Source organism: Paenibacillus sp. PL91 (assembly GCF_012935325.2).
Lineage (GTDB): Bacteria > Bacillota > Bacilli > Paenibacillales > Paenibacillaceae > Pristimantibacillus.
On the sequence record NZ_JABBYG020000027.1, the window covers coordinates 1 to 56,092 of the forward strand.

The 56,092-nt window shown below is 46.5% G+C and carries 69 protein-coding genes and 1 other annotated feature (1 of these 70 cut by a window edge); of the genes, 67 read left to right on the top strand and 2 right to left on the bottom strand.

Features of this window, described 5'->3' with window-relative positions:
• Positions 1-358 precede the first annotated feature (358 nt).
• From HI950_RS32070 to pssA, 8 genes are all read left to right on the top strand, one after another.
• Positions 359-820 (top strand): CtsR family transcriptional regulator, encoded by a 462-nt coding sequence (locus tag HI950_RS32070; protein WP_169090676.1) that lies wholly within the window; start codon positions 359-361, stop codon positions 818-820.
• Between the two features lie 35 nt (positions 821-855).
• Entirely contained in the window at positions 856-1,377 is a 522-nt protein-coding gene (gene mcsA, locus HI950_RS32075) for a protein-arginine kinase activator protein McsA (protein WP_169090678.1), read from the top strand.
• Positions 1,378-1,405: 28 nt separating this feature from the next.
• Positions 1,406-2,485, top strand: coding sequence for a protein-arginine kinase McsB (mcsB, locus tag HI950_RS32080; RefSeq protein WP_169090680.1), 1,080 nt, complete (start codon positions 1,406-1,408; stop codon positions 2,483-2,485).
• 2 nt (positions 2,486-2,487) lie between these two features.
• The gene (clpC, locus tag HI950_RS32085; RefSeq protein ID WP_169090682.1) at positions 2,488-4,947 is read left to right on the top strand and encodes an ATP-dependent protease ATP-binding subunit ClpC; all 2,460 of its coding nucleotides are present in this window, start codon (positions 2,488-2,490) and stop codon (positions 4,945-4,947) included.
• A 132-nt stretch (positions 4,948-5,079) separates the two neighbouring features.
• Positions 5,080-5,427, top strand: coding sequence for an antibiotic biosynthesis monooxygenase (locus HI950_RS32090; RefSeq protein ID WP_169090684.1), 348 nt, complete (start codon positions 5,080-5,082; stop codon positions 5,425-5,427).
• Positions 5,428-5,782: 355 nt separating this feature from the next.
• A complete protein-coding gene (radA, locus tag HI950_RS32095) occupies positions 5,783-7,150 on the top strand; it encodes a DNA repair protein RadA (RefSeq protein WP_169090686.1) in 1,368 nt (455 codons plus the stop codon).
• 10 nt (positions 7,151-7,160) lie between these two features.
• Positions 7,161-8,237 carry a DNA integrity scanning diadenylate cyclase DisA gene (disA, locus tag HI950_RS32100; protein ID WP_053373868.1) on the top strand — a complete coding sequence of 359 codons (1,077 nt, stop codon included), beginning with the start codon at positions 7,161-7,163 and terminating at the stop codon, positions 8,235-8,237.
• 87 nt (positions 8,238-8,324) lie between these two features.
• Positions 8,325-9,071 (top strand): CDP-diacylglycerol--serine O-phosphatidyltransferase, encoded by a 747-nt coding sequence (gene pssA / locus HI950_RS32105; RefSeq protein WP_169090688.1) that lies wholly within the window; start codon positions 8,325-8,327, stop codon positions 9,069-9,071.
• A 288-nt stretch (positions 9,072-9,359) separates the two neighbouring features.
• Here pssA and HI950_RS32110 read toward each other — a convergent pair whose 3' ends face one another.
• On the bottom strand, positions 9,360-10,322 hold the full coding sequence (locus HI950_RS32110; protein WP_169090690.1) for a tyrosine-type recombinase/integrase: 963 nt from the start codon (positions 10,320-10,322) through the stop codon (positions 9,360-9,362).
• 222 nt (positions 10,323-10,544) lie between these two features.
• On the opposite strand from HI950_RS32110, the gene HI950_RS32115 reads away from it, so the two are divergent.
• Complete coding sequence (locus HI950_RS32115) at positions 10,545-11,102, top strand: HD-GYP domain-containing protein (RefSeq protein WP_223285646.1); 558 nt, start codon at positions 10,545-10,547, stop codon at positions 11,100-11,102.
• Between the two features lie 88 nt (positions 11,103-11,190).
• Here HI950_RS32115 and HI950_RS32120 read toward each other — a convergent pair whose 3' ends face one another.
• A complete protein-coding gene (locus tag HI950_RS32120) occupies positions 11,191-11,586 on the bottom strand; it encodes a nucleoside triphosphate pyrophosphohydrolase family protein (RefSeq protein WP_169090695.1) in 396 nt (131 codons plus the stop codon).
• A gap of 176 nt (positions 11,587-11,762) precedes the next feature.
• Between HI950_RS32120 and HI950_RS32125 the strand changes: the two genes are divergently transcribed.
• From HI950_RS32125 to HI950_RS32410, 58 genes are all read left to right on the top strand, one after another.
• A complete protein-coding gene (locus HI950_RS32125; protein WP_169090696.1) occupies positions 11,763-12,860 on the top strand; it encodes a PIN/TRAM domain-containing protein in 1,098 nt (365 codons plus the stop codon).
• Positions 12,861-13,006: 146 nt separating this feature from the next.
• Complete coding sequence (ispD, locus tag HI950_RS32130) at positions 13,007-13,726, top strand: 2-C-methyl-D-erythritol 4-phosphate cytidylyltransferase (protein ID WP_169090698.1); 720 nt, start codon at positions 13,007-13,009, stop codon at positions 13,724-13,726.
• Complete coding sequence (gene ispF / locus HI950_RS32135; RefSeq protein ID WP_169090700.1) at positions 13,723-14,205, top strand: 2-C-methyl-D-erythritol 2,4-cyclodiphosphate synthase; 483 nt, start codon at positions 13,723-13,725, stop codon at positions 14,203-14,205. The genes ispD and ispF overlap by 4 nt, the downstream gene beginning before the upstream one ends.
• A 103-nt stretch (positions 14,206-14,308) precedes the next feature.
• Complete coding sequence (gene gltX, locus HI950_RS32140) at positions 14,309-15,781, top strand: glutamate--tRNA ligase (RefSeq protein ID WP_169090702.1); 1,473 nt, start codon at positions 14,309-14,311, stop codon at positions 15,779-15,781.
• Positions 15,782-16,302: 521 nt separating this feature from the next.
• Positions 16,303-16,965: a serine O-acetyltransferase gene (gene cysE, locus HI950_RS32145; protein WP_169090704.1), complete on the top strand. Its 663-nt coding sequence runs from the start codon at positions 16,303-16,305 to the stop codon at positions 16,963-16,965.
• Positions 16,962-18,398, top strand: a complete 1,437-nt coding sequence (gene cysS / locus HI950_RS32150) for a cysteine--tRNA ligase (protein ID WP_169090706.1) — start codon at positions 16,962-16,964, stop codon at positions 18,396-18,398. The genes cysE and cysS overlap by 4 nt, the downstream gene beginning before the upstream one ends.
• Positions 18,395-18,823: a Mini-ribonuclease 3 gene (locus HI950_RS32155; RefSeq protein ID WP_169090708.1), complete on the top strand. Its 429-nt coding sequence runs from the start codon at positions 18,395-18,397 to the stop codon at positions 18,821-18,823. Before cysS ends, HI950_RS32155 begins: the two co-directional genes overlap by 4 nt.
• A 51-nt stretch (positions 18,824-18,874) precedes the next feature.
• Entirely contained in the window at positions 18,875-19,630 is a 756-nt protein-coding gene (rlmB, locus tag HI950_RS32160; RefSeq protein ID WP_053373880.1) for a 23S rRNA (guanosine(2251)-2'-O)-methyltransferase RlmB, read from the top strand.
• 3 nt (positions 19,631-19,633) lie between these two features.
• Entirely contained in the window at positions 19,634-20,158 is a 525-nt protein-coding gene (locus tag HI950_RS32165) for an NYN domain-containing protein (protein ID WP_169090710.1), read from the top strand.
• 299 nt (positions 20,159-20,457) lie between these two features.
• Positions 20,458-21,108, top strand: a complete 651-nt coding sequence (gene sigH / locus HI950_RS32170; protein WP_053373882.1) for an RNA polymerase sporulation sigma factor SigH — start codon at positions 20,458-20,460, stop codon at positions 21,106-21,108.
• A gap of 315 nt (positions 21,109-21,423) precedes the next feature.
• Complete coding sequence (gene rpmG, locus HI950_RS32175) at positions 21,424-21,573, top strand: 50S ribosomal protein L33 (RefSeq protein ID WP_015847242.1); 150 nt, start codon at positions 21,424-21,426, stop codon at positions 21,571-21,573.
• 18 nt (positions 21,574-21,591) lie between these two features.
• Positions 21,592-21,801, top strand: coding sequence for a preprotein translocase subunit SecE (secE, locus tag HI950_RS32180; RefSeq protein WP_169090712.1), 210 nt, complete (start codon positions 21,592-21,594; stop codon positions 21,799-21,801).
• 24 nt (positions 21,802-21,825) lie between these two features.
• Positions 21,826-22,359, top strand: a complete 534-nt coding sequence (gene nusG, locus HI950_RS32185; RefSeq protein WP_053373884.1) for a transcription termination/antitermination protein NusG — start codon at positions 21,826-21,828, stop codon at positions 22,357-22,359.
• Between the two features lie 117 nt (positions 22,360-22,476).
• Positions 22,477-22,902, top strand: coding sequence for a 50S ribosomal protein L11 (rplK, locus tag HI950_RS32190; RefSeq protein WP_028609671.1), 426 nt, complete (start codon positions 22,477-22,479; stop codon positions 22,900-22,902).
• Between the two features lie 99 nt (positions 22,903-23,001).
• Positions 23,002-23,694 carry a 50S ribosomal protein L1 gene (gene rplA / locus HI950_RS32195; protein WP_169090714.1) on the top strand — a complete coding sequence of 231 codons (693 nt, stop codon included), beginning with the start codon at positions 23,002-23,004 and terminating at the stop codon, positions 23,692-23,694.
• A gap of 12 nt (positions 23,695-23,706) precedes the next feature.
• Positions 23,707-23,873, top strand: a sequence feature (ribosomal protein L10 leader region).
• A 57-nt stretch (positions 23,874-23,930) separates the two neighbouring features.
• A complete protein-coding gene (gene rplJ / locus HI950_RS32200) occupies positions 23,931-24,434 on the top strand; it encodes a 50S ribosomal protein L10 (protein ID WP_053373886.1) in 504 nt (167 codons plus the stop codon).
• A gap of 91 nt (positions 24,435-24,525) precedes the next feature.
• Positions 24,526-24,885, top strand: a complete 360-nt coding sequence (gene rplL, locus HI950_RS32205; protein ID WP_110773977.1) for a 50S ribosomal protein L7/L12 — start codon at positions 24,526-24,528, stop codon at positions 24,883-24,885.
• 230 nt (positions 24,886-25,115) lie between these two features.
• Positions 25,116-25,715, top strand: coding sequence for a class I SAM-dependent methyltransferase (locus HI950_RS32210; RefSeq protein WP_187768203.1), 600 nt, complete (start codon positions 25,116-25,118; stop codon positions 25,713-25,715).
• A 383-nt stretch (positions 25,716-26,098) separates the two neighbouring features.
• A complete protein-coding gene (gene rpoB / locus HI950_RS32215; RefSeq protein WP_169090716.1) occupies positions 26,099-29,647 on the top strand; it encodes a DNA-directed RNA polymerase subunit beta in 3,549 nt (1,182 codons plus the stop codon).
• 95 nt (positions 29,648-29,742) lie between these two features.
• Entirely contained in the window at positions 29,743-33,369 is a 3,627-nt protein-coding gene (rpoC, locus tag HI950_RS32220) for a DNA-directed RNA polymerase subunit beta' (protein WP_169090718.1), read from the top strand.
• Positions 33,370-33,617: 248 nt separating this feature from the next.
• Positions 33,618-33,848 carry a ribosomal L7Ae/L30e/S12e/Gadd45 family protein gene (locus HI950_RS32225; protein WP_169090720.1) on the top strand — a complete coding sequence of 77 codons (231 nt, stop codon included), beginning with the start codon at positions 33,618-33,620 and terminating at the stop codon, positions 33,846-33,848.
• Positions 33,849-34,103: 255 nt separating this feature from the next.
• On the top strand, positions 34,104-34,526 hold the full coding sequence (rpsL, locus tag HI950_RS32230) for a 30S ribosomal protein S12 (RefSeq protein ID WP_053373892.1): 423 nt from the start codon (positions 34,104-34,106) through the stop codon (positions 34,524-34,526).
• Positions 34,527-34,592: 66 nt separating this feature from the next.
• A complete protein-coding gene (gene rpsG, locus HI950_RS32235; protein WP_053373893.1) occupies positions 34,593-35,063 on the top strand; it encodes a 30S ribosomal protein S7 in 471 nt (156 codons plus the stop codon).
• Between the two features lie 29 nt (positions 35,064-35,092).
• On the top strand, positions 35,093-37,168 hold the full coding sequence (gene fusA, locus HI950_RS32240) for an elongation factor G (protein WP_169090722.1): 2,076 nt from the start codon (positions 35,093-35,095) through the stop codon (positions 37,166-37,168).
• 113 nt (positions 37,169-37,281) lie between these two features.
• On the top strand, positions 37,282-38,472 hold the full coding sequence (gene tuf, locus HI950_RS32245) for an elongation factor Tu (RefSeq protein ID WP_169090723.1): 1,191 nt from the start codon (positions 37,282-37,284) through the stop codon (positions 38,470-38,472).
• Between the two features lie 308 nt (positions 38,473-38,780).
• Positions 38,781-39,839: an ABC transporter substrate-binding protein gene (locus HI950_RS32250; RefSeq protein WP_169090725.1), complete on the top strand. Its 1,059-nt coding sequence runs from the start codon at positions 38,781-38,783 to the stop codon at positions 39,837-39,839.
• A 77-nt stretch (positions 39,840-39,916) separates the two neighbouring features.
• A complete protein-coding gene (locus HI950_RS32255; RefSeq protein ID WP_169090768.1) occupies positions 39,917-40,852 on the top strand; it encodes an ABC transporter permease in 936 nt (311 codons plus the stop codon).
• Positions 40,852-41,646, top strand: coding sequence for an ABC transporter ATP-binding protein (locus HI950_RS32260; RefSeq protein WP_169090727.1), 795 nt, complete (start codon positions 40,852-40,854; stop codon positions 41,644-41,646). The genes HI950_RS32255 and HI950_RS32260 overlap by 1 nt, the downstream gene beginning before the upstream one ends.
• Positions 41,647-42,218: 572 nt before the next feature.
• The gene (gene rpsJ / locus HI950_RS32265; RefSeq protein WP_017692074.1) at positions 42,219-42,527 is read left to right on the top strand and encodes a 30S ribosomal protein S10; all 309 of its coding nucleotides are present in this window, start codon (positions 42,219-42,221) and stop codon (positions 42,525-42,527) included.
• A 41-nt stretch (positions 42,528-42,568) separates the two neighbouring features.
• Positions 42,569-43,192: a 50S ribosomal protein L3 gene (gene rplC, locus HI950_RS32270; RefSeq protein WP_169090728.1), complete on the top strand. Its 624-nt coding sequence runs from the start codon at positions 42,569-42,571 to the stop codon at positions 43,190-43,192.
• A gap of 28 nt (positions 43,193-43,220) precedes the next feature.
• The gene (gene rplD, locus HI950_RS32275) at positions 43,221-43,844 is read left to right on the top strand and encodes a 50S ribosomal protein L4 (protein WP_169090730.1); all 624 of its coding nucleotides are present in this window, start codon (positions 43,221-43,223) and stop codon (positions 43,842-43,844) included.
• A complete protein-coding gene (gene rplW, locus HI950_RS32280) occupies positions 43,844-44,137 on the top strand; it encodes a 50S ribosomal protein L23 (RefSeq protein WP_053373900.1) in 294 nt (97 codons plus the stop codon). The genes rplD and rplW overlap by 1 nt, the downstream gene beginning before the upstream one ends.
• A 17-nt stretch (positions 44,138-44,154) precedes the next feature.
• Positions 44,155-44,985: a 50S ribosomal protein L2 gene (gene rplB, locus HI950_RS32285; RefSeq protein WP_169090732.1), complete on the top strand. Its 831-nt coding sequence runs from the start codon at positions 44,155-44,157 to the stop codon at positions 44,983-44,985.
• A 67-nt stretch (positions 44,986-45,052) separates the two neighbouring features.
• Positions 45,053-45,334, top strand: a complete 282-nt coding sequence (rpsS, locus tag HI950_RS32290) for a 30S ribosomal protein S19 (RefSeq protein ID WP_053373902.1) — start codon at positions 45,053-45,055, stop codon at positions 45,332-45,334.
• A gap of 42 nt (positions 45,335-45,376) precedes the next feature.
• Entirely contained in the window at positions 45,377-45,712 is a 336-nt protein-coding gene (gene rplV / locus HI950_RS32295; RefSeq protein WP_028609649.1) for a 50S ribosomal protein L22, read from the top strand.
• A 13-nt stretch (positions 45,713-45,725) separates the two neighbouring features.
• Positions 45,726-46,388, top strand: coding sequence for a 30S ribosomal protein S3 (rpsC, locus tag HI950_RS32300; RefSeq protein WP_053373904.1), 663 nt, complete (start codon positions 45,726-45,728; stop codon positions 46,386-46,388).
• A gap of 2 nt (positions 46,389-46,390) precedes the next feature.
• Positions 46,391-46,825, top strand: coding sequence for a 50S ribosomal protein L16 (gene rplP, locus HI950_RS32305; RefSeq protein ID WP_028609647.1), 435 nt, complete (start codon positions 46,391-46,393; stop codon positions 46,823-46,825).
• Entirely contained in the window at positions 46,815-47,015 is a 201-nt protein-coding gene (gene rpmC / locus HI950_RS32310; RefSeq protein ID WP_053373905.1) for a 50S ribosomal protein L29, read from the top strand. The genes rplP and rpmC overlap by 11 nt, the downstream gene beginning before the upstream one ends.
• A gap of 50 nt (positions 47,016-47,065) precedes the next feature.
• Positions 47,066-47,329 (top strand): 30S ribosomal protein S17, encoded by a 264-nt coding sequence (gene rpsQ / locus HI950_RS32315; RefSeq protein ID WP_053373906.1) that lies wholly within the window; start codon positions 47,066-47,068, stop codon positions 47,327-47,329.
• 47 nt (positions 47,330-47,376) lie between these two features.
• Entirely contained in the window at positions 47,377-47,745 is a 369-nt protein-coding gene (gene rplN / locus HI950_RS32320) for a 50S ribosomal protein L14 (protein ID WP_053373907.1), read from the top strand.
• A 46-nt stretch (positions 47,746-47,791) separates the two neighbouring features.
• Positions 47,792-48,145, top strand: a complete 354-nt coding sequence (gene rplX, locus HI950_RS32325) for a 50S ribosomal protein L24 (RefSeq protein ID WP_081417369.1) — start codon at positions 47,792-47,794, stop codon at positions 48,143-48,145.
• A gap of 31 nt (positions 48,146-48,176) precedes the next feature.
• Positions 48,177-48,719 carry a 50S ribosomal protein L5 gene (gene rplE / locus HI950_RS32330; protein ID WP_053373908.1) on the top strand — a complete coding sequence of 181 codons (543 nt, stop codon included), beginning with the start codon at positions 48,177-48,179 and terminating at the stop codon, positions 48,717-48,719.
• Positions 48,720-48,745: 26 nt separating this feature from the next.
• Positions 48,746-48,931, top strand: coding sequence for a type Z 30S ribosomal protein S14 (locus HI950_RS32335; RefSeq protein WP_037291562.1), 186 nt, complete (start codon positions 48,746-48,748; stop codon positions 48,929-48,931).
• A gap of 30 nt (positions 48,932-48,961) precedes the next feature.
• Positions 48,962-49,360 carry a 30S ribosomal protein S8 gene (rpsH, locus tag HI950_RS32340; RefSeq protein WP_053373909.1) on the top strand — a complete coding sequence of 133 codons (399 nt, stop codon included), beginning with the start codon at positions 48,962-48,964 and terminating at the stop codon, positions 49,358-49,360.
• Between the two features lie 31 nt (positions 49,361-49,391).
• Positions 49,392-49,934 (top strand): 50S ribosomal protein L6, encoded by a 543-nt coding sequence (gene rplF / locus HI950_RS32345; RefSeq protein WP_169090734.1) that lies wholly within the window; start codon positions 49,392-49,394, stop codon positions 49,932-49,934.
• 60 nt (positions 49,935-49,994) lie between these two features.
• Positions 49,995-50,363, top strand: coding sequence for a 50S ribosomal protein L18 (gene rplR, locus HI950_RS32350; protein ID WP_053373911.1), 369 nt, complete (start codon positions 49,995-49,997; stop codon positions 50,361-50,363).
• 30 nt (positions 50,364-50,393) lie between these two features.
• The gene (gene rpsE, locus HI950_RS32355) at positions 50,394-50,891 is read left to right on the top strand and encodes a 30S ribosomal protein S5 (RefSeq protein WP_053373912.1); all 498 of its coding nucleotides are present in this window, start codon (positions 50,394-50,396) and stop codon (positions 50,889-50,891) included.
• 13 nt (positions 50,892-50,904) lie between these two features.
• Positions 50,905-51,084 (top strand): 50S ribosomal protein L30, encoded by a 180-nt coding sequence (rpmD, locus tag HI950_RS32360; protein ID WP_056635953.1) that lies wholly within the window; start codon positions 50,905-50,907, stop codon positions 51,082-51,084.
• Between the two features lie 46 nt (positions 51,085-51,130).
• Positions 51,131-51,571 carry a 50S ribosomal protein L15 gene (gene rplO / locus HI950_RS32365; protein ID WP_053373914.1) on the top strand — a complete coding sequence of 147 codons (441 nt, stop codon included), beginning with the start codon at positions 51,131-51,133 and terminating at the stop codon, positions 51,569-51,571.
• Positions 51,572-52,873: a preprotein translocase subunit SecY gene (secY, locus tag HI950_RS32370; RefSeq protein ID WP_169090738.1), complete on the top strand. Its 1,302-nt coding sequence runs from the start codon at positions 51,572-51,574 to the stop codon at positions 52,871-52,873.
• Between the two features lie 91 nt (positions 52,874-52,964).
• Positions 52,965-53,615 (top strand): adenylate kinase, encoded by a 651-nt coding sequence (locus tag HI950_RS32375; RefSeq protein WP_169090740.1) that lies wholly within the window; start codon positions 52,965-52,967, stop codon positions 53,613-53,615.
• Complete coding sequence (map, locus tag HI950_RS32380; RefSeq protein ID WP_169090742.1) at positions 53,615-54,373, top strand: type I methionyl aminopeptidase; 759 nt, start codon at positions 53,615-53,617, stop codon at positions 54,371-54,373. The genes HI950_RS32375 and map overlap by 1 nt, the downstream gene beginning before the upstream one ends.
• 9 nt (positions 54,374-54,382) lie before the next feature.
• On the top strand, positions 54,383-54,664 hold the full coding sequence (locus HI950_RS32385) for a KOW domain-containing RNA-binding protein (RefSeq protein WP_169090770.1): 282 nt from the start codon (positions 54,383-54,385) through the stop codon (positions 54,662-54,664).
• A 3-nt stretch (positions 54,665-54,667) separates the two neighbouring features.
• Positions 54,668-54,883: a translation initiation factor IF-1 gene (infA, locus tag HI950_RS32390; RefSeq protein ID WP_053373919.1), complete on the top strand. Its 216-nt coding sequence runs from the start codon at positions 54,668-54,670 to the stop codon at positions 54,881-54,883.
• Between the two features lie 44 nt (positions 54,884-54,927).
• Positions 54,928-55,041 (top strand): 50S ribosomal protein L36, encoded by a 114-nt coding sequence (gene rpmJ / locus HI950_RS32395; RefSeq protein WP_003333770.1) that lies wholly within the window; start codon positions 54,928-54,930, stop codon positions 55,039-55,041.
• Between the two features lie 19 nt (positions 55,042-55,060).
• Complete coding sequence (gene rpsM, locus HI950_RS32400) at positions 55,061-55,429, top strand: 30S ribosomal protein S13 (RefSeq protein WP_054025308.1); 369 nt, start codon at positions 55,061-55,063, stop codon at positions 55,427-55,429.
• A gap of 19 nt (positions 55,430-55,448) precedes the next feature.
• Positions 55,449-55,844 carry a 30S ribosomal protein S11 gene (rpsK, locus tag HI950_RS32405; RefSeq protein ID WP_053373921.1) on the top strand — a complete coding sequence of 132 codons (396 nt, stop codon included), beginning with the start codon at positions 55,449-55,451 and terminating at the stop codon, positions 55,842-55,844.
• A gap of 127 nt (positions 55,845-55,971) precedes the next feature.
• Positions 55,972-56,092: the 5' portion of a DNA-directed RNA polymerase subunit alpha gene (locus HI950_RS32410; RefSeq protein WP_053373922.1), read on the top strand. The gene runs 824 nt beyond the window's last position; the window shows 121 of its 945 coding nt (coding positions 1-121); it begins with the start codon at positions 55,972-55,974; its stop codon lies beyond the right edge, outside the window.

The following is a 56,092-nucleotide window of genomic DNA, read 5'->3' on the forward strand; positions in this document are numbered from 1 at the left end:
GACCGCAGGGTCTTGGGAGAGTAGGACGTCGCCAAGCACGAGAGACCTATCGCATGTGATGCGATAGGTTTTTTGTTGTGTTCGCACTTCGTCCGAAATTATTAATAAAAGCCTGTGCTTCTGCTGAAAAACGTTCATCCATGTATAAACAGAGTACAACCGCACCAAGCTATTATAAAAATGAATTTGAACGACCACTTGACCTTTTGCTAAAATTGCATATAATAAAATCAAAGTCAAAGAAAGTCAAAGTCAATTGTCCGAATATTCGGTGTCCGATGATTTTGGTTGAAAACGAATTTTAATATTCATGTTTCAACTTTGGCTTTGTTGGTTATTTCTCAGGGAGGTTGGTGGTTTGCGTAACATTTCCGATCTCATCGAACAGTATCTGAAGCATATGCTCCAAGATAGCCCAGAGGGCGCAGTCGAAATTCAACGCAATGACTTAGCTGACAAATTTTCTTGTGTACCTTCGCAAATCAACTATGTCATCAGTACTCGCTTTACCATGGAGAAAGGATACATGGTTGAAAGCAAGCGCGGAGGCGGAGGCTATATCCGTATCCAACGGATTGATCTTCCGGCACTGAAGGCGATTCAATTCCATATCGAGGAAACGGTTGGGGAATGTGTCGATCAAAGTGCGGCGGAAGGACTTATTTATCAGCTGGAGGAAGCAAGACTCATTTCAAAGCGCGAAGGAAACTTGCTTCGTGCGGCAGTGCATCGCGATACACTCGCACTTAAGCTGCCGCTAAGGGATGAAATTAGGGCCAGATTACTGCGGTCCATGCTTATCTCTTTGCTGGTTAAATAACGCGAAACCGTTTATACCGGGAGGAGGGATCACGCTTGTTTTGCCAAGAATGCGGCAAAAAGCCGGCTACGCTTCATTTTACAAAAATCATAAACGGTGAGAAGACCGAATTTCACATCTGTGAAAGCTGTGCTCGTGAGAAAGGGGAAAGTATTCCTGGGGCCCCGAATAGCTTCTCTATTCATAGCTTATTGTCAGGACTTCTTGACTTCGAGCACTTGAGCGGGTCAGGGATTGCCGGTATTAAGCAGGAGACGCTGCGATGCGAGGAATGTGGTCTCACCTATACACAGTTCAGCAAGATCGGCCGCTTCGGCTGCAGCAACTGTTATCAGGCTTTTGCAGATAAACTTGATCCACTTCTCAAACGGGTTCACAGCAGTACCGTACACAGCGGGAAGATACCGAAGCGCTCAGGCGGTCAGATTCAGTGCAAGCGCGAAATCGAACAGCTGAGGCGGGATTTGCAAGCGAAAATAGAGCATGAGGAGTTTGAGAGTGCAGCTCAGCTGCGTGATCGAATACGTGAACTGGAGCGCCAAATTGCCGACCTGTAAGCTGGCATAGAAGGAGTGAGTAAGGCTCTTGACTAAGCATCGATTCTCAGAACATGCGCTTAGCGAATGGATGAAGGATATTGGTCCGGAATCTGAAATTGTCATTAGCAGCAGAGTGCGGGTCGCCCGTAATTTAAGGCACCAGCCATTTCCGTTGCTTGCGACAAATCAGCAATCCAAGGATGTGATGGATCAGCTGACCGAAGTAAGCCAGAGCGGCAAGCTGCAGTCCATTGGTTCATTTGAGACGATTATTTTGTCAGATTTAAGCGAGCTTGATAAAAGGGTGCTCGTAGAAAAGCATCTAATAAGCCCTAACTTAGCGAATGACTCGCGATGCGGGGCAGTTATTTTAAGTGATAATGAATCTGTTAGCATAATGATTAACGAAGAAGATCATTTGCGCATCCAATGTCTATATCCAGGTTTCCAAATTCAAGAGGCTTGGGCATTGGCCAGCGGAATTGACGATATTTTTGAAGAGGCAGCTGATTATGCGTTTGACGAGAAACGCGGTTATTTAACGACATGTCCAACTAATGTTGGCACAGGCATTCGGGCTTCGGTCATGATGCATTTGCCGGCGCTTGTGCTCACGTCACAAATTAATCGTATATTGTCAGCAGTAACGCAGGTTGGCCTTGCAGTAAGAGGATTGTACGGCGAAGGCAGCGAGGCGCTTGGCAACTTGTTTCAAGTGTCAAACCAAATTACGCTAGGCCAATCCGAGAACGAAATAATTGACAATCTTTATAGTGTAGCAAGACAAATCATCGAGCATGAGAAAGCGGCACGCAAGCGTCTTATGCAGGAGTCGAGGCTGAGAACGGAAGATCGCATAAAGCGATCATACGGTATTTTATCTCATGCATCGATTATGGACTCCAAGGAAGCAGCACAGCGCTTGTCGGATGTGCGGCTTGGAGCAGATTTAGGCATTTTAACGGATGTAACGCCACAAGTATTAAACGAGCTTTTAGTTATGACTCAGCCTGGGTTTCTACAACAAACCTTCGACGAGAAGATGAGCCCGGAGCAGAGGGATTTCAGAAGAGCAGAACTCATACGCAAGCAATTGCGCGGTGAAAAAGGCCATGGGGGTGCATGAATATGATGTTTGGAAGATTTACGGAGCGAGCACAGAAGGTGCTTGCATTGGCACAAGAGGAAGCGGTCCGTCTCGGGCATAATAATATCGGCACGGAACATATTTTGCTTGGTCTTATTCGCGAAGGGGAAGGAATAGCGGCCAAAGCATTAATTGGACTAGGTTTAGGGCTTGAGAAAATTCAAGATGAGGTTGAAGCGTTGATCGGTCGCGGTCAAGAGCAGCCGAATAACATTGCTTATACGCCTCGCGCGAAAAAAGTCATTGAGCTTTCGATGGATGAAGCGAGAAAGCTTGGTCATACGTACGTAGGCACGGAGCATATCCTTCTCGGCCTAATCCGTGAAGGAGAGGGTGTAGCAGCACGCGTGCTGAACAACCTTGGGATCAGCCTTAATAAGGCTCGTCAGCAGGTGCTGCAGCTGCTTGGCAGCAGCGAGGCCGTATCGAGCAATCATGGCTCGCAGGCTAACGTGAGCACGCCTACGCTAGATGGTCTTGCAAGAGACTTGACGGCCTATGCGAAGGAAGGCAATTTGGATCCAGTTATCGGACGGAGCAAAGAAATTGAGCGCGTAATCCAAGTGCTTAGCCGTCGTACAAAAAACAATCCAGTGCTAATCGGGGAACCAGGCGTAGGTAAAACGGCGATTGCCGAAGGACTAGCGCAAAAAATAATTGAGAACGAAATTCCTGAAACGCTTCGCGACAAACGCGTAATGACGCTCGATATGGGCTCTGTTGTAGCAGGGACAAAATACCGCGGTGAGTTTGAGGATCGTCTGAAGAAGATCATGGATGAGATTCGTCAAGCAGGCAATATTATTCTATTCATTGATGAGCTTCATACGCTGATCGGAGCAGGCGGAGCAGAAGGGGCGATCGATGCATCGAACATACTGAAGCCTGCGCTGGCACGCGGCGAGCTGCAGTGCATCGGAGCAACAACGCTAGATGAGTATCGCAAATATATCGAAAAGGATGCAGCGCTTGAGCGTCGTTTCCAACCGATTACTGTCGATCAGCCATCTCCAGAAGAAGCGATTCAAATTTTGTATGGACTACGCGATCGTTACGAGGCTCATCACCGTGTGAAAATTACGGATGAGGCTATCGTGCAAGCGGTGAAGCTTTCCGATCGTTATATTCCAGACCGGTTCTTGCCGGATAAAGCGATTGACCTTATTGATGAAGCTGGCTCTAAGGTACGCCTTCATTCCTACACCGTACCGCCAAACCTGAAACAGCTTGAAAATCGTTTGGAGGATATTCGCAAGGAGAAGGATTCTGCGGTTCAAAGCCAAGAATTCGAGAAAGCGGCTGCGCTTCGCGATACGGAGCAAAAAATTCGCGAAGAGCTCGATGTCACGAAAAACCAATGGAAAGAAAAGCAGGGCCGTACCGATTCCGAGGTTACGCCAGAGGATATTGCTCAGGTTGTAGCTAGCTGGACGGGAATACCGGTCAGCAAGCTCGCTGAAGGAGAGACAGAGCGGCTGCTGAAGATGGAAGAAATTCTTCATGACCGTATTATCGGGCAGGAAGATGCCGTTAAATCGGTGTCGAGAGCGATTCGTCGTGCGCGTGCCGGTCTGAAGGATCCGAAGCGTCCAATCGGTTCGTTCATTTTCTTAGGACCAACAGGCGTTGGTAAAACAGAGCTGGCAAGAGCGCTTGCCGAGGCAATGTTCGGCGATGAGAATGCGGTTATCCGCATTGATATGTCAGAATATATGGAGAAGCATTCGACTTCGCGACTAGTCGGAGCGCCTCCAGGTTATGTAGGCTATGAAGAAGGCGGCCAGCTTACTGAGAAGGTCCGTCGCAAGCCATATTCCGTCGTTTTGCTTGATGAGATCGAGAAGGCTCACCCTGAAGTATTCAACATTTTGCTGCAGGTGCTGGAGGACGGCCGCTTGACTGATTCCAAAGGCCGTGTTGTCGATTTCCGGAACACGCTGATCATTATGACGTCGAACGTTGGCGCTGACCAAATTAAACGCAACTCCTCGCTTGGCTTTACAGCCGTGCAGGATGCGGGACGTGATTTCCTGCAAATGAAGGACAAAGTGATGGCAGAGCTTAAGAAAAGCTTCCGTCCAGAGTTTCTCAACCGGATCGATGAGAGCATCGTATTCCACTCGCTTGGCGAGGAGCACATTGCTCAAATCGTAACGCTTATGTCCGAGGAGCTTCGCAAGCGTCTGCGCGAGCAGGAGGTTGATTTCGTTCTGACGGATGGAGCCAAAGCATTCCTTGCCAAGGAAGGCTATGATCCACAATACGGAGCGCGTCCGCTTCGCCGGGCTATCCAGAAGCACATTGAGGATCGTTTATCCGAAGATCTGCTGATGGGTAAAATCCAGAAAGGCGATACGTTCACGATTGACGAAAAAGACGGCGCTTTGACCGTAACGAAATCTATCTCGGAGCAAGAGCCGGAGGAATCCACTGCGAAATAAAGCATAATCCCAGACTGTCCCGCAGCCAGAAATGAAGCTTGCGGGACAGTTTTTATTATGGCTTTAAATTGACAATGAGAATCATTATCGTATAATGGCAGTAGAGCATTACATAGCATGGGAGGGGCAACGATGATAGTTGTTACAAATACGATAAAAGTAAAAAAGGGCCATGGCGAAACCGTTGCGAAACGGTTTCAAAATTCCAAAGGGATCGATCAATCGCCGGGCTTCGTACGCATGGAGGTATTGTTTACGGAAGGTCTAGAGGAATTTGATGAGCTGAAAGTAAGCACGACTTGGGAAGACAAAGCTTCCTTTGATGGCTGGGTAAACAGCGATTCTTTCCGGCAAGCGCATGCCCATCGCGGAGGCCAGCCTCAAGGAGCTGATGGTCAGCAAACGGAAAGCGTTATGCTCGGCTCGCAGTTGACGACGCATCGCGTCTTGGTCGCTCGGCAAGCCGGAATTGAGGCATAGCATATTTAAAATAGAATGTGTGCGATTCGGATATATTCGCTCTCTTATCCACTGTGGATAAAGGGGGCGTTTTTTTATAGTGCATTCCTGTGAAGGACTGTGGGGATATGTTGATGAACCTGTGGATAATGTTGATAAGTTGTTAATAAATCTGTGGACAATACCGATATTAAAGAAAAGGGATAACTTATATTGTGGGAAACGAATAATAGGAACGATAATAAGCTTTTTCATCAACAATGTGGGTTTATACATTGGGGATTAAATGGTAAACTTTATATAGCGTCATTTTAAGTGGAATCGCTAGGGATGGCTTTATCTATTGTGCTAGCCCATAACGTTTAAGGAGTATAGAATGGCCAAAATTAAAACGAAGTTTGTTTGTACGGAATGTGGTACAGAATCGGCTAAATGGCTCGGAAAATGTCCGGGCTGCCATGCATGGAACTCTATGGTGGAAGAAAAAGAAACCGTTGTGAAGACGAAGGGCGTCGGATTGTCATCGTTTCATGCGAAAGAAAAGCCGCAGTCCATCATACATATAGAAAGTGGGCAAGAACCGCGCATCGAAACAAGGATGCTTGAGCTCAATCGAGTGCTCGGCGGGGGCGTCGTACCAGGCTCGCTTATTCTGGTTGGCGGAGATCCGGGCATCGGCAAATCAACGCTTTTGCTTCAAACCTCTCACGCGCTTGCGGTGAAAGGACTTAAGGTGCTCTATATTTCCGGAGAGGAGTCCGTGCGTCAAACAAGGCTGAGGGCAGATCGCCTTGGAGCGCTGACGGAATCGCTGTATGTATTATGCGAGACCAATATGGAGCAAATTAATGATGCAATTGAATCGGTCCAGCCTGATTTTCTCGTTATTGACTCGATTCAAACAGTGTACGATCCGAATGTGCAATCTGCTCCCGGCAGCGTATCACAGGTACGTGAATGTACTGCACATTTTATGCGGGTCGCCAAAATTAAAGGGATCGCAACAGTGCTGGTCGGCCATGTTACGAAGGAAGGCGCGATTGCTGGGCCAAGGCTGCTTGAGCACATGGTGGATTGCGTTCTTTATTTTGAAGGAGAGCGTCATCATACCTACCGCATTTTGCGGGCAGTAAAAAATCGGTTTGGCTCGACGAACGAGATCGGAATTTTTGAGATGGGCGAGGATGGACTTAGAGAAGTTTCTAATCCCTCCGAGCTGTTCTTGTCTGAACGCCCGTTAGGTGTTTCGGGTTCGACAGTCGTCGCAAGCATGGAAGGAACGAGGCCCGTGTTAGTCGAGCTTCAAGCGCTTGTCGCGACGACCAATTTTCCGTCTCCGCGAAGAATGTCGACAGGCATTGACCATCATCGCATGGCGCTGATCATTGCGGTGCTGGAGAAACGAAACGGCATGTTTCTGCAGACGCAGGATGCTTACTTGAACGTTGCGGGCGGTGTGAAGCTCGATGAGCCGGCAGTTGACCTAGCGGCCGCCGTCAGCATTGCGTCCAGCTTTCGGGATGCACCGACGAAGCCATACGATGTCATATTTGGCGAAGTGGGGCTGACGGGCGAGGTTCGTGCCGTATCGCGTGCGGAGCAACGGGTGAAGGAAGCAGAGAAGCTTGGATTTAAACGTGTCATTATGCCGGAGAAGAGCTTAAAGGGCTGGAAGCCGCCCTCTGGCATAGAAATTATTGGCGTAACCACAGTGTCGGAAGCACTTAAGGCAGCGCTTGGATAGGGGGCAGACGATGAAGGAACCTACGCAGTTGGAAATAATGAATCAATTATTGCAATTAGTCGCACCAGGTACCCCTTTTCGTGATGGGCTGGAGAATGTGCTTCGGGCCAAAACGGGGGCGTTACTTGTTGTTGGATATAGTCCTGAGGTGATGGAGGTTGTAGATGGAGGCTTCTCTATCAATTGCGACTTCTCGCCGAACTATTTGTATGAGCTAGCCAAAATGGATGGCGCGATTATTTTGAGCGAGGATATGCGTAGAATATTGTATGCAAATACGCAGCTCATTCCGAACAGCTCGATTCCTTCCATTGAAACGGGTATACGGCACCGGACGGCAGAGCGTGTTGCTAAGCAGACGGGTAAGCTCGTCGTATCGATCTCTCAGCGGCGAAATATTATTACGTTATATCAAGGAAACCTGCGCTATTCACTGAAGGATATGGGCGTTATTTTGACAAAGGCCAATCAGGCGATTCAAACGCTCGAGAAATATAAGGCAGTGCTTAGCCAGTCGTTTACGAATTTGTCCGCGCTTGAGTTTGAAGAGCTTGTGACGCTGCAGGAAGTAGCACATGTTATTCAGCGTGTTGAGATGGTGCTGCGTATCAAGATGGAAATAAAGCGTTACGTGATCGAGCTAGGTACGGAGGGCCGTCTGATCAGCATGCAAATGGATGAGCTGGTTGGCGGCGTGGAAGAGGATGCTTGGTACTTACTTAAGGATTACGCCAAAGAAAATTCGGATGAGAAGATTCGGGAAATTCGGGCAGGCTTGAAGAAGCTAAGCTCGGATGAGCTGCTGGATGCGCCGCCAATCATCCGTTTGATCGGTTATCCACATACGAGCAATATGAACGATGAATCCGTCTCTCCTCGCGGGTATCGCCTGTTGAACAAAATTCCGAGATTGCCGCTTATCATTATGAACAATTTAATTGAACGGTTCGGTCGGCTGCCTCACATTTTGATGGCGACGATTGAAGAATTGGATGAGGTTGAGGGTATTGGGGAAGTGCGGGCACGGGCAATTAAGGAGGGTCTCAAGCGGATCCAAGAGCAGATGTTCATTGACAGGCAAATCTAAATCCCATACAATGGATTGAATGTGGTCCTTTAAACGGATGTACATTCGTTAAAGGTTTTGGGGCATAGTAGAGAAGAGGTGGAAAAGATGATCGCAAAATCGATACCGAGCCTTCTCACGGTGGGGAACCTATTTTTAGGGGTAATCGCCATCATTCTTGTATTTAATGAAAAACCAGATACGGCGGCTATGATGGTGTTGATTGCCATGCTGCTTGACGGTGTAGACGGACGCGTTGCTCGGGCGCTGAACGTTCAAAGTGAGTTCGGCAAAGAGCTAGACTCCTTATCCGATGTGATTTCGTTTGGCGTAGCGCCTGCTTTCATTATGTATGTTGTCGCTTTTCAAGAGCTGAGTCCAGCCTTCGCATGGATTGTAACGGCATTGTTTCCCATATGCGGCGCTTTGCGGCTTGCTCGCTTCAATGTCATTTCAAGCGCGCCAGGCTACTTTATCGGACTGCCGATTCCGGCAGCTGGCGGTGTACTAGCGACGCTTGCTTTGTTCAAGGATGATATTTACGTATCCGTGCTGCTTGCGAGCACGCTTGTGCTCTCCATCCTTATGGTCAGTACGATTAAATATCCGAATTTCAAAAAGGTCGGAATTCCAAAAAGCGCGGTATGGGTTGTCCCAATCGTCATTGTGGTATCCGTTATACTTGGCTTAGTATTCAAAAATGATCTGTCTAAAATATTGTTTGTACCGCTGCTGCTTTATGCGCTGTACGGCCTAAAAAAAAACGTTGATCGCCGTTTGCCCAAGCGAAACCGCAAACGGAAGAAGCGCGAGGAAGTTTCCGAAGATCCTGTTCAGTCAGAGAAGCCGGCTTAAACCTTTACCTTACCAACGAATTAAAATAGCGTTCCAAGACACAATAATTGTGTTTGGGAACGCTATTTTTGTTTTTTTATAATTATAAGGCATGATATTAATGAGATTCACATTTATTTTATCGAAAGAAATATAATAATTTCTTTTTGGATGTCGCATAATAACAGTTATACGACAAAAAAAGACACAAATAACGATAACTATAGTTCCTATTATATGCCATTAATACCATCTTTACAACTTTCATGAATATTAAAATAGGTAAAAAGAACCCTGTTGCCTAGTCTGTTAGATATATCCGATCAACAGTTCTTCAACATAGTCAGTTGCCGACTTCGTAAGCTGGTCAACGGTATGCAAATAACGTTGTGTCGTATTGATATGGGAATGGCCTAACGTTTCCTGTACCTGCTGCAAAGAAGCGCCGTTCAATAAGGCCAGCGTAGCATTTGTATGCCTTAGCCAGTGAGGGGTAACCGGCTTGTCTAGCCCGCTGTTTATGCTGGCTGATTTGATCATTCGCTCAATTTGTCTGGTAGTGATGCTGAAAATTTGCGAGTCCGAATTGCTGCTTAGATGTGGCTTGGTGTTTAAATAGCTGGTAAATAGCAACCAAAGATGACGAGGTACTTTTATGTCTCTTATTTTACCGCCCTTGCCTCTGGTGACTGTCAACCAGACGGTGGATTCCATTGGGTCCGAGTAAAAATCACACCAGCGAACGGCACATAATTCGGATACACGCAAGCCCAGCAGCAGCAGGCTTAAAGCAATTAAATAGTTGCGCTTGCTTTCTTTTTGCAAATAATGGAGAAGCTTTCCTACTTCATTTTTAGTTAGAAAATGCTTCCTGCTCATTAACGGAATGACTGGAAGCCGGATGCTGCTGGTCGGATTTTGCTGCAGTAAACCGATATTAGGATCACTGCCCCATTTGTAAAATGATTTTAGAGCGGCGATGGTAGCAGAAATGGAGGCTGGTGCAAGCGGCGTTCCATTTTTATTGGTTTTCATCGACATGAGATAGACCTTAAAAGCTTCGATCTCTCTCCACGTAACGTCATTCAGGTTTTTGTAGGCAATGAACACTCTAAAGCGCTCAATAGCTCTGTAGTAGCTCTTATAGGTATGCTGCGATCTGCTGCGATTGCTCAAAAACATCTGGATTTTTTGTTCATCGGTAAATGTCATTTCTTTCTCATTTATAACTTGTATGGCTGACCTTTCCTCTGTAATTGACCCAATTCTCATCAGAAATCCTCCTCATGTTGTCGTATAACTGTTATTATGCGACATCTCGCCGAATGTATAATATTTCAAGTCTATATACTATATTTTACAAAATGAGCTATAAATGCAACCTGAAGATATCTCGATTTAATGGGAGAGGAGAAGCCGATGACGATATGTCCTAGTTATGCGGAAGTGATTTCCCTGCAGCAAACCAACGCTGGAAGTTGGATGAGGTACTTGATGTATAAGAGTCCGGCTACTTACCGGCACTGTGCCAGAGTAGCCCTGTTAGCTGAAATAATCTCACCACAGCTACCTATTTGCGAAAATGAGAAAGCTGCTTTCATTAGGGGTTGTTTCCTGCATGATGTGGGAAAGGTTAGAGTGCCCAATGACATTTTGCATAAAAAAAGCCGATTGAGCGATTGGGAATGGGAGATATTACGCAAGCACCCCCAGTATGGAGAGGAAATTTTGATCCATCAATCTTTTTATGATGTAAATATATTGCAGCTCGTTAGATTTCACCATGAGCGATATGACGGAGCTGGATATCCTGATAGACTTGCCGGCGATCGTATTCCTTTATTTGCGAGAGCATGCTCGGTTATTGATGCGTTTGATTCGATGTTGTCGGCCCGTCCATATCGGATGCCGCTTACAAAGGAACAGGCATATGACGAATTGGAGAAAAACAAAAATACGCAGTTTGATGGTTCCCTTGTCGATATTCTAATAAATATATCGGATGAAGAAATGGGTCTATATTTCGGCTACCTCAATACCAATGCGAAATAACCGGTCAAAACAAAGAAAAAGCTTTGAGGAAATGTCCTCAAAGCTTTTTTCAATTGTAAAGGTAATGCCGGTATGTTCTCGTATGCAGTTACGTTAAATTAAACAGGCCTAAGGTTGAGCATTTGTCGTATTCGTCAGCAATAACCTCATCGAGTTGAATGTCCAGCAGATTACATAAAGCAGTCATGTAAAATAAGTTGCGTCCAAGATCGGACTTAAGTACGTCGCGGCAATGCTCGCAAACAGCTCCCGTGAGATGACTTTGCAGCGTTGTTTTCGCATCTTCAAGATTAAGTTCGTCCGAATATTGCTGTTTTCGGGCATTGAGTTCGATACAGCCGCAATCCGTCACTGCTTTCGTGACCGCACGATTGACAGACGCGCCTGACTGACCGAATTTGGACATAACATCTAGTAAGCTGCGGTGCCGGAGCAGCAATTCGGATACTTGCTGCTGAAATTGATCCAGTGTAGGAGCGCTCATCGGTTCCACCTCTTTCACCAACCTCGTATGATGTAATCTTAATTTCCATTATAAGCTTCCTTCCCCCTGTTTTCAAAATGTGAATTATTAAAATTTATAAATGTTTGTAATTAATAGACGCCCCCACGGTTAGCAAGGCAATTATTGGAACATAATTGTAGTGGAGGTGAACCATAATGGTTAGACGAATTATTCAAATAATGGGTATGTTGTTCGGTGGTATGGCAGGCGGTGAGGTATACGGATGGATGAATGGAGCGACCGTATGGTCTGGCTCATCCTTCGGAATGCTACAGCGATCCGGCACTTATTACATGAATGTAGCAATTGGCGCGGTTTTTGGTGTGGTTGTGGCAACGATGATTGCAGGTCAAGTCATTCGTTATATGCAAAAGGGTGCGGAGCAAACCGCAGCGCTTCCGATGCAGCAGTTGATTGCAGGGGCAGGCGGCTTGCTTGCGGGCTTACTGCTTACGGTGCTAATCTATCCCGCAGTATCAGGCTTAGAGGGTATAGGAAGACTTATTCCTGCTGCTATGATGGTATGCTTCGGTTATTTGGGCATGCGTATTGGCCTGCATAAGCAGGAAGAGCTGGCGGAGGGCTTTGCTGCCCTGCTAGAGAAACGGAGGATTGCTCCTGCTGCAGATGAAGCGGGCGGCTACGAGGAGCATAAAATTCTCGATACGAGCGTTATTATCGATGGTCGAATTGCAGACATTTGCAAGACTGGATTTATTGAAGGAACGCTAGTCATTCCCGAGTTTGTGCTGGAAGAGCTGCAGCATATTGCTGATTCTTCTGATTTGCTGAAGCGAAACAGAGGAAGGCGCGGACTTGATATTTTGAACAAGATTCAAAAAGAGCTTGATGTGAAGGTTCTTATTTATGAAGGTGACTTCGAGGAAATAGGAGAAGTGGACAGCAAGCTTGTGAAGCTGGCTAAGGCACTCCATGGCAAAGTCGTTACCAATGATTTTAACTTAAACAAGGTATGTGAGCTGCAAGGCGTATCGGTGCTGAATATCAATGATTTGGCAAATGCTGTGAAGCCAGTCGTTCTGCCGGGAGAAGAAATTATCGTTCAAGTGATTAAAGACGGCAAAGAACATGGACAAGGTGTCGCTTATTTGGATGACGGTACGATGATCGTCGTAGAGGGCGGTCGCGAATATATCGGTACGACAATGGAGGTGCTCGTAACGAGCGTGCTTCAAACGTCTGCGGGCCGAATGATATTTGCAAAGCCTAAGCTGTTGGAAAAAGCGCTGTAACAAGGTATGATAGTACTATTGTTAGGGCGCAAACGGCTGACGCCATTGGCGGTATAAGCTCGTTTCGCGATGAAATAGAAGTCCGTTTATAAGAGATCGTCTTATGAAGGCTTGTATTTTAACAAAGTGTGAGGCGGGTTGAAGGCATGGGAGCAGATTGGGGAGTCATCATCGTTGCGGCCGGAAGAGGCACGCGGATGGGAACGAAGGAAAGCAAGCAGTACTTGCAGCTAGGGGACAAGCCTATTCTCGTCCACACGCTGGAGCTGTTTCAGTCGATGGATACCGTTAAGGAAGCTGTGCTTGTCGTAGGAAGCGATGATGTTGAGCGCTGCCGCAAATGGGTTCAGGAATATGGAATAACGAAGGTAACGGCGGTGGTGACCGGGGGAGCTGAACGCCAGCATTCCGTGTACTGCGGGCTTCAGGAGCTGACAAGCGACTGGGTGATGGTGCATGACGGCGTTCGGCCGCTTGTAACGGCGGATGCTGTCCGTGCATGCTGCGAGCAGGCGGAGAAGAGCGGCGCCTCGGTGCTGGCTGTGCCGGTTAAAGATACGATTAAGCAAGTGAATGAAGCGGGTGTCATCATTTCGACGCCGGACCGCCGAAGCTTGTGGGCGATACAAACGCCGCAAGCTTTTCGACGTGTCCTGCTGCTGGAGGCGCATGAGCGCGCGTTGGCAGAGCAATTTGTGGGGACGGATGACGCGATGGTCGTAGAGCGTATGGGCGCCAGCGTCACTGTTGCGGAAGGCGAATATACAAATATAAAAATTACGACGCCTGAAGATTTGCCGTGGGCGGAATTTTTGCTCGCAAAGCGTCGTGCCGATAGGGCAGAGGGGAACGGTGAGCAAGGATGATTCGTGTTGGACAAGGATTTGACGTGCATCAATTGGTAGAAGGGCGTCCATGCATTATTGGGGGAGTAACGATTCCTTATGAGAAGGGGCTGCTTGGCCATTCGGACGCAGACGTGCTGCTGCATGCGATAACGGATGCGATTCTTGGTGCGCTTGGGCTTGGCGATATTGGCAAGCATTTTCCGGATACGGATGCTGCTTTTAAGGATGCGGACAGCTTGAAGCTGCTTGAGGAAATATGGAAGCTTGTGCGCGAGCGCGGCTACAAGCTTGGCAACATTGACTCAACGATTATTGCTCAGCGTCCTAAAATGCTGCCGTATATTCCGCAAATGGCCGAAATCATCGCTAAGGCGCTTGAGGCCGATGTATCGCAGGTGAACGTGAAGGCGACTACGACGGAGCAGCTTGGATTTACGGGACGTGGCGAAGGGATTGCGGCGCAATCCGTTGTCTGTCTAATCAAGGATGTGCTATGATCGGGATTATTCAACTTTAACGAATGTTTATATAGCTCGCTTTTACTTCGCAATCCTTACGAAGCAAGATTTTGCTTCGCAAAACTTTTAGGAGGTTTTTCAGATGACAGCAGAGGTTCGAGTTCGGTATGCCCCATCTCCTACGGGCCATTTACATATAGGAAATGCAAGAACGGCCTTGTTCAATTATTTATTTGCAAGAAATCAAGGCGGCAAATTCATTATTCGGATCGAAGATACGGATGTGAAGCGAAATGTAGAAGGCGGAGAAGAAAGCCAGCTCAAATATTTAAAGTGGCTCGGCATGGATTGGGATGAGAGCATTGATATCGGAGGCGGGTATGGACCTTATCGCCAAACCGAGCGTCTCGATATTTACAGCAAGTATTGGCAGGAGCTGCTTGATCGAGGACTAGCTTATCGCTGCTACTGCTCAGAGGAAGAGCTGGAGCAGGAGCGGGAAGCGCAAACCGAGCGCGGCGAGACGCCGCGGTATTCCGGACTTCACCGCAACTTGTCGGAAGAGCAGCGGCAGGCTTTTGAAGCGGAAGGCCGTGTACCGAGTATTCGCTTCCGTGTGCCTGAAGGCCGCACCTATGCTTTTGATGATATCGTAAAAGGCTCTATCAGCTTCGATACTGCAGAGATGGGCGATTTCGTAATCGTGAAGAAGGATGGCATTCCTACCTACAACTTTGCTGTAGTACTTGACGATTATTTGATGAAAATCAGTCACGTACTGCGGGGCGAGGATCATATCTCAAATACGCCTCGTCAGCTCATGATCTATGAAGCGTTCGGCTGGGAGCCGCCGCAATTCGGTCATATGACGCTAATCGTAAATGAACAGCGCAAGAAGCTAAGCAAACGTGATGAATCGATTATTCAGTTCATTTCCCAGTATGACGAGCTTGGTTATTTGCCGGAGGCTATGTTTAACTTCATTACGCTGCTTGGGTGGTCGCCTGAAGGCGAGCAAGAGATCTTTACCCGCGAGGAGCTTGTCTCCGTCTTTAATCCGGAACGCCTAAGCAAAAGCCCTGCCGTATTCGATACGCAGAAGCTGAGCTGGATGAATAATGAATATTTGAAAAAGGCTGACCTCCCCCGTCTAGTTGATCTCTGCCTCACGCATTTGCAGCAAGCAGGGCGTGTCGCGAATGATCTGGATGCGGAAGGCCGTGCATGGGTAACGGATCTTGTAGCGCTCCACCAGGACAAGCTGCGCTATGCTGCAGAAATCGTACAGATGACAGAGCTCTTCTTCCGCGATACGATTGAGGATGAGGGCGATGCTGTCGAAGTGCTTGCTGAAGAGCAGGTTCCGACTGTGCTTCAAGCCTTTTTGACTCGGATAGAAGCAGGCGAAACGCCATTCCAAGTGGACGGCATTAAAGAAATGATTAAAGCGGTGCAGAAGGAGACGGGCTTCAAAGGAAAACAGCTCTTCATGCCGATTCGTGCAGCGCTTACCGGGCAAACCCATGGTCCCGACTTGAACCAGTCACTTGCATTGCTGGGTAAAGAGAAGGTTGCGGGCCGCTTGCGCGGACGTTTGGCGGGCTACGGGGTTTAGACGCTTATAGCCGTTTTGCAATGGAGCGGACATAATGCCCTTGTCACATTTTTGGGTATTCGGTATACTATGACTAATAAATGAATGAATCGAACGGCCATGAACAGGAGAAGTACGTTTGCTTGTGGATTCGCAGAGAGGACAACCGTCATTCGAATCGGCGTCGCATCATGATGTGTGGCAATGGGAAAATGGAATGGGGCTGAAAGTTGTCTGGTCCGCCAAACGGAAATATGCACCTGGGAGCTTTGTTCCGAGCTGTTGCAGCGAAATGCACGATCATAAGGATAGGGCGGCAATGCCAAGTCTTTTATGAGGGCGCATATTTAGCAGCGCAGGGTAGGCAGCAACGTATCGTCTGCGTTAAAGACTCTAAGAGGAACGAATCCTCAGCGGAAGCTGTCGATTTGTTCAAGCAGAGTGGGACCGCGAGTTTACACGCCTCTGCAGCATAATATGCTGCAGGGGCTTTTCTTTTTTTTATTAGAATCATATGAGCGTTTGAAAAAGGAGCATTGCTTATGTTTCGTCATTTCCGATCAGACATACAGGCGGTATTCGAGAATGATCCGGCTGCCCGCAGTCGTTTCGAGGTTGTTTTCACCTATTCGGGCTTACACGCCATTTGGGCTCACCGCATCGCCCATCCCCTATACCGCAGAGGCTGGTTTACTATTGCGAGAATGATCTCTCAGGTGAGCCGTTTCATGACGGGCATTGAGATTCATCCGGGCGCTCAAATCGGCGAGCGATTGTTTATCGATCATGGAATGGGTGTCGTGATTGGAGAAACTTGCGAAATAGGCGATGATGTTGTGATTTATCAAGGCGTTACTTTAGGCGGTACAGGAAAGGAAAAAGGGAAGCGTCATCCGACAATCGGCAATAATGTGGTTATCGGCTCAGGCGCGAAGGTGCTTGGATCATTCCAAGTCGGCGACTTTTCCAGCATTGGGTCCAACGCCGTTGTTCTGAGGGAAGTGCCCTCGAATTGCACCGTAGTAGGAAATCCGGGTCGTGTCGTTAAACGCAATGGAGAGCGAGTAGGCGATCGTTTGGATCATACGCAGCTCCCCGATCCAGTCATAGAAATGTTCCGTACGATGCAGAAGGAAATAGATGATTTAAAAACCGAGCTGAATCAGCTTCGGGAACCTGTAGCTGGAGGAGAAATTCGAAAATGACAGTATCCATTTATAATACCGTTTCAAGGTTGAAAGAGCCTTTTGTATCGCTAGAGCCTGGTAAAGTTAAGATGTATGTCTGCGGCCCGACCGTCTATGATTACATTCATATCGGGAATGCACGGCCCGTAATTTTCTTCGATGTTGTTCGCCGTTATTTTGAGGATATCGGGAATGAGGTCCAATATGTCGTGAACTTTACGGACGTAGACGACAAGCTTATTCGCAAAGCCGAGCAGCTTGGCGCAACGGTGCCAGAAGTAGCGGAAAAGTTTATTGAGGCATTTTATGCGGATATCGAATCGCTTGGCGTTCATAAGGCGACGCTTAATCCGCGCGTGACGGAGCATATTCCTCAGATTGTTACGTTTATTCAAGGGCTGATAGACAAAGGCTATGCTTATATGAGCGAGGGCGATGTCTATTACCGTACGGCTGCATTCGCAGATTACGGCAAGCTTTCGCATCAGAATATAGAAGAGCTTCAGTTCGGTATCCGGGTTGAGATTGGCGAACGCAAGGAGAACCAGCAGGATTTTGTATTGTGGAAGGGCGCTAAGCCTGGAGAAATCAAATGGGAAAGCCCATTTGGCGATGGCCGTCCTGGCTGGCATATTGAATGCTCGGCTATGGCGCGCGAGTATCTTGGGGATACTTTGGATATTCACGGGGGCGGACATGATTTGCAGTTCCCGCATCATGAGTGCGAGGTTGCTCAATCGGAAGCCTTAACCGGCAAGCCGCTAGCGAACTATTGGATGCATAACGGCTATATTCATATTAACAATGAGAAAATGTCCAAATCACTAGGCAACGGCATTACGGTACATGAGATTGTGAAGCGGGTTAAGCCACAGGCCATCCGTTACTTTATGCTCTCGACTCATTATCGCAGCCCGTTGAACTTCAGCGATGATTCCGTTGCCCAAGCTGAAAACAGCGTGGAGCGGATTGCAAACTGCGCAGCAAATCTAAAGCATAGGCTTTCTGCCATGAACGGTGAGTTCACAGAGGCAGGTGGAAGCGGACTTGTTCCGTCGGGCGATAGAGCGCTGGATGCGAGACTTATGGCCATACATGACCAATTCCATGCGAAAATGGGCGATGATTTCAATACGCCTGATGCGATAACCACGGTATTCGACTTAGTTACGGAAGCGAATCAATATCTGAATCGTTCAGATGCGGCTGCAAGTGCAGTATACGCTTTGCTTACTCTTCTTGAGCGTATAGATGCTGTGCTAGGCTTGCTCCCGCAGCAGCAAGCGGATGGTGAGCTGCTAGATGCGGATATAGAACAGCTGATTGTAGAGCGTACGGAAGCCCGCCAGACGAAAAATTGGGCTAGAGCCGACGAAATTCGTGATTTGCTTACGGAGAAAAACATCGTGCTTGAGGATACGCCGCAAGGTATCCGCTGGCGGCGCAAATGAGTGAGCATAATGATTTAAATATGCTGCTCTTTCATCCGCCTTCTAAAAAACCGCAGCTTATGAACCCAGTCGTTCTGGCTTATATAGGAGATGCCGTTTTTGAGCTTCTCGTACGGCAGTATTTAATCTCGCTTCCAAACCAGAAGTCGCATCATCTCCACCGTGAGGCGACAAAATTTGTATCCGCCAAAGGGCAGAAGAGAACACTGGATCTCTGGCAGCCGCATTTGACCGAAGAGGAGGCGGACATTGTCCGCCGCGGCCGCAATTCGAAGTCTGGCACGCCACCCAAAAATGCCGATCTCGCCGATTATCGGCTCGCTACTGCATTGGAGAGCTTGGTAGGATACCTCTATTATGAAGGTCGTATCACCAGACTGAACGAATTGCTCGCGATTGCGCTAGGAGAACAAGAAAAGCAATAAGGCTGGCGCATGCCATTAGAGAATATTAAAACGATATAAGGAGGGTAACCGATGACAGAAGAAACGATTCAAGATGAGATGATTGCCGGTAAGCACCCTGTGCTCGAGGCGCTTCGATCAGGACGTGAAATTAATAAAATATGGATTGCCGACGGTGCACAGAAGACCTTGACGCAGCCAATCGTTGCAGAAGCAAAGAAGTTCGGCATTGTCGTACAGTTTGTTGACAAGAGAAAGCTCGACAGCTTAACCCCGGGCGTTACCCATCAGGGAGTTGTCGCGCAAGCGGCTGCCTTCGCCTATGTGGAGGTAGAGGAGATTCTTGAACGAGCGAAGCAGCGTGATGAGGTTCCTTTTATACTGCTGCTTGACGAGATTGAAGATCCGCATAATCTAGGCTCCATTCTTCGCACGGCCGAATGTACAGGAGTTCATGGCGTGATCATTCCGAAGCGTCGTTCTGCGGGACTTACAGCTACTGTACTGAAAACATCTGCCGGAGCAGCTGAGCATGTGCCTGTTGCACGCGTTACGAATCTGGCGCAAACAATCGATAAGCTGAAGGAAGCGGGCGTATGGGTAGCAGGAACTGACCTTAGCGCTTCGCAAGATGTATATAAGATGAAATTCGATATGCCGCTAGTTATCGTCATCGGCAACGAGAGCAAAGGCATGGGAAGACTCATTAAGGAAAAATGCGATTTTCTCGTTAAGTTGCCGATGCTCGGCCAACTGAATTCCTTGAACGCTTCGGTTGCAGCTGGTGTTCTTATGTATGAGGTCGTGCGGCAACGCCGGAGCATGTAGGCCATGAATCGGCGCGACGATATTTTATTGGTCGATGGGTATAACGTGATTGGCGCTTGGCCGGTTCTCGAGAAGCTGAAGGAGTACGCTCTAGAGGAAGCTCGGGACAAGCTGCTCGATATGCTGGCGGACTACCAAGGATTCACGGGCATGCAAGTATACGTCGTGTTTGATGCGCATCAGGTGCCCGGACTCGGGGCCACTTATCGGCACCACAAGCTGATGATCGTATATACGAAAGAGAAGGAAACGGCCGATGAATGTATCGAGCGTCTCTGCTCCGAACTGTTTGTAAGACGGAGGAACATTTATGTTGCAACGTCTGATTTGGTAGAGCAGCATGTAGCTTTCGGTAAAGGAGCGCTCCGCGTTTCCGCGCGCGAGCTGCTTATCGATATTAACCAAAACCGCAAAAACATCGAGCAATCGCTGCGCGAGGATAAGCCGGGGAAGCGCAATTCGGTAGATGGAATCGTAAGCCTTGAGGTCCGGAGCAAGCTAGAAAAGCTTCGCCGAGGAGAGAAATAATGGATACTTACTTAATTGCTGGCGATAGCGTGAGCGGAACAAGTTGAAATGCCTATGCCACAAAGTTACAAAATTGCTAGAAAATCGATGGTTTACGAGTACCCGATTGGTTGACGGTGTAAGGTTACATAATGTATACTGACTCTATTATTAGCGATAAGAACGTGTGGTTTTGCCAGGTATACTTTCTTATCTCTCGACGTGAAGCGCTGCTGGACCTAAGCGATTAGGGACAGTTAGATAGGTTTGCGTGAATATGAATCTAGCGGTGTACGCCTTGCAGGCCGGAGGGATAGTTCGTGAGTATCGACCTCAAAGAATGGAGTACGCTTGAGTATGACAGCAGTACGGACGAGGATATCGTCGAAGCGGTCCGCAATGGCGACAGCATAGCGTTGGAATATTTGATTAACAAGTATAAGAACTTTGTGAGAGCCAAAGCGCGCTCGTATTTTCTTATCGGTGCGGATCGTGAAGATATCGTGCAGGAGGGTATGATTGGTCTTTATAAAGCAATTCGTGATTTTAAAGGGGACAAGCTTGCAAGCTTCAAAGCCTTTGCGGAATTGTGCATAACTAGACAAATTATTACCGCCATCAAAACTGCCACGCGTCAGAAGCACATCCCGCTTAATTCCTACGTATCGCTTGATAAGCCCATTTATGATGAAGATTCGGATCGCACGCTGCTTGATGTCATTTGTGGCACGCGAGTATCTGATCCTGAAGAATTAATTATTAATCAAGAAGAATTTATTGGCCTGGAAGATAAGATGTCCGAAATTTTAAGCGACCTTGAACGTAAGGTGCTCATGCTTTATTTGGATGGAAGATCTTATCAGGAGATTGCAGTCGATCTGGATCGGCATGTGAAATCAATAGACAATGCCCTTCAACGTGTAAAGCGAAAGCTTGAGCGTTACTTGGAAGTCAGAGACATTAGCGGTTAAGTGCAATTATACGTAAATTTCTTTTAAAGAGGACTGTCTTCCATCTGGCGGTGTCCAGATGGAATATACAGTCTTTTTGTTTTAAAAGGGCTCAAGTAGACTATACTGATAGGGACGAGCCCGATATTGCTGTTGTTACCATATATTCGTAGGGCCAAACACTTATCTTTTACATTGACATCAAAATTGCTGTATGATAAAGTGTTTAGGTAGGCCTAAATTCGAGGTTTTTTTTCGTTTTGGCGTTGGAATCAATGAACTTTCATATAGAGCTTCATGATTCGTATTTTGTAGCAGTTCGGGAGGTGTAATTCAATGCGGGTAATTATCACGTTGGCATGCACAAACTGCAAACAGAGAAACTATGCGAGCAGCAAGAACAAACGCAATCACCCCGACCGCATCGAGTTGAAGAAGTTTTGCAAGTTCTGTAACGAGCAGACTCCTCATCGCGAGACGAGATAGTCAATTGGAGGTGTGAACGTGGCATTTTTGGCTAAACTAAAGCAAGGCTTTGGTACAACGTTTAGTTTTTTTGCCGACAGCTGGGCGGAACTTAAGAAGGTTCGCTGGCCAAGCCGTAAAGAGTTGACAAGCTATTCGATCGTGGTTTTGCTTACGATCACGCTTGTAACGATTTACTTCTGGCTTCTTGACATCGGGATCTCGTCTCTGGTTGAACTCATTGTTTAAGAAGGGTCCAAAGGTGGATTTGTGATGGAAAAAAGATGGTACGTCGTGCATACCTACTCAGGCTATGAGAACAAGGTGAAAGCCAATTTGGAGCGCCGTGTTGAATCAATGGGCATGGAAGACAAGATTTTCCGTGTTCTAGTTCCTATGGAAGATGAAGTGGTAGAGAAGGACGGTAAGAAGAAGACTGTCCAGCGTAAGGTCTACCCCGGCTATGTTCTTGTGGAAATGGTTCAAACCGACGATTCTTGGTACGTTGTTCGGAATACGCCAGGCGTAACTGGATTTGTAGGATCAACAGGTTCCGGTTCAAAACCGATTCCTCTATTGCCAGATGAGGTTGAGCAAATACTCAAGCACATGGGCATGGAAGAGCCAAAACCGAAAATCGAGTTCGATCTGAAAGAAACGGTTCGCGTCAAAGTAGGTCCTTTCGCAGATTTTGTTGGTACAGTAGAAGAAATTTTGCTGGACAAAGCGAAGTTGAAGGTTCATGTAAACATGTTTGGCAGGGAGACCCCGCTGGAGCTGGATTACACTCAAGTGGAGAAGATATAATATCTGGTTTCCGAACCCATCGGTTCATTCCGGTGGAGGTTTGGACGCGAAGTGACAATGCCATTTAGGTGGTAAACGTTATTTACGCATGGAATAAAGGGTTAGGAGGTGTCAGGCATGGCAAAGAAAGTCATCAAGATGGTCAAACTGCAAGTTCCTGCAGGTAAAGCAAACCCAGCGCCGCCGATCGGTCCAGCACTTGGTCAAGCAGGCGTGAACATTATGGCGTTTTGTAAAGAGTTTAATGCTCGTACAGCAGATCAAGCAGGCTTGATTATTCCAGTCGTTATTACAGTATTTGAAGACCGTTCGTTCACGTTCGAAACAAAAACGCCGCCGGCAGCAGTATTGCTACGCGTCGCAGCTGGAATCGAAAAAGGTTCAGGCGAACCGAACAAGAAGAAGGTCGCTACTGTAAAACGTGACAAAGTTCGCGAAATCGCTGAGCAAAAAATGCCGGATCTTAACGCAGCTTCTGTAGAAGCGGCAATGCGTATGGTTGAAGGTACTGCTCGCAGCATGGGCGTAACTATTGTTGACTAATACCGCGAGGTAGCTTGCTTTGCGAGGCTTCGGCTTCGCGAGTGGGAGGATCATCCTTAGGAGGATTTTCCGCTACAACCACATAAGGAGGAAATTACAATGGCTAAACAAGGTAAAAAATATGTAGAAGCTGCTAAGCTTATCAACAGCGAAGCAACTTACGAGCCTTTAGAAGCGATCGAGCTTGTAAAAAAGGCAGCAACAGCTAAATTCGACGAGTCCGTTGAAGTAGCAGTTCGTTTGGGTGTAGACCCGCGTAAACAAGACCAAGCAGTTCGTGGCGTAGTAGTACTACCACACGGTACTGGTAAAACTAAACGTGTTCTCGTTTTCGCAAAAGGCGAAAAAGTGAAAGAAGCGGAAGCTGCGGGTGCTGACTTTGTTGGCGATGCAGACATGATCAACAAAATCCAACAAGGCTGGTTCGAATTCGACGTTTGCGTAGCAACGCCGGACATGATGGCTGAAGTTGGTAAACTTGGACGGATCCTTGGTGGTAAAGGTTTGATGCCTAACCCTAAAGCAGGTACAGTAACGTTTGACGTTGCTAAAGCCGTTCAAGAAATCAAAGCCGGTAAGATTGAATACCGTCTTGATAAAGCAGGTCAAATCCATGCGCCAATCGGTAAAGTATCTTTCGATGCTGAGAAACTCAACGAGAACCTCAAGTCATTGATCGACGCACTTAACCGTGCTAAACCGGCTGCTGCAAAAGGTATTTACCTGAAAAATATCTCCGTTTCTTCGACAATGGGCCCTGGCGCTCGTGTTTCTACAGCGGTATATCGCTAAGAAGAACGGAACTAAATTCGAATACGCATACCGTAGACAGTAGGTGCCATTAGGCTTAATTTCCTACCGAGGTGTTATGATAAAACGTTTGTAAGCAACATTCGATCCTTTTTGGGTTGATGCGCGATAACGACATCATGGCCTTCGCAGTGTCTGCGAAGGCCTTTCTCATGCATCGAGGCGTGGAAAGCCCGTCGTAATTAACGGAATGTATACTATTACGGGAGGTGTACAGTTTGGCTAACGCAAATATCATCCAAGAGAAACAAGAGGCAGTTGCCGTAATCGCGGCTAAAATTGCTGCTAGCTCCAGTACAGTTGTAGCTGACTATCGTGGACTGAACGTTGCGCAAGTAACTGAACTTCGGAAACAACTTCGTGAAGCAGGAATCGAATTCCAAGTTCTTAAAAACTCGCTCGTTCGCCGCGCAACTGAAGGTACGGATTTCGTAGAATTGAACAACATTCTTACAGGTCCTACTGCAATTGCATTCGGTAAAGAAGACGCTGTTGCTCCAGCTAAAATTTTGAACGATTTCGCTAAGAAGAACGATGCTTTGAAACTTAAAGGCGGCGTTGTAGAAGGTAAAGTCGTATCACAAGAAGAGATTAAAGCACTTGCGGAACTTCCGTCCCGCGAAGGTTTGCTTTCTATGCTCCTCAGCGTATTGCAAGCTCCAGTGCGCAACTTCGCGCTTGCGGTTAAAGCAGTCGGCGAGAAACAAGAAGCACAAGCTTAATAATCTACAGTCACTTATTGCAATGAACCGACGCAAGTCGGCTGCATGATAAAACAACAAAAAAATAAACCATATTCCCGGAGGTATAACCATGTCTAAAGAACAAATCTTAGAAGCGATTAAAGTTATGAACGTTCTTGAACTGAACGAGCTAGTTAAAGCAATTGAAGAAGAATTCGGCGTAACTGCAGCAGCTCCAGTAGCAGCAGCAGGAGCTGGCGCAGCTGTAGAAGCTGAGCAAACAGAATTCGACGTTATCCTTAACGGCGCTGGCGCTTCGAAAATCAACGTAATCAAAGTAGTTCGCGAAATCACAGGTCTTGGCCTTAAAGAAGCGAAAGACTTGGTTGACAGCGCTCCTAAAGCTGTTAAAGAAAAAGTTGCTAAAGAAGAAGCAGAAGCAGTTGCAGCTAAGCTTACTGAAGCTGGCGCTTCCGTAGAAGTTAAGTAGTATTTTTACAATAAAATAAGCTGATCATGCGACTGAATGATGAATCGGCTGGCGAGCCCCTTGAACCGTCAGGTTTCAAGGGGTTCGTTGTATGTTAAAGGATAAGAATGTATAAGCGAAGCGATGAACTTATACATTCTTATCTTTCAACGCGAAATGCGCCTTTTCCGCTAAGGTCCGGCAATCGCCGTTTGCGCTTGACGCTATGGAAAAACGGGGGGTGATGTATTATGTCGAATCACTATTACTCACAGAGCCCAGATGTGAAGCATAATCGTCAAATTCATGAAGTGTCTCTAAGAGGCTTTTCTTTCCGATTTATGACGGATGCAGGAGTTTTCTCGAAATCGGGTGTCGATTATGGAAGTCAGGTTTTGATTGATGCGCTCGATCTGGAAGTTGATGCAAAGGTACTGGATGTGGGCTGTGGATATGGTCCAATTGGGTTAACCGCTGCAAAGCTTGCCGATAAAGGGCAAGTGACCATGATTGATATCAATGAAAGAGCAGTAGAACTATCGCGCGAAAATGCCAAACTGAATCATATTGCGAACGTTACGGTATTGCAGAGCAATGTATTTGAAGCCGTTAAACATATGAAATTTGATGTAATCGTTACGAATCCGCCTATCCGGGCGGGCAAATTGGTCGTACATCAGATTTTTGAGGAAGGCTTTGAATTGCTGGAGCGAGGCGGAAGCATGTGGGTAGTCATTCAGAAGAAGCAGGGAGCGCCTTCGGCCAAAGCTAAACTGGAGTCATTGTTCAGCGATGTTGAGGAAGTGACGAAGGATAAAGGCTATCGAATTTTTCGAGCTGTAAAAGGTTAGTAAATTTCTCAAAAGCTGTTTTGAAAATATGTTTGAAAGTGAAATTAAATTTATTGACTTGACATTTTAGATATGGTAAAATTATAAAATGTCAGCATTAAATTGGGCTCTATCTCTTTAGTTAACTAAAATGTCAAGTGTGAATTTAAAGCGCGGAATGCATAAGTTTTACACATTTGACGTATAATGTTTACGTTTTGGGCAAAATTATTTGATATGAGACTATCATAGCCGCGCTGTGATTGGTTAACTGCCGGAACATGCTCTTTTTTCGAACTATTCGATAAGGGCTTTTCTTTATTTGACTATATAGGCGGCTGGTCCGTCTATGGTGACGCAGTGAGTATCGATGCTGTGATACAGACATGAGGGGTGAGGTTAAGTTGGCAGGACAACTTGTTCAGTATGGTCGGCGCGCGCGCAGAAGCTACGCCAGGATCAACGAGGTGCTGGAAGTCCCGAACCTGATTGAAATCCAACAAAAATCGTATGAGAAGTTTTTGGATAGCGACTTAATTGAGTTGTTCCAAGACATTTCTCCGATTTCGGACTTTACAGGCAATCTATCGCTTGAGTTTATCGACTATAGCTTGGGCGAACCGAAATATTCGGTCGATGAATCAAAAGAGCGCGACGTGACGTATGCGGCTCCTTTGCGCGTTAAGGTACGACTTTTTAATAAGGAAACCGGCGAAGTAAAGGAACAAGAAGTTTTCATGGGTGATTTCCCGCTTATGACAGAGACTGGCACGTTTATTATTAACGGGGCCGAGCGTGTCATAGTCAGCCAATTGGTTCGATCCCCGAGTGTGTACTTCAGCACGAAGGTCGATAAGAACGGGAAGAAGAACTACACTGCGACGGTTATTCCTAACCGTGGCGCTTGGCTAGAGCTTGAAACGGATGCTAAGGATATTATCTACGTTCGTATTGATCGGACGCGTAAAATACCGGTAACGGTACTTTTGCGTTCACTTGGATTCGGTACAGACGCTGAGATTCTTGAGCTGCTCGGCCATGATGAGTACATTCGCAATACGCTAGACAAAGATAATACGGATTCAACCGAGAAAGCGCTGATTGAAATTTATGAGCGCCTTCGTCCGGGCGAGCCTCCAACTTTGGATAATGCGAAGAGCTTGCTGGTAGCACGTTTCTTTGATCCAAAACGTTATGATTTGGCCAATGTAGGCCGTTACAAAATAAACAAAAAACTGCACATCAAGAACCGTTTGTTCAATCAACGGCTTGCGGAAAATCTAGTTGATCCTACGACTGGTGAAATTATTGCCGAGTCCGGACAAATGATTGACCGTCGTTTGCTTGATGAAATTCTCGAAAAGCTCGAGAAGGATGTTGGCTTTAAAACGTATCACGTTGCTAACGGTGTATTGGATGCAGATAGTATTCCACTACAAACGATCAGCGTATTCTCGCCATATGACGAAAGCAAGGTTATTAAGGTAATTGCAAATGGCATTATTGATAAATCCGTGAAGCATATTACGCCTGCGGACATCATTTCTTCCATTAACTACTTTATTAATTTGCTTCACGGCGTAGGCAGCACGGATGATATCGATCACCTCGGTAACCGCCGTCTGCGTTCGGTAGGCGAGCTTCTTCAAAATCAATTCCGTATCGGTTTGTCTCGTATGGAGCGCGTTGTGCGCGAGAGAATGTCCATTCAAGACGCGAATGCGATTACGCCACAGGCGCTAATCAACATTCGTCCGGTCATTGCATCTATAAAAGAGTTCTTCGGCTCCTCGCAGCTGTCCCAGTTTATGGACCAAACGAATCCGCTTGCTGAATTGACGCATAAGCGTCGTCTATCTGCACTCGGACCCGGCGGTTTGACTAGGGAACGCGCTGGCTTCGAAGTACGTGACGTCCATCACTCCCACTATGGGCGGATGTGTCCGATCGAGACGCCAGAGGGACCGAATATCGGTTTGATCAACTCCTTGTCTTCCTTTGCCCGCATTAACGAATATGGCTTCATTGAAGCGCCATACCGTTGGGTAGATCCGAAGACGGGTATTGTTACCGAGCAAATCGCATACCTGACTGCTGATGAGGAAGATAACTACGTAATCGCGCAAGCGAATGCGAAGCTGACTCCTGAAGATAAGTTTGCAGAAGAGAATACGATCGTTCGTTACAATAAACAAGCCGATAACATTTTGACTATGCCAAGCGATCGCGTTGATTACATGGACGTATCTCCTAAGCAGGTAGTATCCGTTGCGACAGCGTTAATTCCGTTCCTGGAAAACGATGACTCCAACCGTGCCCTTATGGGATCGAACATGCAGCGTCAAGCGGTACCGCTTCTCATTCCAAGATCACCACTTGTTGGTACGGGTATGGAGCACAAGGCAGCGAAAGACTCCGGCGTTTGTATCGTTGCGAAATATGACGGTATTATCGAACGTTCTTCCGCTAATGAAATTTGGCTTCGTCGCGTCGAAGAAATTGATGGCAAGCCTGTTACAGGCGACTTGGTAAAACATAAGCTACACAAGTTTATGCGCTCTAACCAAGGAACGTGCATCAATCAGCGTCCACTCGTGCGCAAAGGCGACGTTATTAAGAAGGGTGATATTCTAGCAGATGGACCTTCCACTGAAAAGGGCGAATTGGCTCTAGGACGCAACGTTGTCGTTGCATTCATGACGTGGGAAGGCTACAACTACGAGGATGCGATCCTACTTAGTGAGAAGCTAGTGAAAGAGGATGTTTACACATCCATTCACATCGAGGAATATGAGTCCGAGGCTCGTGACACGAAGCTTGGACCAGAAGAAATCACTCGCGATATCCCGAATGTCGGCGAAGAAGCTCTTCGCAACTTGGATGAGCGCGGAATCATTCGTGTCGGTGCTGAAATCGGCGCTGGCGATATCCTCGTTGGTAAAGTAACGCCGAAGGGCGTAACGGAGCTGACTGCGGAAGAAAGATTGCTGCATGCTATCTTCGGTGAGAAAGCTCGTGAAGTGCGTGATACATCGCTTCGCGTACCGCATGGTACTGACGGTATCGTTGTAGACGTTAAAGTATTTACGCGTGAGAATGGCGATGAATTGCCACCTGGCGTTAACCAATTGGTACGTGCGTACATTGCTCAAAAACGGAAAATTTCCGAAGGCGACAAAATGGCCGGACGTCATGGTAACAAAGGGGTTATCGCCCGCATCATGCCAGAGGAAGATATGCCTTTCCTACCGGATGGCACACCAGTAGAGGTTGTCCTCAACCCGCTCGGCGTTCCTTCACGGATGAACATCGGCCAAGCGCTTGAAGTTCACTTGGGTATGGCTTGTAAACATCTCGGCATTCACGCGGCTACGCCAGTATTTGACGGCGCGCGCGAGAATGACGTTTTCGATACAATGGAAGAAGCAGGCATGCAGCGTAACGGTAAAACCGTACTGTATGACGGACGGACAGGCGAAAACTTCGAGCGTGAAGTTACAGTTGGGGTCATGTACATGATCAAGCTGGCGCACATGGTCGATGATAAAATCCATGCCCGTTCCACTGGTCCTTACTCACTTGTTACACAACAGCCGCTCGGTGGTAAAGCGCAGTTCGGTGGTCAACGTTTCGGGGAGATGGAGGTATGGGCGCTTGAGGCTTATGGCGCAGCGTACACGCTTCAAGAAATTTTGACTGTTAAATCCGATGACGTGGTTGGTCGTGTCAAAACGTACGAATCAATCGTCAAAGGCGAGAACGTACCAGAACCGGGCGTTCCGGAATCGTTTAAAGTTTTGATCAAAGAGCTTCAAAGCTTAGGTATGGATGTTAAAATTCTGTCTGAGAATGAAGAAGAGATCGAAATGAAAGAAATGGACGATGAAGATGAGGCAACGGGCGATAAGCTCAACCTCAATATTGAAGGTGCCGAGATCGGCGCTGCTGAATAAACTAGTTGCTGGATTCCGTCACATGGTCACGCGCCTATGACGGAATCTAGCTGATTAGATAGACATTGTCATACATGACGGAGGAGGGTTGCTCCTTGTTGGACGTGAACAACTTCGAGTATATGAAAATCGGTCTGGCTTCGCCGGATAAAATTCGCTCGTGGTCCCGCGGAGAAGTTAAAAAACCGGAGACGATCAACTATAGGACCTTAAAGCCGGAGAAGGAAGGTCTCTTCTGCGAAAAGATTTTTGGACCTACGAAAGACTGGGAATGTCATTGCGGCAAATACAAACGTGTACGCTATAAAGGCGTCGTTTGCGATCGCTGCGGCGTTGAAGTAACTCGCGCTAAAGTTCGCCGTGAACGTATGGGTCACATCGAGCTAGCTGCTCCAGTTTCTCATATTTGGTACTTCAAAGGGATTCCTAGCCGTATGGGTCTTGCACTGGATATGTCGCCTCGTTCGCTTGAGGAGATCATCTACTTTGCATCCTATGTCGTGACGGACCCAGGAGATACGCCGCTTGAGAAAAAACAACTCCTTTCGGAGAAAGAATACCGCAGCTATCGGGAGAAATACGGGTATGGCTTCCATGCTGGTATGGGCGCCGAAGCTGTCAAAAAACTTTTGCAGGATATCGACGTTGACAAAGAACTGGAGCAATTGAAGGAAGAGCTGCGTACGGCTCAAGGGCAACGACGCAATCGCGCCATTAAGCGCCTAGAAGTAGTCGAAGCATTCCGCAACTCCGGCAATGAGCCGGAATGGATGATTCTTGACGTGCTTCCTGTAATCCCTCCTGAGCTTCGTCCGATGGTACAGCTTGATGGCGGACGTTTTGCGACGTCTGACCTTAACGATTTGTATCGCCGTGTTATTAACCGTAACAACCGTCTGAAGCGTCTGCTTGATCTGGGCGCTCCCGATATTATCGTGCAAAATGAAAAACGGATGCTGCAGGAAGCGGTTGACGCTTTGATCGACAACGGTCGTCGCGGTCGCCCTGTAACAGGTCCTGGTAACCGTCCGCTTAAATCTCTCAGCCACATGCTGAAAGGTAAGCAAGGACGTTTCCGTCAGAACTTGCTCGGTAAACGGGTTGACTATTCCGGTCGTTCGGTTATCGTCGTAGGTCCTAACCTCAAAATGTTCCAGTGCGGTCTTCCTAAGGAAATGGCACTTGAATTGTTCAAGCCTTTCGTTATGAAAGAGCTTGTTAATAAAGGCTTGGCACACAATATTAAGAGTGCGAAGCGCAAGGTTGAACGCGTAAGCCCAGAGGTATGGGATGTGCTTGAGGAAGTAATCAAGGAACACCCAGTGCTGCTTAACCGTGCCCCGACGCTGCATAGACTAGGTATTCAAGCATTTGAGCCTATTCTAGTTGAAGGCCGCGCTATTAAGCTTCACCCGCTCGTATGTACAGCATACAATGCTGACTTCGATGGTGACCAAATGGCTGTTCACGTTCCGTTGTCTGCTGAAGCACAAGCTGAAGCTCGTTTGCTCATGCTTGCATCAGGCAACATCCTTAACCCGAAAGACGGCAAACCGGTCGTTACTCCTTCGCAGGATATGGTTCTAGGAAGCTTCTACTTGACGATGGATAACAAAGAAGCTAAAGGTAGCGGTTCCGTGTTCGGAACCATTAACGAGGCGATCTCTGCTTATCAACGCGGTATTGTTTCCTTGCATGCGAGAATTTTCATTCCGGTTCGCGTCCTTAAGAAAGTTAATTTCACCGAGCAGCAGCAAAACTCGTTACTCGTTACGACAGTTGGTAAAGTAATCTTCAACGAGATTTTCCCTGAAGATTTCCCTTATATCAACGAAGCAACGAAAACGAACCTATTGCACGGTACGCCAGATAAATATTTCGTTTACGAAAAAGGTGCCGATCTTCCTAAGTTTTTGGATGCGATCGAGACGCCGGGTGCGGTAGGTAAGGATTATCTCGCATTAGTTATTGCGGAATGCTTCCGTCAATACCACACAACGCTTACTGCGATGCTTCTTGACCGCATTAAGCAGCTTGGTTTCACTTACTCGACTAAGGCTGGTATTACGATCGGCGTAGCTGACGTAATCATTCCGAAAGAGAAAAACGAAATCATGAAGCTCTCGGATGAGAAGGTTGCTACCGTTATGAATCAATACCGTCGTGGTTTGATTACGAACGAAGAGCGTTATGACCGGATCATTAGCATTTGGAGTAAATGTAAAGACGAGATCACTGATGTTCTTATGAAATCAATGGATCGTTACAACAACATCATGCTCATGGTGGACTCCAAAGCACGGGGTAACAAATCTCAAATTACACAGCTTGGCGGTATGCGTGGTCTGATGGCCAATCCATCCGGTCGTATCATCGAGTTGCCAATTAAATCGAACTTCCGTGAAGGTCTTACTGTCCTCGAGTACTTTATCTCGACTCACGGAGCGCGTAAAGGTTTGGCCGATACAGCACTTCGGACTGCCGATTCCGGTTACTTGACTCGTCGACTTGTTGACGTTGCCCAAGACGTAATCGTGCGCGAAGAAGATTGTGGAACGGACAAAGGCTTCAGCGTAAGCAAAATTCAAGATGGTAAAGAGGTTATTGAAGATCTCTATGACCGTATTGAAGGCCGCTATGCATTCGAAACCGTTCGCAATCCAAAAACAGGTGAGATTATCGTTAACCGCAGTGAGTTGATCGACTCGAACAAAGCGGATGCGATTATCGATGCTGGCGTTGAGAAGCTACAAATCCGTTCCGTACTAAGCTGCCGTGCTCGTCATGGCGTATGTAAGATCTGTTACGGACGCAACCTAGCTACTGGTAAACACGTTGAAATTGGGGAAGCGGTAGGCATTATCGCGGCTCAATCGATCGGGGAGCCAGGAACACAGTTGACGATGCGTACGTTCCATACGGGCGGCGTTGCCGGCGATGATATTACACAAGGTTTGCCGCGTATTCAAGAGTTGTTTGAGGCGCGTAATCCGAAAGGTCAAGCGATCATTTCCGAGCTTGACGGTGTCATCAAAGAAATTCGCGAAGCGAAGGACCGTCGTGAAATCGAGGTTCAAGGCGAAGCGGAATCCAAAGTGTATGCTGTTACCTATGGTTCGCGCATCCGCGTAACGCAGGGCCAACAAATCGAAGCCGGCGATGAGCTGACTGACGGTTCAATTGACCCTAAAGATATGCTGCGCATCAAAGGTATCCGTGGCGTTCAAAACTACATTTTGCAAGAAGTACAACGCGTTTACCGGAACCAAGGGGTAGAAATCAATGACAAGCACGTTGAAGTCATGATTAAACAAATGCTCCGTAAAATCCGTATCGTAGATGCAGGCGGTACAACTCTGCTTCCTGGCGCATTTGTAGACATTCATGAATATGAATCACAAAACCGCGCTGCGATTTTTGCAGATCTTGAGCCAGCTGTTGCAAAACCTGTTTTGCTCGGTATTACGAAGGCATCGCTAGAGACGGATTCGTTCTTGTCAGCAGCTTCCTTCCAAGAAACAACTCGCGTATTGACTGATGCGGCTATTAAAGGCAAAGTTGACCAGTTGCTTGGACTCAAGGAAAATGTTATTATCGGTAAGTTGATTCCAGCTGGTACTGGAATGGCTCGTTATCGTAACATTCGCTTTGCTGGCCTTGAAGATGAAGTCATTCCTGCAGTTGAAGGCGAACTAGAAGCAGCAGCTGTTACCGTCGACTAATCGTTGATTCAATACTAGCTGCTTTTATTCCGGACACTAAACTATAACGAAAGAGCGTCACATCTTCCGCTTTCTTCGGAAGCGGAGGATGACCGCTCTTTTGCATGTTTATAGTGTGAACTTCATTTACTAGATATTTGTAAATGAATTTCCTTAAAGTTTCTTGACACAAGCACAGTATAGGTGGTACCATATCGAAGTGTGCCTAATTGTGTGATCGCTGAATGGAAGAATTGAAGGTGATTTTCATGCAATTCAAAGTCGGCGCAAAGCAGACGACCAAGATGCTCGAGCAGCAAAGAGCTATTGAAGTCTATGTTGCACGAGATGCAGATCCGAAGATGAAAGAGAAGATTGTTCATCTATGTGAGCGGGCGGGAGTTCCAATTAAATGGTTCGATACGATGGAAGACCTCGGGGAAACCTGCGGCATCGATATCGGGGCCGCAATGGCAGCGCTCGTAACCGAAGAAGAATAACGCAATAACCGTTTTTGTTAGTTGATTATTTAGCGATGATTGACTGGCGAGAACTTTTGTTTGTTCTTTAATGAACCGCCTGGATCTGTGGGCTTAATTTTAGGTAAAATGTCTACCATACAAGCGTATACGGCTATAGCCGTCCATTGGTGGAATGAGCTCGCCTACGCGAAGAAATATAAGTGGATTTATAAACAATAGATTATAAATGCTTATATTTTCGAAAAGACATGAATTTAGGAAGGGGGTGGCAACATGCCAACTATTAACCAGCTAGTCCGTAAAGGACGCCAAGCGAAAGTCGTTAAATCGAAATCGCCGGCATTGCAAAAAGGTTTCAATGCATTGAAACGTGAAGCTACAAACATCAGCGCTCCTCAAAAACGCGGTGTGTGCACTCGTGTAGGTACAATGACTCCTAAGAAACCGAACTCCGCGCTTCGTAAATATGCGCGTGTACGTCTTACTAACCGCGTTGAGGTTACAGCGTACATTCCAGGTATCGGACACAACCTGCAAGAGCACAGCGTGGTATTGATTCGTGGTGGACGGGTAAAAGACCTTCCAGGGGTACGTTATCATATCGTTCGCGGCGCACTTGATACTGCAGGCGTTAACAATCGTAACCAATCTCGTTCGAAATATGGTACGAAACGTCCTAAAGTTAAAAAATCATAAGTATAACCCTAACGGGTCATTGAAATGCTAGAAATAGCAACTATTAGAAGAAAGGGGGACTTTCTCATGCCACGCAAAGGTCCTGTAACGAAACGCGATGTGCTACCAGATCCGTTGTATAACAGCAAACTGGTAACGCGCCTAATCAACCGCATCATGCTTGACGGTAAAAGAGGCGTTGCACAAACATTGTTGTACGATGCTTTCAAACTGATTCAAGAACGCACGAGTAAAGATCCAATGGAAGTATTCGATGCTGCAATGAAAAATATTATGCCAGTACTTGAGGTTAAAGCTCGCCGTGTTGGTGGTGCTAACTATCAAGTGCCGATCGAAGTTAAACCAGAGCGCCGTACTGCACTTGCTCTCCGTTGGCTCGTGAACTACTCACGTAACCGCGGTGAGAAAACAATGGTAGAGCGTTTAGCTGCTGAAATCACAGATGCTTCCAATAACACTGGTGCAGCTGTTAAGAAGCGCGAAGACACTCACAAAATGGCTGATGCTAACAGAGCATTCGCACACTACCGTTGGTAGGATTCTAACATTCGAGAGGAGACCATTTTATGTCAAGAGAGTTCTCCTTGAACAATACGCGCAACATCGGGATTATGGCGCATATTGATGCTGGTAAAACCACTACAACTGAGCGGATCTTGTTCTTCACGGGCCGTACCCACAAAATCGGAGAAGTGCACGAAGGTGCTGCTACGATGGACTGGATGGAACAAGAACAAGAGCGCGGTATTACGATTACGTCTGCCGCGACGACTGCTCAATGGAATGGACACCGTATTAATATTATCGACACCCCGGGACACGTTGACTTCACAGTAGAAGTTGAGCGTTCCCTGCGCGTTTTGGACGGGGCCGTTGGAGTTTTCAGTGCTAAAGAAGGCGTTGAGCCACAGTCTGAGACTGTATGGCGTCAAGCTGACCGTTACAACGTTCCGCGTATCGCTTACGTAAACAAGATGGACATCATTGGTGCAGACTTCCTTAACGTTATTAAAGATATGCGTGAGCGTCTGCAAGCTAATGCTGTTGCCATTCAAATTCCGATTGGCGCTGAGTCTGATTTTGTCGGCGTTATCGATATCGTTGAACGTGTAGCATATAAGTACAAAGACGATACAGGTAAAGACCCTATTCAAGTTGAAATTCCTTCGGAGTATGCTGACCAAGTGGAAGAGCTTCGTACGGAATTGATTGAGAAGGTTGCTGAACTGGACGAAGAATTAACGATGAAATATTTGGAAGGTGAAGAAATCACTATTCCAGAAATTAAAGCAGCACTCCGTAAAGGTGTTTGCGAAGTTAAAATCTTCCCAGTAATCGTTGGTTCATCTTACCGCAATAAAGGCGTTCAATTGATGTTGGATGCGGTTGTAGACTATCTTCCATCTCCGCTTGATGTACCTTCCATTAAAGGTACGCTTGAAGACGGCGAAGAAGGCGAACGTCCATCATCCGATACAGAGCCGTTCTCGGCTTTGGCATTCAAAATCATGACGGATCCTTATGTTGGTAGATTGACGTTCTTCCGTGTGTATTCAGGAATTCTGAAATCCGGTTCTTATGTTCTTAACTCAACTAAGGGCAAACGCGAACGGATTGGACGGATTTTGCAAATGCATGCGAACGCTCGTCAAGAGATTTCCGAAGTGTATGCAGGTGATATTGCTGCAGCTGTTGGTCTTAAAGACACAACAACAGGAGACACTCTTTGCGATGAGAAGAACATTATCATTCTTGAATCAATGAACTTCCCTGAGCCGGTTATCTCGGTTGCTATCGAACCAAAAACGAAAGCTGACCAAGATAAACTAGGTATCGCAATTTCCAAACTGGCAGAAGAAGATCCTACCTTCCGCGCACATACAGACGAAGAAACAAACCAGACGATCATTTCTGGTATGGGTGAGCTTCACCTTGAGATTCTCGTTGACCGTATGTTCCGTGAATTCAAAGTTGAAACAAACGTTGGTAAACCGCAAGTTGCTTACCGTGAAACGTTCCGTGAAGCTGCGAAGGTTGAAGGTAAGTTCGTTCGTCAGTCCGGTGGTAAAGGTCAATTCGGTCATTGTTGGGTTGAGTTCTCACCACTTGAGCCGGGTTCAGGCTTCATATTCGAAAACAAAACAGTTGGTGGATCAATTCCGCGTGAATTTATCGCTCCTATCCAAGCTGGTATCGAAGAGTCAATGAAGAACGGCGTTATCGCTGGCTTCCCGCTCGTTGATGTCAAAGCTGTTGTAGTTGACGGATCGTACCATGATGTTGACTCCTCGGAGATGGCGTTTAAAATTGCAGGTTCGATGGCGCTTAAAGCTGCCAAAGATAAATGTAAGCCAGTTCTTCTTGAGCCTATCATGAAGGTAGAAGTTACTGTTCCTGAAGAGTACATGGGCGATGTTATGGGTATGCTTAACTCCCGTCGTGGTCGTATCGAAGGTATGGATACTCGTGCAGGTGCACAAATTATCCGCTCCAAGGTACCTCTCTCCGAGATGTTTGGTTATTCCACAACACTACGTTCCGGTACACAAGGACGCGGCGTATTCTCCATGGAGCTTTCTCACTATGAAGAAGTTCCAAAATCGATTTCTGAAGAGATCATTGCTAAGAACAAAGGCGAGTAATCGCTTTTGGTCTACTAAATTAGTGCTTTTGGCCGCCAGCTACGTTTGCTTGCAAACCTGATGTCGGCCCACACATAAAAAAATTCATGATATATTGAGGAGGCTCAAGTTCAATGGCTAAGGCTAAATTTGAACGTAACAAACCGCACGTTAATATCGGTACAATCGGTCACGTCGATCACGGTAAAACGACTTTGACAGCAGCTATCACAACTGTACTTTCCAAAAAATATGGCGGTGCTGCAATCGCATTCGACCAAATCGATAAAGCTCCAGAAGAGCGCGAGCGTGGTATCACAATCTCGACAGCTCACGTTGAGTATGAGACGCCAGCTCGTCACTACGCACACGTTGACTGCCCAGGTCACGCCGACTACGTTAAAAACATGATCACTGGTGCTGCACAAATGGACGGAGCTATTCTTGTAGTTTCCGCTACTGACGGCCCAATGCCACAAACTCGTGAGCACATCTTGCTTTCGAAACAAGTAGGCGTACCTTACATCGTTGTATTCTTGAACAAATGCGACATGGTTGAAGACGAAGAGCTTCTTGAATTGGTAGAAATGGAAGTTCGTGACCTTCTTTCCGAGTATGAGTTCCCAGGCGATGACACTCCGATCATTCGTGGTGCTGCTCGTGAAGCTCTTGCTAATCCAGAAGGCCCATGGGCTGAAAAAATCGTTGAACTCTTCGAGCAAGTGGATACTTATATCCCAACTCCAGAGCGCGATACAGCTAAGCCTTTCCTTATGCCTGTCGAGGACGTATTCACAATCACTGGCCGTGGTACAGTTGCTACAGGTCGCGTAGAGCGTGGCGTTATCAAAGTCGGCGACGAGGTAGAAATTATCGGTCTTGCTGAAGAATCCCGTAAATCCGTAGTAACAGGCGTTGAAATGTTCCGTAAATTGCTTGACTCCGCTCAAGCTGGGGACAACGTAGGCGCATTGCTTCGTGGTGTAGACCGCAGCAACATTGAGCGTGGACAAGTTTTGGCTAAACCGGGTTCGGTTAAACCACACACTAACTTCACTGCACAAATCTACGTTCTTACTAAAGAAGAGGGTGGCCGTCACAAGCCTTTCTTCACTGGCTACCGTCCACAGTTCTACTTCCGTACAACTGACGTAACAGGTATCATCAACCTGCCAGAAGGCACTGAGATGGTTATGCCTGGCGACAACATCACTGTAACGGTTGAGCTTATCGCTCCAATCGCTGTTGAAGAGGGAACACGTTTCTCTATTCGTGAAGGCGGCCGTACAGTAGGCGCTGGCGCTGTAGCTTCTATCCAAAAATAATTGATGGCGGCTTTAGCCGCTATGAATAACAAAAGCCCTCACCTTGGTGAGGGCTTTTGATTTGTGCGGACATTGTCGAGCAATAGGTCGACTAACTTATTTTTACATTCAACTAATGATTGACTGTACACCTCAAGCCCATTTAATATTAGGGAATAGTAATAGAATGTCGTCTTGCTCGTTAAGATACAGCCAATTACGTACAGTCATAGACTTTAATGAGAGAAAGCGATGATGCTTTGCTGTACTTGATTAGTCCATAACAGCTTCTTTACAAGACGACTTACACGATGAGAGGGGTTTAAAGGATGAACAGAAAGTTTTGGCTTAGTATTGCATTAGCTTCGATTATGATTGTAACGGCAGCATGTGGTGCCAACACAGGTAAAACTGGCTCGGAAAACGAAGGTAATACAGCAAACGCGGGAGCAAACGCCGGTAACACGTCCGAGAAAACGTACAAAATTGCCGTTTCCCAAATCGTAGAGCATCCATCATTGGATGCAACATATGACGGCTTCGTCGCTGCTCTTAAAGATGCAGGCATTGAAGAAGGCAAAAACCTGGAGCTCGATTTCAATAATGCACAAGGCGAGCAGGCGAACATTAAAACGATTTCGCAAAAAATTGCTAGCAGCAAAAGCGATCTTGCATTAGGTATTGCTACACCGACTGCACAAGCGCTTGCTGATGATGTAAAGGACATTCCTGTATTATTTGCTGCTGTAACAGACCCAGTTGAAGCAGGTATCGTAACGCAACTGGAAGCGCCAGGAGGCAACATTACCGGTGCATCGGATACGAATCCAGCTGCTATTACACAAACAATGGACTTTATCGCTTCCCAAATTCCTGATGTAAAAAATGTTGGTCTTGTCATTAATGAGGGCGAACAAAACGCTGTAGTAATGGCTAAAGTTGCTGAGGAAGCACTTGCTAAGCATGATATCAAGCTGATCAAAGCATCGGTAGCTAATTCATCAGACGTTAAACAAGCAGCCGATTCTTTAGTTGGCCGTGTCGATGCTATCTACATTACTTTAGATAATATGGTTGTTACTGGCGCAGATGCGATTATCGAAGTAGCAAATGAAAATGACATACCATTTTTCTCAGCTGATCGTGATACTGTTGAAAAAGGCGCATTCGCGGCAGTAGGCTTCAAATATTATGATCATGGCTATGAAGTTGGTCAAATGGCAGTTGAAATTTTGAAAAACGGCAAAAAACCAGCGGAGATGGATGTTACTGTTCCTCAGAAGCTTGATTTCATTTTCAATATGAAAGCAGCGGCAGAGCAAGGCATCACCGTAACCGATGAGATGAAAGCGTTCGTTAAGGATCAAGCTAACAACATCATCGAGTAATTTACGGGCATTTAGCTAAAAATAATAAAACAAAAGCTATACATGGGGTGATCGGGTTACTCGTTCACCCCCTTGTTATGATAAAGGAGGTATGTCATTTGCTCGCATCGATACAGGGAGCCGTAGAAAGCGGATTATTGTATGCGCTTATGGCACTTGGTGTTTATATTACATTTCGGATTCTTGATTTTCCGGATCTTACAGTAGACGGCAGCTTCACAACAGGAGCCGCTATCGGAACGGTTCTAACTGTAAACGGAACAGCTCCTTGGCTAGCAATTATATGTGCTTTTATAGGCGGAGCTATTGCTGGTACTTGCACAGGACTGCTGCATACTAAAGGCAAGGTTAATGGTCTACTATCAGGCATTATTATGATGATTGCCTTATATTCGATCAATTTGCGGATAATGGGCAAGCCGAATCTATCTTTAAGAGGTCATGATAATTTATTTGATAACTTACCGACTCTCGCGGTCATGATTATATTTGTCATTATCGTCAAACTGGTGCTCGATTTATTTTTCCGTACGGACATTGGATTAAGTCTTCGCGCAACAGGAGATAATTCACGTATGATCCGGAGCTTCGGTGCCAATACCGACATTACGACAATCTTCGGTATCGCTTTATCGAATGCCCTCGTTGCTACTTCAGGCGGGCTGGTTGCTCACTACCAGAAGTATGCAGACAACAGCATGGGTATCGGTATGATCGTCATTGGTCTTGCGTCAGTTATTATTGGTGAAGCCATTTTCGGTGCTCGTACGATTTTTAGAGCGACGCTGGCAGCGGTGCTTGGGTCGATTATTTATCGTATTATTTACGCATTTGCGCTTCGCGTGGAGTGGCTAGAGGCATCGGATATGAAGCTGATTACAGCTGTTATTATCATATTTGCATTGGTCGTGCCTTCTACGCGCAGAGTGATTAAACAAAAAAACGTAGCGCGAAAACGAACAGCAGAAATGCTTGCATCTTTGGATAAAGCGCAGCCTGGAGGTGGACGCTAATGTTGGAGATAGCTAAAGTGTCCAAGTTGTTTAATCCAGGTACGGTTGATGAGAAGACGGCGCTTGTTGGCGCTAACCTTACGATGAAGCCAGGCGATTTTATTACGGTAATCGGTAGTAACGGCGCCGGCAAGTCCACGTTGATGAATATTATTTCAGGCGTTATGAAGCCGGATGCTGGTGAAGTTCGGATTGATGGTCGCAATATAAGCCAGCTTACCGAGTATCAGCGCAGTAAATGGATTGGGCGTGTGTTCCAAGACCCAATGGCGGGTACAGCTCCTCGTATGTCTATTGAAGAAAATTTGGCGATAGCGTATGCCCGCGGAAAATCTCGTGGATTTTCATTTGGAGTAACGCGTGCGAAGCGTGCTATTTTCAAGCAAGAGCTTCAGCGTCTTGGCATTGGTCTTGAGAACCGTCTTGGCGCAAAGGTAGGCTTATTGTCCGGCGGAGAGAGACAAGCGCTTAGCCTGCTCATGGCCACCTTCACAAGGCCGCAGATCTTGCTGCTCGATGAGCATACCGCCGCGCTAGATCCATCTCGTGCGGAACTCATTACATCGCTGACAGAAACGCTTGTCCGTGAAATGAAATTGACTACCCTTATGGTAACTCACAATATGGAACAGGCCATTCGCCTAGGTAATCGTCTTATTATGATGGACAAGGGTCGAATCATTCTAGATGTGCCTGAAGAACGCAAAAAGGATCTTACAGTCGAGCAGCTGCTTGGGGAATTCGAGCTCATTAGCGGCAAGAAGCTGGCTGATGATAGAATTGTGCTTGGTTAAAGAATTAGAGAATAGAACACGCAGCGACTATCGGTCTCTGCGTGTTTTTTATTTATATGTGTTCCATATGGCCGCTATCATTGCATGCTGGCGTTATTTGGAGGTGTCTTTTCGTACGCGAACTGTTTATAATCAGATAGCGCCCATTAATTCCGTTATTATAATGGATAATGTTCTAATGGCTTGTAATAAGGGACATAATGGGCGTTATACGGACAAATATAGCGTTGGTGCCATACAGGCAGTAGAAGAAGACAAAGGTAATACGCATAGAGCAGAACTGTTTCTTCTATTATAATTGGATAGCTGAAAGAGAGCTTGATTTGTTGCTTGATAGAGGATAAATACATGATCAAATCGCGATATTCATCATAAATGGTTGTGAGTTGAAAATGATTTAACTTTATGTTGCAATTGCCTATTGGATTCGGTATAATAGTGTCTGTTGGTCTGACGTTGCGATGATGTGAGAGGTTGCCGACACACCCGGCCCCTTTGCCATGGGGCATGTGCCAGGGTTTTCTCACGGAGTATGTCCGATAATAAATTGGGCGATAGAAGGAGGGACTTATATGGCAAAGCAAAAGATTCGTATCCGCTTGAAAGCATACGATCACAGAATTCTTGATCAATCCGCAGAGAAAATCGTTGAAACTGCAAAACGTTCCGGTGCAGGCGTATCCGGGCCGATTCCGTTGCCAACGGAAAAGCAAATCATCACCATTCTCCGTGCGGTACACAAGTACAAGGATTCCAGGGAGCAATTCGAACAACGCACTCATAAGCGTTTGATCGACATTGTAAACCCAACGCCGCAAACGGTTGATGCGTTGATGCGCCTGGATTTACCATCCGGTGTAGATATCGAAATCAAACTGTAATATCAGCATATGCGATCATAGAAAGGAAATGAGGTGTCAACATGAAAGGTATCTTAGGAAAAAAACTTGGTATGACTCAAGTGTTTACTGCTGAAGGTAATGTCGTTCCTGTAACGGTTATCGAAGCTGGACCTTGCGTAGTACTTCAGAAGAAAGACCAAGAGAACGATGGCTACGAAGCTGTTCAGTTCGGTTTCTCTGATAAGAAAGAAAGCAGATCGAACAAGCCAGAAGCTGGTCATGCTAAAAAAGCTAACACAACACCTAAGCGCTACATTCGTGAAATTCGCGGAATTAACCTGGGTGATTATGAAGTTGGCCAAGAAGTGAAAGCTGACCTATTCACAGAGGGCGAATTCGTTGACGTAACAGGTATTTCTAAAGGTAAAGGCTTTGCCGGCGTTATCAAACGTTGGGGACAAAGCACGGGTCCTATGTCTCACGGTTCCCGTTACCACCGTGGACCAGGTTCGATGGGTTCTATCCAAGCGAACCGTGTACCGAAAGGCAAACGCCTTCCAGGACATATGGGTCACGAAACAATTACGATTCAAAAGCTTGAAGTTATCCGTGTAGATGCAGAACGTAACGTTCTTCTTGTAAAAGGATCCATTCCGGGCCCTAAAAACGGATTTGTAAAAGTAAAACAAACTGTTAAGAACTAATTGCTCTTAAAGAAAGGAGGAACAGGAAATGCCAAAAGTAACAGTATATAACGTGAGCGGCGCGCAAGTGGGCGAACTAGAACTGGCTGAAACGGTTTTCGGAATTCAACCAAACGTTCATGTTTTGCACAGTGCTGTTGTTAATCAACAAGCATCTGAGCGCTTCGGTAATCACAAAACTAAAGGACGCTCCGAAGTACGCGGTGGCGGTCGTAAACCTTGGAAACAAAAAGGTACTGGCCGTGCTCGTCAAGGTAGCATTCGCTCCCCGCAATGGGTTGGCGGTGGCGTAGTATTCGGACCGACACCACGCTCATACGGATTCAAGCTTCCTAAGAAAGTTCGTCGTCTAGCGATTAAATCGGCATTGTCATCGAAAGTGATTGCAAACGAGATTATCGTTTTGGATCAACTGACATTTGCAGCTCCTAAGACGAAAGAATTCGCAGCAATCTTGAACAATCTTAAAGTTGGCCGCAAAGCACTAGTTGTAACGGCTAATTATGAAGACAATGTAGCATTGTCTGCTCGTAACATCCCAGGTGTGAAGTTCGTTGCAGCTGACGGCATCAATGTTCTGGATGTACTCGTGCATGATAATCTTATCATCACTAAAGAAGCAGTAGAGAAAGTACAGGAGGTGCTTGCGTAATGAAAAATCCACGCGATATTATCAAGCGCCCGGTTATCACGGAACGTACGAGCGATTACATGGTTGACAAAAAGTATGTGTTTGAAGTAGATCTACGTTCAAACAAAACTGAAATCAAACTTGCAATCGAGCAAATCTTTAAAGTAAAAGTAACCGGCGTTAACACGATGCGTGTTGCGGGTAAACCAAAACGTTATGGTAAACATAGCGGATACAGACCGGATTGGAAAAAAGCGATCGTTCAACTGAGCGCTGATAGCAAAGAACTTGAATTCTTTGAAACGTCTGTTTAGAAAAGGAGGAAATCGAAGTGCCAATTAAAAAGTACAAACCGACATCTCCCGCTCGTCGTAACATGTCCGTCTCGACTTTCGAAGAGATCACGACAAGCACACCGGAGAAATCGTTGCTTGCTCCTCTTTTCAAAAAAGCAGGACGCAACAACCAAGGTAAAATTACGGTTCGTCACCATGGCGGCGGACACAAACGTAAATACCGTATCATTGACTTCAAACGTACGAAAGACGGTATTGTTGGTAACGTAGCGACGATCGAATACGATCCGAACCGTTCATCCAACATCGCTTTGATCCATTACGTAGATGGTGAAAAAGCATACATTATCGCTCCTAAAGGTTTGAAAGTTGGAGATCAAGTAACTTCTGGCGTAGGTTCTGATATCAAGCCAGGCAACGCGTTGCCACTTGTGAACATCCCAGTTGGTACAGTTATCCACAACATCGAATTGAAACCAGGCAAAGGCGGACAACTCGTTCGTGCAGCTGGTACTAGTGCTCAACTTCTTGGTAAAGAAGAAAACTACGTATCCGTTCGTTTGTCATCAGGTGAAGTTCGTCGTATCTTGAACACTTGCCGTGCAACAATCGGTTCTGTTGGTAACGAAGATCACGAACTCGTGAAAATCGGTAAAGCCGGCCGTAACCGTTGGCTCGGAAATCGTCCACAAGTACGTGGTGTTGTCATGAACCCTAACGATCACCCACACGGTGGTGGTGAAGGCCGTGCTCCAATCGGACGCAAATCGCCAATGTCGCCTTGGGGTAAACCAACTCTTGGTTACAAAACGCGCAAAAAGAAAAAAGCATCGAGCCAATACATTATTCGTCGTCGCACGAAATAATAGCAGCTTGATAAAAACCGCGTGATGCGCAAGTATCGCTACCGCTTATATGAAGGGAGGAACACAAATGGGTCGCAGTTTAAAGAAAGGTCCGTTTATTGACGGTTACCTGCTTAAAAAAGTCGAGGTATTGAACGAAGCTGAGAAAAAGGTCGTTATCAAAACCTGGTCCCGCCGCTCGACCATTTTCCCGCAATTCATTGGTCACACGTTTGCAGTATATGACGGACGCAAGCACGTACCGGTATATGTAACGGAAGATATGGTTGGACACAAGCTTGGTGAATTTGCACCAACTCGTACGTACAAAGGCCATGCTGGCGAAGACAAAAAAACGGGCAGACGTTAATTTGCCCTTATCATCTTTCACTGAACGAGAGGAGGTTCCTACATGCCAGAAGCTAAAGCGCACGCTAAATTTATCCGTATTGCTCCCCGTAAAGCACAGCTTGTTGCGGATTTGATTCGCGGTAAACAAGTTGGCGAAGCAATCGCGATTTTGCGTCACACGCCTAAGTCTGCATCCCCAATTTTGGAGAAGCTGCTGAACTCTGCCATTGCTAACGCTGAGCACAACTATCAGCTAGACGTAAACAAATTGTTTATATCGCAAGCCTTCGTTAACCAAGGGCCAACGATGAAACGTTTCCGTCCTCGTGCGATGGGTCGCGCAAGCCGGATCAATAAAAGAACCAGCCACATTACCTTGGTGGTATCTGAAAAATAAGGAGGGATTACGTGTGGGTCAAAAGGTAAATCCAGTAGGCTTCCGGGTCGGAGTTATCCGTGATTGGGAGTCCAAATGGTTCGCGGGCAAAGATTTCGGCGATCTTCTTATGGAAGACGTTAGAATCCGTGAATATTTGAAAAACAAGCTGAAAGACGCAGCAGTTTCTCACATCGAGATCGAACGTGCAGCTAACCGCGTGAACGTAACGATTCAAACCGCAAAACCAGGTATGGTAATTGGTAAAGGCGGTTCCGAAGTAGAAAACCTACGTACTGAGCTTGGTAAAATCACTAAAGGCAAAAAAGTACACATCAACATCTCTGAAATCAAACATGCTGATCTTGACGCTATTCTTGTAGCTGAAAGCATCGCACAACAACTTGAGCGTCGTGTATCTTTCCGTCGCGCATTGAAGCAAGCAATTCAACGCTCCATGCGTTCAGGTGCTAAAGGGATTAAAACTGCAGTTAGCGGTCGTCTCGGTGGCGCGGAAATCGCACGTTCGGAAGGCTACAGCGAAGGAACAGTACCACTTCATACACTACGCGCTGATATTGATTACGGCACGGCAGAAGCGGCTACAACATACGGCCTTATCGGCGTTAAAGTATGGATCTATCGCGGCGAAGTCCTTCCGACTAAGAAGAAAGCTCCCCAGGAAGGAGGCAACTAATCATGTTGGTACCTAAACGTGTCAAACACCGCAAACAACAACGCGGTCATATGAAGGGTCGCGCTAAAGGCGGCACTACAGTAGCATTCGGCGAATTTGGTCTTCAAGCTCTAGAACCATCATGGATCACTAACCGTCAGATCGAAGCGGCTCGTATTGCAATGACTCGCTACATCAAACGTGGTGGTAAAGTATGGATCAAGATTTTCCCTGCCAAACCAATTACTCAAAAGCCTCTTGAAGTGCGTATGGGTAGTGGTAAAGGTAACGTTGAGAAATGGGTAGCCGTAGTTAAACCAGGTAAAATCCTGTTTGAACTTGCTGGTGTATCCGAAGAAACCGCTCGTGAAGCGATGCGTCTTGCGGCTCATAAATTGCCAATCAAGACTAAATTCGTGAAACGTGAAGAAGTGGGTGGTGAAGCAAATGAAAGCTAGTGAATTTAGAAACCTAACCTCTGCTGAGCTTGAACAACAGGTCGCTGGTTTTAAAGAAGAGCTTTTCAATCTTCGTTTCCAACTGGCTACTGGCCAATTGGATAACCCGACTCGGATCCGTGATGTGCGTAAAGGAATTGCTCGTGCTAAAACGATTTTGCGTGAAAGAGAACTCGGAATTAGCAGCTAGTCTATCCCTTACATGAATGCATAAACACGGCTGAAGGAAGGAGGAAGAACATGAGTGAACGCAATGCCCGTAAAGTTCTAATCGGCAAAGTGGTAAGCGACAAAATGGACAAAACAATCGTAGTTGCTATTGAAACATATAAAAAACACGATTTGTACCATAAACGCATTAAAGTTACGAAAAAATTTAAAGCGCACGATGAGAACAACCAAGCTAAAATTGGTGATATCGTGAAAATCATGGAGACTCGTCCGCTTTCGAAAGACAAGCGCTTCAGACTCGTAGAAGTTGTGGAAGTAGCTGTTATTATTTAATGAGCGTATGCAGTGCCTGAGCATTTTTCCGAAAGGAGGACGTTGAAATGATTCAACCATTTTCGCGCTTAGCGGTTGCTGACAACTCCGGCGCAAAAGAATTGATGTGTATCCGTGTACTTGGTGGAACGGGACGTCGCGTTGGTCACATCGGCGATTTGATCGTTTGCTCAGTAAAACAAGCAACACCAGGCGGCGTTGTCAAAAAGGGTGACGTTGTTAAAGCGGTTATCGTTCGTACAAAGCGTTCGGTTCGTCGTAAAGACGGTTCGTACATCGCATTTGATGAGAATGCTGCTGTAATTGTAAAAGAAGATAAAAGCCCACGCGGTACTCGTATCTTTGGACCTGTTGCCCGTGAACTTCGCGATAAAGATTTCATGAAAATCGTATCGCTAGCACCAGAAGTAATCTAAGAACCTATATAAGCTTGAAAGCACAAGCGTGCAGGAGGTGTAACTCATGCCAAGGCTGAAAAAAATTCTCGAATCCCATAATAACAAATTGCACGTGAAAAAAGACGACACGGTTATCGTCATTACCGGTAAAGACAAAGGTAAGAAGGGCCGCGTTATCGCTGCGTATCCGCGTGAAAATCGCGTTCTCGTAGAAGGTGTTAACACTGTTAAGAAACATACTCGTCCATCGCAAGCTAATCCACAGGGCGGTATTATCGAACAAGAAGCGCCAATTCACGTTTCAAACGTTATGCACATCGATCCGAAGAGCGGTAAAGTAACACGTATCGGATACAAAGTGCTAGACAACGGCAAGAAAGTTCGGATCGCTAAACGTTCCGGAGAAGTAATCGACTAATCGTTACGGTAGGAAAGGAGGTCCATGATCAATGGCAGCAAGATTGAAAGGTCGTTTCTTAAACGAAATAACTCCTGCTCTTATGCAGAAGTTCAACTATACGTCTGTTATGCAAGTGCCAAAAATTGAGAAGGTAGTTATCAACATGGGGGTAGGCGAAGCGGTTTCCAATTCGAAAATCCTTGATGTAGCTGTTGAAGAACTACGTATCATTTCTGGTCAAAAACCAGTCGTTACTCGTGCGAAGAAGTCTATTGCAGGCTTCAAACTTCGTGAGAACATGCCAATCGGGGTTAAAGTTACATTGCGCGGCGAGCGTATGTACCATTTCCTAGATAAACTGTTCAACATCTCTCTACCGCGTGTACGTGACTTCCGCGGTGTATCGAACAAAGCTTTTGACGGTCGCGGTAACTATACGCTTGGCTTGAAAGAGCAATTGATATTCCCAGAGATCGAGTACGATAAAGTCGATAAAGTGCGCGGTATGGACATCGTCATCGTCACGACGGCAAAAACGGACGAAGAATCTCGTGAATTGCTGACCCAAATGGGCATGCCGTTCACGAAGTAATCCACTTTTAGGAGGTGTAATACCCAGTGGCAAAAACTTCGATGAAAGTGAAGCAACAACGCACACCGAAATTTAAAGTGCGCGCGTATACGCGCTGTGAGCGTTGCGGCCGTCCGCATTCTGTTTTGCAAAAGTTTAAAATTTGCCGGATTTGTTTCCGTGAGTTAGCACATAAGGGCCAGATTCCTGGCGTTAAAAAAGCAAGCTGGTAATCAGCCTAGTTTGGGAAGGAGGTTAACACAATGGTTATGTCTGATCCGGTTGCAGATATGTTGACGCGTATTCGTAACGCGAATGTCGTTCGTCACGAGACCGTGGAAATGCCCGCTTCGAAAATGAAGAAGCAAATCGCTGAGATTTTGAAGCGCGAGGGTTTTATCCGCGACGCTGAATATATCGAAGACAATAAACAAGGGATTATCCGTATTTTCTTGAAATACGGCCCTAACCAAGAGCGCGTTATTACTGGCTTGAAACGTATTTCGAAACCAGGCCTTCGCGTTTATACACAATCAACTGAAATCCCTCGTGTACTCGGTGGACTTGGAATTGCAATTATTTCCACTTCCAAAGGGATTATGACTGATAAAGAAGCTCGTCAGGTTAAATCCGGCGGCGAAGTAGTTTGCTACGTTTGGTAAGTAACAAGTCATAAAGATAGGAGGTGTAACAATGTCCCGTATTGGTCGCAAACCAATCCAAGTGCCTAACGGCGTTACAATTAGCTTGGACAACACAGTTATTACTGTAAAAGGACCTAAAGGATCGCTTTCTCGTGAAATTCACAAAGAAATGAAAGTGAATGTAACGGAAACGGAAATTCTTGTAGAACGTCCTTCCGATAATAAATTGCATCGTTCGTTGCACGGAACTACTCGCAGCATCATCGCTAACATGGTGAGCGGCGTTACAGAAGGCTTCTCCAAAAACTTGGAGCTAGTTGGCGTAGGTTACCGTGCTAACAAAACTGGTGATAAAATCGTTCTTAACGTTGGTTACTCTCACCCAGTCGAAATTGCTCCAGATAACGGCATCGAGTTTGACGTACCTGCTAACACAAAGATTACTGTTCGCGGTATCGATAAAGAGCTCGTTGGTGCAACTGCAGCAAAAATTCGTTCCGTACGTGAACCAGAACCGTATAAAGGTAAAGGTATCAAGTACGAAGGCGAGCGCATCATCCGTAAAGAAGGTAAAGCTGGTAAGAAAAAATAAGCAAACGGATCGTTTGCTTAAGATAGCGTCTTAAGGCATAAGGAAAGGAGTGAACCTTGAATGATTACGAAAGGCGACAAAAACAAGGCTCGTCTGAAAAGACACCTTCGTGTTCGTAAAAAAATTAACGGTACAGCTGCACGTCCGCGTCTATCTGTATTCCGTTCCTCCAAGCATATGTATGCACAATTAATCGACGATGTTGCAGGTGTAACAATCGCTTCCGCATCCACGCAGGATAAAGAGCTGGTTGAAGCAGTTGGCAACGGTGGTAACATCGATGCAGCAACAAAGGTCGGAGAATTGATTGCGAAACGCGCTCAAGCTAAGGGTGTATCCCAAGTAGTATTTGATCGCGGCGGTTACTTGTATCACGGCAGAATTCAGGCGCTTGCTACAGCAGCTCGCGAAGCTGGCCTTGAATTCTAATCGACTTTATTTATAAGGAGGTTAAACGACTTGCGTGTAGATCCAAATACGTTAGAACTGACTGAAAAAGTTGTTAATATCAATCGCGTATCTAAAGTTGTAAAAGGCGGACGCCGTTTCAGCTTTAGTGCACTTGTAGTAGTCGGCGACGGTAAAGGCTACGTTGGCGCAGGGATCGGTAAAGCAGGCGAAGTACCTGATGCAATCCGCAAAGGTATCGAAGATGCTAAGAAAAACCTGATCCACGTACCAATCGTAGGAACGACTATTCCTCACCTTGTACTCGGACATTTCGGCGCAGGTGAAGTTCTTCTGAAGCCAGCTTCCGAAGGTACTGGCGTTATCGCTGGCGGCCCAGTTCGTGCAGTACTTGAACTTGCTGGTGTCGGCGACATCTTGACGAAATCGCTAGGTTCTTCGAACTCCATGAATATGGTTAACGCAACGCTTGAAGGTCTTTCCCGTCTTAAACGCGTGGAAGATGTTGCAAAGCTTCGTGGAAAAACAGTCGAAGAGCTGTTACGCTAAGGAGGGAAATAAGATGGCAAAATTGCAAATCACCCTCGTTCGCAGTTTAATCGGTCGCAACGAGAAACAACGTGCAACGGTTGAATCTTTCGGTCTTAAAAAGATTCGTCAGGCAGTTGTTTTGAACGATAGCCCAGCTATCCGTGGCATGGTTAACACTGTTAGTCACTTGGTAAAAGTAGAAGAAGTATAAGAATAGATTTTTTGTTACAAGAAATAAATAAGGAGGTGCACGAACGATGAAATTGCATGAGCTAGCACCAGCACCGGGCTCAACCCAAGCGCCTAAGCGCAAAGGTCGCGGTATCGGTTCCGGTAACGGTAAAACGGCCGGTAAAGGTCACAAAGGTCAAAACGCTCGTTCCGGCGGCGGCGTTCGTCCTGGTTTCGAGGGCGGACAAAACCCTTTGTATCGTCGAGTGCCGAAACGTGGATTTAACAACCCGTTCCGCAAAGAGTACGCAATTGTCAACATTGAAGAGCTAAATGCGTTTGCAGCAGGTACTGAAGTCACTCCAGAAGTTCTTATCGAGACTGGGATCGTAAAGAACCCGCTCGCAGGAATTAAAATTTTGGGTAATGGTGAAGTTAGCGTTACACTTACTGTGAAAGCAAACAAGTTCTCTCAATCTGCGGTAGAGAAAATCCAGGCTGCCGGCGGTAAAACCGAGGTGATCTAATTGTTCAAGACCGTGTCCAATATCTGGAAAGTGGCGGATCTTCGTACAAGGATCCTCTTCACCCTTTTCATCCTTTTAGTATACCGTATCGGTTCTTTTATCCCGGTACCCGATGTAAACAAAGATGTGTTTAAGCAGGTTGATGCAGCCGGTGCGGATCTGTTCGGCTTGCTTAACACGTTTTCCGGCGGTGCTTTGTTCCAATTCTCTATCTTCGCAATCGGAATTACGCCTTACATTACAGCGTCGATTATCGTACAGCTGTTATCGATGGACGTTATTCCTAAATTTGCGGAGTGGGCAAAGGAAGGCGAGAACGGTAAACGTAAACTCGCGCAAATCACTCGTTATGGAACGATTGTTCTTGGTTTGATCCAAGGTTTCGCAACAGCAATCGGATTTAACCGTCAATACGGTTATGAGATGATTGTTGGTGCAACATTCGTTGACTACTTACTCATCGCGATCATCCTGACGGCAGGTACTGCATTCTTGATGTGGCTCGGTGAGCAAATTACGGAAAAGGGAATCGGAAATGGTATTTCCATTCTTATCTTTGCAGCAATTGCAGCTGGTATTCCTGGACACATTCGTACGATCGTACAAGATCAGTTCGTAGGTGCCCAAGATCAACTGTTCTTGAACATCATCAAAATGGTACTGATTCTGATTGCGATTATCGCGATCATCGTCGGTGTTATATTCGTACAACAAGGTATTCGTAAAATTCCAGTTCAATACGCTAAACGCGTCGTTGGACGGAAAATGTACGGCGGACAATCGACACACATTCCGATGAAAGTGAACGGCGCAGGCGTTATACCGGTCATTTTCGCGGTTTCACTTATCATGTTCCCGATTACGATTGCGCAGTTCTGGTCTACTCAGGTCTGGGCAAAATGGATTATTGACAATATGAACTATGACAGACCTCTTGGTATGGTATTGTATGTATTGTTAATTATCGGTTTTACCTTCTTCTACACATTCGTGCAAATTAATCCAGTGCAAATGGCTGATCAGATGAAGAAAAACGGTGGATACATCCCTGGCATTCGTCCAGGCAAACCGACCTCGTCATACCTAACACGCGTTATGTCGCGTATTACATTGACGGGTGCGATCTTCCTTGCTATCATCTCTGTTCTGCCAGTGTTTTTCGGAGCACTCGCTGGATTACCGCGCTCAGTGCAGCTAGGCGGCACCTCGTTGCTTATCGTTATCGGTGTTGCACTGGATACGATGAAACAAATTGAGAGCCAGTTGATCAAACGCCATTACAAAGGGTTTATCAATAAATAACAATAGGTTCTGACCGGGCTTCCGCGTTCGTCAACTAGCGTTGTGCGGCAGCCCGCCCGAGCCTATTGTGCTTAAAGCGAGGAACTCAGCGATGAACATTTTATTCATGGGCCCTCCGGGAGCCGGCAAAGGTACACAAGCGGAACGGATCGTTGAAGAGTTCGGCATTCCTCATATTTCCACTGGCGATGCTTTCCGCCTCGCTATGAAACAAGGAACCGCACTTGGACTCAAAGCGAAGGAGTATGTCGATCAAGGACTGCTCGTTCCCGATGAGATCACGAACGGTATTGTGAAGGAAAGACTTGAAGCAGACGATTGCAAAAATGGATTTTTGCTTGACGGGTTTCCTCGCACACTGCAGCAAGCTGAAGCACTAGATGCTATGCTTGCGGAGCTCGGCCGCAAAATTGACCATGTTGTAAATTTAAAAGTTGATCGCAGTTTGCTGCTTGCTCGTTTGACGGGCAGACGCATATCTAGAACGACAGGTACGACTTATCATGTAATCTTTAACCCGCCTAAGGTCGAAGGTATCTGCGACAAGGACGGCGGCGAATTGTATCAGCGTTCTGATGATACAGAGGAAAAGGTCGGAACTCGTTTGGACGAATATACATCCAAAACCGCGCCTCTACTCGATTACTACAATGCTAAGGGTCTCCTACGCGAAGTCGACGGCGAGAAGGATATCGATGTTGTAACATCTGACATTGCTTCCATCTTGAGAGGTTCATTGTAATGATAATATGCAAATCCGAATCGGAGCTGCAATTTATGAGGGAAGCTGGACGCATTGTTGCGGAAACGCATCGATTGATGTCGGAAGCTGTGAAACCAGGCATCACAACTCGTGAGCTTGACCAAATCGCTGAAACGTACATTAAGAGTCAAAATGCGATCCCTTCCTTTAAAGGTTACAATGGTTTCCCTTCCAGCATTTGCGCTTCTGTGAATGACGAGCTGGTGCACGGCTTCCCTGGGTCTCGCAAGTTGAACGAAGGCGATATAATCAGTATCGATATCGGTGCGCAGTTTGAAGGCTATCACGGCGATTCGGCTTGGACCTATGCGGTAGGAGCCGTAACGCCTGAAGTACAAAAGCTGCTTGATGTGACGGAAGCATCGCTTTATGCGGGACTTGCGCTAGTCAAACCAGATATTAGACTATATACAATTTCGCATGCTATTCAGAAGGTTATTGAAGATGCAGGATTCTCCGTAGTAAGGGAATACGTAGGGCACGGAATCGGCGCGGACCTCCATGAGGAACCACAAATACCGAACTACGGCATACCAGATCGCGGACCTCGTCTGAAGACCGGAATGGTGCTTGCAATCGAACCAATGGTTAATATCGGTGAACGATATGTCCGGACGCTCGAAGACAATTGGACGGTTGTAACGGAAGACAGCTCATGGTGCGCTCATTTTGAGCATACAGTAGCTGTTACAGAGGACGGCTTTGAAATATTGACCATTTTGCCGCAGCAGCCATAGTCTATGATTATGGAAGCTCGTCCCCAGATTGGTCAGTTCGTCAAAGTACTTCGCGGTAAAGATGAGGAAAGCTATGCGATTATTTTAGCGATCGTCGACGATCGATTCGTCATGATTGCGGATGGGCATAAGCGCCGATTCGATGGACCGAAGAAAAAGAACGTTCTGCATCTCGAGTTACAGCCTGCAATTAGTCCAGAGGTTTCAAGCAGTTTGCTAGAAACCGGCAGGGTGACCAACGCTAAGTTACGTTACGCAATACAGAAGTTTGCACATGCGAAAGGAGAATGACGGTTGGCTAAGGAAGACATCATTGAGGTCGAAGGTACGGTCATAGAGCCGTTGCCGAATGCCACGTTCAAGGTGGAGCTGGAGAACGGTCATCAAATTCTCGCACATGTTTCCGGTAAGCTCAGAATGCACTTTATCCGCATCCTGACAGGAGACAAGGTGGTTATACAGTTATCGCCTTATGACTTATCAAAAGGGCGCATCACCTATCGTAAGTAAGCCCATTAGCGGCTTGCTCACGAAAGATTCGGGAGGTAATCACAATGAAGGTTAGACCTTCGGTAAAGCCGATCTGCGAAAAATGCAAAGTCATTCGTCGCAAAGGCAACGTTATGGTGATTTGTGAAAATCCGAAACACAAACAAAAACAAGGATAGAAGGAGGGGAATATAGCCTATGGCACGTATAGCTGGTGTAGACTTGCCGCGTGATAAACGCGTCGAAATCGCCCTGACATACATTTTCGGTATCGGCAAAACAACGTCGCAAAAACTTTTGAATACAGCTGAAGTTAGCTACGACACTCGTGTTCGTGACTTGACAGAAGACGAACTTGCTCGCCTTCGCGAAGCAATTGACAAATCTGTTAAAGTAGAAGGCGACTTGCGTCGTGAAATTTCGCTTAACATTAAGCGTCTGACTGAAATCGGATGCTACCGTGGTCTTCGTCACCGTCGCGGCTTGCCTGTTCGCGGTCAACGCACGAAAACGAATGCACGTACTCGCAAAGGTCCTCGTCGGACTGTAGCTAACAAGAAGAAATAAGAAGGGAGGATAATGGACAATGGCTAAACCAAAAAAAGTCGTTCGTACGAAACGTCGCGACCGGAAAAATATTGAGACTGGCGTTGCGCACATTCGCTCGACTTTCAACAATACGATCGTTACGATCACGGATCCGCACGGTAATGCAATTTCATGGGCAAGCTCTGGTAACATGGGCTTCAAAGGCTCACGTAAGAGCACACCTTTCGCAGCTCAAATGGCTGCTGAAACAGCTGCGAAAGCAGCGATGGAGCATGGCATGAGAACCGTTGAAGTGATGGTAAAGGGACCAGGCGCTGGCCGTGAAGCTGCAATTCGTTCGCTTCAAGCTGCCGGATTGGAAGTTAACCTCATTAAAGACGTAACACCAGTTCCTCACAACGGATGCCGTCCGCCGAAACGTCGTCGCGTATAGTTGGATCCGATGTGGTATCAAATATCAACAACTTGTGAATAATGGTTGTGAAGGTTTGGCATACTACAAGATTTGACTTAAAATAACGGTAAGGTAACGGAGCGACGTTTGAAGGAGGGTACTATTAGTGATTGAGATCGAAAAGCCGAAAATCGAAACCGTAGAACTGAATGATGAGGGAACTTACGGACGTTTCGTCGTCGAGCCGCTTGAACGCGGATATGGCACGACGCTAGGAAATTCGCTTC

What these genes read in the sequence shown, in the direction of transcription:
- HI950_RS32115 (WP_223285646.1), top strand. Translation starts at nt 10,545, where the DNA reads ATGTATAAGAGTCCGGCTACTTACCGGCACTGTGCCAGAGTAGCCCTG.
- rplW (WP_053373900.1), top strand. Translation starts at nt 43,844, where the DNA reads ATGAAAAATCCACGCGATATTATCAAGCGCCCGGTTATCACGGAACGT.
- gltX (WP_169090702.1), top strand. Translation starts at nt 14,309, where the DNA reads ATGACAGCAGAGGTTCGAGTTCGGTATGCCCCATCTCCTACGGGCCAT.
- rplA (WP_169090714.1), top strand. Translation starts at nt 23,002, where the DNA reads ATGGCTAAACAAGGTAAAAAATATGTAGAAGCTGCTAAGCTTATCAAC.
- rpsQ (WP_053373906.1), top strand. Translation starts at nt 47,066, where the DNA reads ATGAGTGAACGCAATGCCCGTAAAGTTCTAATCGGCAAAGTGGTAAGC.
- tuf (WP_169090723.1), top strand. Translation starts at nt 37,282, where the DNA reads ATGGCTAAGGCTAAATTTGAACGTAACAAACCGCACGTTAATATCGGT.
- rpsH (WP_053373909.1), top strand. Translation starts at nt 48,962, where the DNA reads ATGGTTATGTCTGATCCGGTTGCAGATATGTTGACGCGTATTCGTAAC.
- radA (WP_169090686.1), top strand. Translation starts at nt 5,783, where the DNA reads ATGGCCAAAATTAAAACGAAGTTTGTTTGTACGGAATGTGGTACAGAA.
- HI950_RS32250 (WP_169090725.1), top strand. Translation starts at nt 38,781, where the DNA reads ATGAACAGAAAGTTTTGGCTTAGTATTGCATTAGCTTCGATTATGATT.
- ispD (WP_169090698.1), top strand. Translation starts at nt 13,007, where the DNA reads ATGGGAGCAGATTGGGGAGTCATCATCGTTGCGGCCGGAAGAGGCACG.
- HI950_RS32120 (WP_169090695.1), bottom strand. Translation starts at nt 11,586, where the DNA reads ATGAGCGCTCCTACACTGGATCAATTTCAGCAGCAAGTATCCGAATTG.
- pssA (WP_169090688.1), top strand. Translation starts at nt 8,325, where the DNA reads ATGATCGCAAAATCGATACCGAGCCTTCTCACGGTGGGGAACCTATTT.
- HI950_RS32260 (WP_169090727.1), top strand. Translation starts at nt 40,852, where the DNA reads ATGTTGGAGATAGCTAAAGTGTCCAAGTTGTTTAATCCAGGTACGGTT.
- rplK (WP_028609671.1), top strand. Translation starts at nt 22,477, where the DNA reads ATGGCAAAGAAAGTCATCAAGATGGTCAAACTGCAAGTTCCTGCAGGT.
- rlmB (WP_053373880.1), top strand. Translation starts at nt 18,875, where the DNA reads ATGACAGAAGAAACGATTCAAGATGAGATGATTGCCGGTAAGCACCCT.
- rplC (WP_169090728.1), top strand. Translation starts at nt 42,569, where the DNA reads ATGAAAGGTATCTTAGGAAAAAAACTTGGTATGACTCAAGTGTTTACT.
- rplD (WP_169090730.1), top strand. Translation starts at nt 43,221, where the DNA reads ATGCCAAAAGTAACAGTATATAACGTGAGCGGCGCGCAAGTGGGCGAA.
- fusA (WP_169090722.1), top strand. Translation starts at nt 35,093, where the DNA reads ATGTCAAGAGAGTTCTCCTTGAACAATACGCGCAACATCGGGATTATG.
- HI950_RS32110 (WP_169090690.1), bottom strand. Translation starts at nt 10,322, where the DNA reads ATGAGAATTGGGTCAATTACAGAGGAAAGGTCAGCCATACAAGTTATA.
- rplR (WP_053373911.1), top strand. Translation starts at nt 49,995, where the DNA reads ATGATTACGAAAGGCGACAAAAACAAGGCTCGTCTGAAAAGACACCTT.
- rpmD (WP_056635953.1), top strand. Translation starts at nt 50,905, where the DNA reads ATGGCAAAATTGCAAATCACCCTCGTTCGCAGTTTAATCGGTCGCAAC.
- rplL (WP_110773977.1), top strand. Translation starts at nt 24,526, where the DNA reads ATGTCTAAAGAACAAATCTTAGAAGCGATTAAAGTTATGAACGTTCTT.
- rplN (WP_053373907.1), top strand. Translation starts at nt 47,377, where the DNA reads ATGATTCAACCATTTTCGCGCTTAGCGGTTGCTGACAACTCCGGCGCA.
- rpsK (WP_053373921.1), top strand. Translation starts at nt 55,449, where the DNA reads ATGGCTAAACCAAAAAAAGTCGTTCGTACGAAACGTCGCGACCGGAAA.
- rplV (WP_028609649.1), top strand. Translation starts at nt 45,377, where the DNA reads ATGCCAGAAGCTAAAGCGCACGCTAAATTTATCCGTATTGCTCCCCGT.
- rplP (WP_028609647.1), top strand. Translation starts at nt 46,391, where the DNA reads ATGTTGGTACCTAAACGTGTCAAACACCGCAAACAACAACGCGGTCAT.
- rpsG (WP_053373893.1), top strand. Translation starts at nt 34,593, where the DNA reads ATGCCACGCAAAGGTCCTGTAACGAAACGCGATGTGCTACCAGATCCG.
- HI950_RS32255 (WP_169090768.1), top strand. Translation starts at nt 39,917, where the DNA reads ATGATAAAGGAGGTATGTCATTTGCTCGCATCGATACAGGGAGCCGTA.
- rpsS (WP_053373902.1), top strand. Translation starts at nt 45,053, where the DNA reads ATGGGTCGCAGTTTAAAGAAAGGTCCGTTTATTGACGGTTACCTGCTT.
- rpsL (WP_053373892.1), top strand. Translation starts at nt 34,104, where the DNA reads ATGCCAACTATTAACCAGCTAGTCCGTAAAGGACGCCAAGCGAAAGTC.
- rpmG (WP_015847242.1), top strand. Translation starts at nt 21,424, where the DNA reads ATGCGGGTAATTATCACGTTGGCATGCACAAACTGCAAACAGAGAAAC.
- HI950_RS32225 (WP_169090720.1), top strand. Translation starts at nt 33,618, where the DNA reads ATGCAATTCAAAGTCGGCGCAAAGCAGACGACCAAGATGCTCGAGCAG.
- HI950_RS32385 (WP_169090770.1), top strand. Translation starts at nt 54,383, where the DNA reads ATGGAAGCTCGTCCCCAGATTGGTCAGTTCGTCAAAGTACTTCGCGGT.
- HI950_RS32155 (WP_169090708.1), top strand. Translation starts at nt 18,395, where the DNA reads ATGAGTGAGCATAATGATTTAAATATGCTGCTCTTTCATCCGCCTTCT.
- HI950_RS32210 (WP_187768203.1), top strand. Translation starts at nt 25,116, where the DNA reads ATGTCGAATCACTATTACTCACAGAGCCCAGATGTGAAGCATAATCGT.
- rplO (WP_053373914.1), top strand. Translation starts at nt 51,131, where the DNA reads ATGAAATTGCATGAGCTAGCACCAGCACCGGGCTCAACCCAAGCGCCT.
- map (WP_169090742.1), top strand. Translation starts at nt 53,615, where the DNA reads ATGATAATATGCAAATCCGAATCGGAGCTGCAATTTATGAGGGAAGCT.
- HI950_RS32090 (WP_169090684.1), top strand. Translation starts at nt 5,080, where the DNA reads ATGATAGTTGTTACAAATACGATAAAAGTAAAAAAGGGCCATGGCGAA.
- rplF (WP_169090734.1), top strand. Translation starts at nt 49,392, where the DNA reads ATGTCCCGTATTGGTCGCAAACCAATCCAAGTGCCTAACGGCGTTACA.
- clpC (WP_169090682.1), top strand. Translation starts at nt 2,488, where the DNA reads ATGATGTTTGGAAGATTTACGGAGCGAGCACAGAAGGTGCTTGCATTG.
- rpsJ (WP_017692074.1), top strand. Translation starts at nt 42,219, where the DNA reads ATGGCAAAGCAAAAGATTCGTATCCGCTTGAAAGCATACGATCACAGA.
- rpmJ (WP_003333770.1), top strand. Translation starts at nt 54,928, where the DNA reads ATGAAGGTTAGACCTTCGGTAAAGCCGATCTGCGAAAAATGCAAAGTC.
- rplE (WP_053373908.1), top strand. Translation starts at nt 48,177, where the DNA reads ATGGCAGCAAGATTGAAAGGTCGTTTCTTAAACGAAATAACTCCTGCT.
- disA (WP_053373868.1), top strand. Translation starts at nt 7,161, where the DNA reads ATGAAGGAACCTACGCAGTTGGAAATAATGAATCAATTATTGCAATTA.
- rpsM (WP_054025308.1), top strand. Translation starts at nt 55,061, where the DNA reads ATGGCACGTATAGCTGGTGTAGACTTGCCGCGTGATAAACGCGTCGAA.
- HI950_RS32125 (WP_169090696.1), top strand. Translation starts at nt 11,763, where the DNA reads ATGGTTAGACGAATTATTCAAATAATGGGTATGTTGTTCGGTGGTATG.
- ispF (WP_169090700.1), top strand. Translation starts at nt 13,723, where the DNA reads ATGATTCGTGTTGGACAAGGATTTGACGTGCATCAATTGGTAGAAGGG.
- HI950_RS32165 (WP_169090710.1), top strand. Translation starts at nt 19,634, where the DNA reads ATGAATCGGCGCGACGATATTTTATTGGTCGATGGGTATAACGTGATT.
- rplX (WP_081417369.1), top strand. Translation starts at nt 47,792, where the DNA reads ATGCCAAGGCTGAAAAAAATTCTCGAATCCCATAATAACAAATTGCAC.
- rpmC (WP_053373905.1), top strand. Translation starts at nt 46,815, where the DNA reads ATGAAAGCTAGTGAATTTAGAAACCTAACCTCTGCTGAGCTTGAACAA.
- cysS (WP_169090706.1), top strand. Translation starts at nt 16,962, where the DNA reads ATGACAGTATCCATTTATAATACCGTTTCAAGGTTGAAAGAGCCTTTT.
- HI950_RS32375 (WP_169090740.1), top strand. Translation starts at nt 52,965, where the DNA reads ATGAACATTTTATTCATGGGCCCTCCGGGAGCCGGCAAAGGTACACAA.
- cysE (WP_169090704.1), top strand. Translation starts at nt 16,303, where the DNA reads ATGTTTCGTCATTTCCGATCAGACATACAGGCGGTATTCGAGAATGAT.
- nusG (WP_053373884.1), top strand. Translation starts at nt 21,826, where the DNA reads ATGGAAAAAAGATGGTACGTCGTGCATACCTACTCAGGCTATGAGAAC.